Genomic DNA, 57671 nt, shown 5'->3' on the forward strand with positions numbered 1-57671 from the left:
AGCACACTGAAGCGATGATAAAAGTGAAAGTGCTCAATAGAATGGCCGGGCTAGGTATGCCTGAATATCAGGGAAACAGCTGAAATCGCAGCGTTTCCTAAGCTATTTGGATTTGATCAACAAGGCCATTCAAATAAGCAATAAAAGCTCAGACACTATAATTGTATTCAAAGTCTCAGATGATCTAACTAATGTAATTGATGGGTTGAATGCAAATTTAGGAGGTATTCAAGATCTACTATTGGCTGAATTTGATTCTGGGATTCATATAATAAATATAGATGCAGACTCTTCACTTAAATATGCGGGCACAATGGATTCTAGCAAAAATGGATTGATAACTATTAACCCATCAGCTCAGAGTTCTCAAGGTAGAGGTATGCTTGTTTTGGGTCATGAAGTAGTGCATTTCAGAGACTATAAAGCAAATGTTTCAAATTGGTCAGAATATAAAATGCAAACTGAACTTAATGCTTTTGCGTGGGAAGAGGCTAACTATAAAAATTTTATACCATCATCTGATCATGACTACTATGGTACAAATATAGCTGATAATGTTAGGAAAGTTAAAAATGGGACCTATAATCATGGGCACTAATTATCTTAAAAAGGTTAATTTTGGCGTGTTGTTTTTTTGTTTGTTTTCTTCTTTGAATGTTAAAGCAAGTAGCGAAACAGGGGTGACAGACTTTGTTGTATATGATTATCTTGATGGTAAATATGAAATATATGTCCTCCACCCTTTTCCAGCAAGACCTGGGAAAGGGGTTCTTAAATTTCACTTCTGTGGCCAGATATATACAAAGGGTGTTGTTGATATGGGTACGAGGTTTAAAGTGGATGCATGTGACATACTAAAAACCAAGTCCTTTGTAGAATTGTATTATGTTAATGATGGTAAGAAAGAACACTATGAAACTTATTACGCAAAACCGTGTAATGGTAATGAAGTGGATTACTATATTCGTGATAATGATGGTGGTGATATATCTTTCTATATGAGTGATTTTAAAACAGGAGTGATTAATATAATCGAAACTGTTGATGGAAAAGTTTTGGATAGGTTTAAAACAGTAATAGGATGTTCGTACTATCGAACGTTTCAGCTTTCTGAAAAACATACCGAAATAGTTGTAAATGGTGTACGAGTGCGAATTGGCGGTTGGTAAAAAGAAGTTACAAGGACACCCACCCAAAATCGTAGGCATTTAGTCTGGGTTTTTTGGGGGGGTGATGTGGTGGACGCTTCTAAATCGGCGTTAATGCATGAAGTTGCATGGACACCCACCCTAAACTGGCGTGCGGAATGTACGCCGTCTACCTTTAGGTATTACTCATGGATTGAGGATGATAGATTATGCCAATGGCAAGGAAGAGACAGGTCAGCTTATCGGATACCAAATACTACCACTGTATTTCCCGGTGTGTGCGGCGCGCATTTTTGTGTGGTGAAGACCGTTTAACGGGTAAATCTTATGAGCATCGACGAGACTGGGTCGAGGAAAAACTGCTGGCTCTGGCCAAGGTATTTTGCATTGAGGTATGTGGCTATGCGGTGATGAGCAATCATACACATCTTGTTTTGTATGTAGATGATAAGAAAGCACACAGGTTATCAGATAAAGCGATAGTCATTCGCTGGCACAAGCTGTTTAAAGGTAACTGGCTGACGCAAAAATTCGTTAATGGTGATGAGCTGAGCGAGTCAGAGCGCAGTATGCTGGATGCAGATATTAGTGAATTCAGAATACGCCTTGCGAGTATCAGTTGGTTTATGCGGGTACTGAATGAAGACATAGCCCGCAGAGCCAATAAAGAAGATGGTTGTACAGGCCGGTTCTGGGAAGGAAGATTCAAGTCACAGGCATTACTGGATGAAGCGGCACTGGCAGCATGCATGGCCTATGTTGACCTGAACCCAGTCAGGGCCCAAATGGCAGAGACTCCTGAAACTTCGGACTATACCAGTATCAAAAAACGCATTGCGTGGGCACGACTGGGCAAGCAACCTAAAAGCTTGCGACGCTTTGCAGGCAACCCCAGAGCGAACATGCCAAGTGGTCTCCCGTTTGAGCTGACCTATTATATTCAGCTGGTTGAATTAACAGGCCGGTGTATGCGGGCAGACAAACGAGGATATATCAGTGATAGCCAGCCGCTGCTGACCAGGTTGCAAATAGAGCCAGACAATTGGCTTAAACTTACCACCCGATTTACCAAAGTGTTTCATGGTGCAGTAGGGCGAACACAGGCAATGACAGATTACTGTGAGCATCTGGAGAAAAAGCGACGAACTAACCTGATGCAGTGTGAGCGCCTACTGGGCTAGCACCTAATCTTTTTCAGTATTATTTCAATTTATCCCAACTTAGGCTTGGGTATGTTTTCGTATAGTCTGGCACCGATTTTTTCACGATTACGAGCTTAAACTTACGAATTTCACCGCTCTGAGCATATAAAAAGCGCGATATTTAATAATCTTGCATTTCCAGGTTGAACCTGCCCACAATTAGGTTGCGAATTTATGGTTGGGTGTCTTTGAAAAATTTTTTAAGGACCAAGTTATTTACTTGGTTTTGAAACTCCGTGGGGAACTTTGAACTCTAGTCGACCGGATGCAACTTGGGGGCCAGAAGCGGAGCCACATTTAGCATTTGAGCTAAAAACGGGTTTACCAATACTCTACCCATATCAAAAGCTACAATATCAGAGAAACTTGCCCAGCTCCACTGAGTTGGTATTGATTATGCTTGCGACAGGTGATTAGGAATGAAAAAGAAAATTATTACAAAATTGACAAAGCACACAGATATATTTTCGATAAGCTTTAAGAAAGATAAAACTTGGATGTTAGCATTCGGCTCATCAACTAGAAATGTGAAAAGCGGGGTTGGATTTAGCGAGTACTCGTCAGGTACAAAGTTTTTTTATTGGGTTTTTCCTGATGTTTGCTTTCCGTTTATTTTCCCTTACTCTCTGTTGGGGAATGTAGATGTTTCAGACGCAGATAGGGCTCACTTTTTGGGTAAAGGATCTAGTCCGTCAGAGAGCGAATTGATTGACTTCATATTGGATAAGTGCAAGCTGGTTAGGGAGAGCTTAGCTTTGGATTACACAAGTTTGGTCGAGTTTCTATCTGCCAACTATGATAGATTATCCAGCTTCGAAAAAGCTGATTATATTCTCCTCAGGTTTTATATGGAAAGGGATTTCAAGTTAGTAAATGAAGCTGAAAAATTAGTTCCAAAGCTTAATCCACACAACCCTAAAACAATTAAATTTAGAGATTTTATTCAGCTGCTAAAGTCTCAGGAAGAATCTAAGATTATTAAAGAAATAGAGTTGTTTAAGAAGGAGAATGAAAAGGTTTGGCAAGCTCATTTTGTCGAAAACTAATAGTTGTTGCTAGAGAGTTTCAAGGACATATATGGACGCTCCAGAAAAATTTTCCAGAGACACCCACCCAAAATCGTAGGCATTTCAGTCTGGACTTTTGGGTGGGTGATCCCGCCGTGGAGCAAACCCCGATTGGTGTTGCTGTGAATGTACAACAGCGTTGCACTATGCTTTGGAAAATAAGCATGAAAAAATTGCAAATACATTAATTGAACATGGTGCAAATATAGAGTTACCTTTTTTTGGAAAAGATAAAGAGTACAGCTGTTTGGAACTAGCAAAAAAGCATGGTCTGGAATCGACAGTTACGCTTCTCATAAAAAGTAAACGAAGGTAAATCAAGGGCAATTAAGTTAGAACAAGTTGCAAAGACACCGATTAAAAATTGGCGCTCAATGAGCGTCTTTTTTGTGTAATAACACCAGCGTAGTGTGTATTGAAAACAAGTAAAGGCATGCACAATTGACCAGCTGAAGTGGTGGCTCCATATATGTTGTGGACCTGGTGATTGGGTGTCATTTACTGGTAATTAAGGAGAGTGAATGAAAATAATTAAATCGTTACTCATGTTTTATTTGATTGTCAGTTTTTATAGTCAAGGATGTGATGAAAAAGGTGGGATGACTTTATGCTCTAAACCAAGACCGATACTTTCATATAAATTATGTGAAGAGCACAGTGTTGATGTTCTTAATTCAGATACTGTGAATGAATGCCTTGAAACTTATAAAAGCTTGGTTTTTGATGGCACGATTGATGCTGAGAAATATAAAAAGTTTGTTTATCAAGCTGTGGAAGCAGGTTTCTCTTCGGCTAAAAGAGTTGTTTATAGTGACCGGAGAGGTATGTTTGATAATTACACGAAGGAAGAGAAAGAAAAGCTATTGTATGAGTCTGCATACCAGTGTGATATTGAAGCTATTCACAAAGTGCTAAGAAAAGAAGTCAAAATGAACTCGCCAGCAGCATATAAATGGAAGTATGTGTTATTGCTACAGGATATAGGCATAGATGAGAAAGTAGCGATAGTTGAAGACTTAAAACCGGTTACCGGTGTTCAAAATAAAATGTTCGAGCTTCTTAATTTTCTATCGAAATTTAGCTGTAGTGAGGGAATAACCTATAGATGAAGCATAGATAAAGTTACATGGACATACATGTACGTTTCAGCGATGCAAAGCCAAGTATGCCAGTGGGATAGCGTGTTTTCGTTATTTTATCCGTTTTGCCATCTGAACGAAGTGAATTGATATGAGTGGTGTTTTAATTGTTTATTTTTCAGTAGCTTATGTAGCCATCAATTGATGTCTGTAGGGGATGAAGTAGAAAACATTACTAAGCCAGGCTTTTCAGCCATTAAAGTTATATTTGGGAATTACTAATATGAAGTTGTTAAACTCATTGCTTCTTTTCGCATATCTTTCTTTTAGTTGCCCGCTTTTATTTGCGAGTGAAAATGGGAGGACAGATTACTTCCTTTATGAAAGTCATCCAATGGTTTCGTTTGACGGAGGATGTATTGGGAGTAAGTTTGAACAGATTAGGGGTAAAGCGAGATTCACTAGAGAGCTGTTTCCATTAGCTTCCTGTGGAGGGAAACACAGTAGAGCGATTGTTTCATTCAATAGTTCAGTAAAGGAGAGTGAAATCAAGTTTGTTGTTAGCCTTATGGTGGAGCTTGGGATTTTAAGAAACAGTTATGGATATGATAGCAATGATTTTAAGTTCAACGCTCTGGAGCATGTGGAGAATATCCGGGACTCTATAGGATTAAGAGCTGAGCAGATTAGTGTTTCAATCTATGAAAGATGGGAAGCAAAAAAAATAGTATAAATTCAATACAATGATGGCTCAAAAGTTATGCTAATAGAGGTTTTAACAAATGGTTTAAACATAGAGTCGGTCTCTTCAAATCGGCTTATGGTGAACTAGCAGTACTTCAATTTTGAACACGCCCACAATCAGGTTACGAATTTATGGTCGGGTGTCTTTGAAAAAATGTGAAGTGTACTATATGAAAGCACACATTGAGAAAGTATTCGGAAGTAGTTCTTGGGGAGGTCATTAAATGAAGCGTTTTATTGCTTTCATACTTGTTGTTACTTCGCACCATATAGGTGCTAATGATGTGTGCCAAATAAGCTCAATTGAACTGTTACAAAAAGCTTTAATTGGTCATTCCGAATCGATTGCTGCTTTGTCTGATGTGGACTTTGAAAATAAAAGGAAAATTTATTTTAAGTCAGCTAGCCATATTGTTGATATGTCTATAGAAGAAAGAATTGTAGATTATGAGAAGCTTTTTGTGGAAAGAACTATTATTGATTTTTCTGGGAATGCAACAACCGTTCTTGTTAAATTGTCACAAGAAGATATGGATCATAGATTAGAATTGCTCAAAGAGCATATTTGCAAGTTTGACCAACTACCAAAAGTTGGATTAACTCTCGACTCCAGTCACCTGAACGATGGTGAAAATATACCCTAGCAAAAATAGGCATTCCCGATAGCTATTAAGGTACAAGACGTTGCATGGACACCAAACCAAAATCGTAGACATTCTGTTCGGATTTTTGGGTGGGTGATGAGATGGACTGTTGTAATTCAATAAAATCAGACGCTATTTTAACTGCTATTACTACCACGCATCGCGCTACCCACTAAGCCCCAAATAACTAAAAAGGGCACTGCCGTGTGCCCATGCTGGTTGAAACCGCTTATCTGTTAAAAATTCCCCTCATCGGGCCTAACAAATTATTAGGGTCAAACCAGTTTTTCAGTAGCTTCAGTAAAAACCACTTTTTGTGATAATGTTTTTTCCAGTCTCTTGAGCTCATGGGAATGGCGCCAACCGGATATTGGAAGCCACCCAGCTCTCGTGCTCCTTCGTAAATGCTTCTGTTGGCCTGAGTGAGCTGCTCAACACGCTCGGGTGTCGGCGGAATAGCGGTACGCATCAAAGAAAAGTAAACGAACTTTTCTTCTTCTGGTACGCTGAAAAACAGGCTACTGAAGGCACTTCTCTGTTGCATCGACATGAGTACCGGCCCGGCTACATCATTGGCAGGTGTATTTGCTAATGTGTCCTGAATAAACGCGTGTGCTTTAGAAGCGGGTATTAACAAAGGACACCAGGGGTGAGGTAAAGTCCAGAGTCCGGCTGCTTTTAACTGTTCTACCACTGGGGCTAAACGGTTCAAAAAAGTAAAATAGGGGAGATCCTGAATAACTTCGGCTCCGGGCACAAAATTTAAGCCATCAAGCAGTTCGGCATCTACAGGTGGCGTATCGGGCTCAAAGTACTTAGCCAGCTGCATTACATAACGCCAGCCTCCGGCAGGATCCGGCTCTGCACCACCCTGAACGCCATCAAAAACCCCTTCATCTAAAAGGCGCTGGTTGTCGTTTAAGTAGTGTTCAAGATTATCGTACACCAGCTGATATGCTCTGACCGTACTGGGTGTTGGCTCAAGATCAAAGCTTGCTTCTACGATAATTCCGAGCTGACCTAAACCAGCTTTCATGGAGTGGAATAGCAGGCTGTTTTGATACGGTGAGCAGTCAAGCAAGCGGCCGTCACCGGTGACCACTTTAAGGTGGCAGATATTGTCTGCCATACAGCCGTGTTTATAAGACTGCGCACCCAATCCACCGACAGCAATGGTGCCGCCAACACTCAAGTCAATAAAGTCAGTGATGATGGGGAGTCCCAGGTTTTGAGGCACTGTGGTTGCCAGTAGCTCGCTCCAGCGAGCACCTGCCTGAGCAGTAATTTGCTGGTTATGAACGTCATAGACTTCAGCCAGTGAAACCATGTCTATCACCACGCCGCCCTGGGTTTGTGTTTCGCCGTTGGTCGAATACCCTTGCCCTTTTACCGCAATTTTTACGTTATGCTGATTGGCAAATGTAACCATATTGACGATATCTTGGTAGGTGGCGGGCTTTAAAATCGCGCGTGAGACATATTGATGAATATGACCAAAATCATCAGCGGCCTCAGTCAGGCTGGTTTCATCGGTGATGAGTTCGCCGTCGAACACAGGAAAGTTGTCGGCAAACGCCTCGGGTGATAAGTTGAGTAAATCGCGCTCGCTCGCCCAGCTTTGGCTTTGCAGGTTAAACCCAACAACCAGGCTACCCATGCCTATTTTTTTTATAAAATCTCTTCGAGATGACTTGTGATTCATGCATCCTCCTAATATTACTGAAGTAAAAAGCAGTAAGAATAAAATGTGATTGGATCAGAAAATGCGTTTTAAAGGCAAATTCGTATTCCGTTTTTATTATCTTGATGTTCACGTTACCGCTAATGTAAACGTCTCTGTCCCTGAAAAAGCGTGTTAGTCAGCACGCTAAGCTTCATACCATGATCAGCTAAAGCGACCTCGTTTTGAGCTGGGTATGTTGGCGTCTTTATTGGTGTTGTATCTAAACTCAGGTAAAACCCTATTAAAATTTTATTAACCTTATACTTTATGGCTAATTGCTATAAATAAAGGGGCTGGCAGAGATAGTATCATAATGAATGATACATAAATGCTACACTTTTTTAACCTCAAAGTGAAAGGATTTATCGAAGAGGCGATAAGATATCTTAGTTCATTCTTTTGTCTTAGAATACAGGCAGGTAGACCGACACCACTGTTTGCTAATTTAAGTAAAAAGCCGCATTGATGTCTTTATTAGTTTACCGGGAATACCCCGAAGATTTTACGGTTATTTGGGGTTTATGTGTAAGCTGTCCAAAGGTGAGCGTGCTGCATTGCAAAACAACGAGGTGAGCCGAATAAAACGTATGGCTTAAAAGGGTTTATAGATAGAATTTTGGCGTGCCCGAGCGTTACATAATGCAAAAGGAGTAAGCAAAATAATCCTGGTTTCAATCCCTTTAAAAGCCCAGACTATTTGCCTGAGCTTGGGGTAGTAAAGTACGTTGCCCGATAGCCTGAAGCGCTTGTTTTGCCTGTCGGTTTGCAGCGAATAATCTAAAAGCGTGCTACACAACCGCATCGATAACGTCGGCAGGTTTACCATCTCTGATTATTTTGCCGTCTTTAATCTCTATAATGCGGTCCATCATGGCGAGCACATCATAAGAATGCGCAACAGAAATGACGGTTTTGCCTTTCATCAGCGTTTTAAGTGAGCGGATAAACTCGGCTTTTAAGGCCGGGTCCAGGGCACTGGTTGCCTCATCCAGTAACAGTATTTTCTTATCTCTTAATATCGCTCTGGCCAGCGCCAGCCGTTGTCGCTGGCCGCCAGAAAGTTGTCCGCCGTTTTCACCAATAAACGCACTTAACCCCTTACGGCCGCGAGCGTCTGTGTATGCTTCAACAAATTCCAGGGCATTGGCCTGTTCAAGCGCGTGTCTGACCGACGCCCGGCTTACGTTATTTAAACCAAATGCGACGTTTTCATAAATGCTCTGATTAAACAGGCCAATATCCTGATTTAAAAAGCTGATCTCGCCACAGATCTGATCTGTGGGGTAATCTTCTATATTCTTGCCATCAATGTAAATTGCCCCTTCTTCAATTTCGTCAATGCCGGCAAGCATATTCAGCAGCGACGACTTTCCTGCTCCTGACGGGCCTATGATCCCCACCTTTTCGCCGGCTTTGATTTTTAACGACAGATCGGTGAACAGGGACGCTTTGTTTTCATACGCAAATTCGACGTTTTTAAAGGTGATTTTTCCTCTGCACACATTGAATTTGCCTGCGTCTTCAATGGGTTCAATATCTTCCAGAAACTCGTTAATCACTTCTCTGCCCACGGTAACCTGACCCCAGGAAACAAAAAAGGCGTCAAACTCTTCCTGGCACCATTCCGAGAGCGAAATAACCCGATAGACCAGGGCCAGCACCATAGAAAACTCGCCAACGGAGATGCTGCCATTGAGCCAAAGCTGTAAACACAGAGCCCCTGTGCCCACAATCAAAGTACCATTTAGCAGGCCAACCACAGAGGCAAAATGAGAGAAAACACGAAATTCTTTTGCCACCACTCTGCGGTGTCGGGTCGCCCATTTCTCAGCAAACTGTTGCTCGTATTCGCTGCCGGAGAGCATTTTTACCGTTCTGATCCGGGCAAAGCGTTCAGTCAATTTTCCGGTGATCTGTGCACAGCTTTCGGCTTCCAGCCGGTTGGTGGTTTTGGCGTTGGGGATCCACTGCCCGAGCAGCATAGCCAGAAACAGGCCTGTCCAGATAAGGAATGGCAGCGTCAGCCAGCCATCTATGTTGCCGACGTAAAACAGCAGCGCGCCCAAAAATGCCAGTAAAAATCCGGCAAAGCCACAGAACTGCAACACCACATCAATGATGGCTTCGGAGGTATCCACAATCACAATGGCTGTGGAGCCCGGGTCGTCTTCTTCGTGATAACTGGCAGGCGATGCTATTAAAGTGCGATACAGTTTTACAATGGTGTTTTTTTGCAGGTTAGGCCCAAGCAGCTGATGAAACACCAGGTTCTTAACCAGGGTGAGTGCGGGGATCACAACGGCAATGGCCACGGCGAACAATGCCAGCTGGTATCCTTTATTGTTCAGTTGTGTTTTGTCACCGGAGGTATCCAGCCAGTCGACCAGCTCACCCAGAAAGTCAAAGGTCACAATTTGCAATAAGCCGCCCAGCAAAGAAATGATAAATGCAACGGCTATCCAACCAGAAAACTCTTTGGCGCACTGGCGGATAAACGAAAGATTGTGTTCGGCCTCATGCAACTGGCTGTCGAATGTGTCTTTGTGGCCTATTTTTTCAAATAGCGTAAATAGTGGCTTCATCGCTTTATGTGGCACCCGCACGTATCTGGTTGCGCTCCGGCTGTTTGGCCAGAGCCAGTAATAAACAAGCCACTGAGACAACGATGCTGGTCGTTTCAGTGGCTCTGACTTGTATACTAATCTGCCTTTATGTCAGCAGAGTAAGCGCTAGTCGTCGTCTTCATTCTGGTTAGAGGTTTCTGGCGTATAGTCATCCCAGTCGCCAGCGGCAGGCATCGACAGTTCATCCACGTTCTCACAGTTTACGGCCTGGTTGACGTAATCCCGCATATCTTTAGATAAGAAGAAGGCGCCAAAGTGTGCTTCCGGCGAGTAGTATTTTGTTTGAATATCGGCCTGATTAAAGCGTGTTTCGAGTTCAGCGAGCGACAGTGTGTTGATGGTGCCGCTGCGCGTTGCCCAGATAAACGCATGGGAGCCGCCAAAATAGTCGTAACATCCGCCCATATAGATGCCAGCCGGATTGTTAAACGCCTGAGTTAAACGAGATACCATCGACTGCATCATATAGGGCTCAAAATAAGGCGTACCACCTTGTGCCACTAAAATGCCGTCAGCTTTTAGTGCGGTTAAGCAGTTACCAAAAAAGGATTGGGTGAACAGGGTTTCCGACGCACCGCCATCCGGGTCAGCTGCATCCAGGATGATCAGGTCGAAACAGTCACTGTACTGAGAGATGATGTCGGCGCCATCACCAATGCGCAGTACAAATCTGGGATCGTCAAATGCGCCGTTGTTAATTTCTGGCAAGTACTTGCGGCTTAGTTGAATAATTTGCTCATCAATATCCACCATGACCACGTTTTCTACGCTCTGGTGTTTTAATACTTCGCGGGCACTGCCGCCATCGCCACCGCCAACGATCAATACGTTCTTGACCTGACCATGAAAGAGGATAGGCACATGTGCCATCATCTCATGATAAATGTGCTCCCCTTTGGTGGTGACCTGGATCCCATCGTCTATGCGCATTACTTTACCCAGGTGGCGGGTTTCAAAAATGCTGACATCCTGGAACTCGGTTTCTACATCTACCAAATCTTTTTCTGAACGAAGTGCAATGTGAACGCCACTTGTCATTTGCTCATAATGCCAATTAATCTTAGTCATGTGCGTGAATACTCCGTTTTATGCGGTTTTTTGCGTTGCGTGTAACTGGTTATGTAAAAGCGGCTGGAATTCTCCGGCCTGGCTGACAGAGCCACCTCGTGTGAGGGTGTTCACCACCATCCTGCCTGGTTGAAAACACTGTTCTATCACAGCCAGGCACAGCTCAGGCTGTGCATCACCACACATAAAAATGTCCATGGCAGCGAAGTTATATTCTGGCCAGGTGTGGATAGAAATATGGCTTTCAGCCAGAATGATCATGCCCGACACACCGCCATTGGTTTCAAATGGGTGCAAATGGGTTTTCAAAATGGTGGCGTTTGCTGCGTTGGCACATTCAATCATCATCTCTTCTATGTGCTGCTCACCGATGAGGTTAGAGGCATCAAAAATATCGACAATAATGTGCTGGCCCAGTGGGTGAACAAGCTGTGTTGTGGATGCGGGTTTAGTCATGCTTTTACTCAGTGTTCGGTTGTCAGGGTGATCAGGTAGCCGGTTTTGTGCATGTTGCTTACTGGCGCAGGTAAACCTGACGACCAAAAACACAGACAAAGTGACACGCTCTGGCTCTCCCTTTTTGAATACGGATATTCCAGCACTGAAATGTGCAACGAGTGTGGAGTCGGGCATTGATGCTAAGACTGGCGGCTCGGTACGCGGCAGGTGGTGATTGCTGCTATTATGAAAAACACAACAGGCTCAGATGCTTGTGACTTCACAAACGCAGCAGGTTGCACCAATATAGAAGCTAAAAAATGATATACGGGTGTGTGATGAGGGTGGACACACAACGGCCGTTTAGCCTTTTGGGGTGGAGCTGTAAATCGAATCTCTAAGTAAGTCCGAGTTCATGCAACTGGTGGTACTCGAACAGTCCATGTAAATTTCTATTAGGCCAGAGGAAAGCTTTCAATTAGTAAATATATAAGAAAAAAGGGTTGCATTTCATGAGGTGTATAGTCGTTGTCATTTTTTTAAGTTTGACTGTCGCATGCCAGCGGTATACAGATACTTTTCGTTATATTTCTTTGGAAGGGAACGAAAAAGTTGTTGAGGTAGCGAGCGGGATTATCAAAAACCCAAAGGTTAAGCTTGAGAAAGAGATCGTTCTATCTTATAAGCTTGAAAGGGATAAATACAATATTGTCTTCACGATTGACAGTAGTGGATTAATGCCAAACATTATTGTGTATTCTGAAGGGAGACTAGAGCAAATAGCGCCTAAAATTGTTCCAAAAAGATTTAGAAAAAATAACAAAAATAGTATTCCTCAATGCAATCTTAGTTACATTGTTCGCGGTGGGACCGCTTTTCAAATTGTAGTGCCAACATGCTTTGACTTTAGTGGTGGTAACTTTATTTCTTTTGACGTCTTAATTGACTCAGAAGTCGTTGGCAAAGAAGATCTTAAGTTTATTTTGAGAGCAGCAGGAGAATATGAAACTGTTGATGGGATTTAGTTGGCTAGGGTAGTTAAGTTGGTACCCATTCAGAACGAGTGTGAGTCTGGCGCCAGGCTTTTATACTAAGTGCTCGATGACTGATGCAAAGGAGTTCTGTAATTGAACGTGTTTATTAAAATATTGGCGGGGAAGTATGAGACGTAGGTCATTTTTACTACTTCTTTTTGTCTTTAGCGCTGTGGTCAGGTCCGCAGAGTTCGAAAATACAGGGCCTCACGGCTTTCATGAGGATATTGTAAGTATCACCATGAATGCTCAGGATGGCGCGGCTTATACGGTAAGAAAAAATACCCATCACACTTTGGCGTCAATTCAGGTTGAAACTCAGGACCAGTTTTTATCAATAAAAAATGCCTGTTTTAAAAAGATCTTCTTTCCGGCGCTTCAGTCGATGAAAGTATCACGGGAATATAATGAGCAGAGTCAAAAACATGATTTGGTGCTTGTTTCTGTCAACTTTGGTTATTTTGGTGATACAGCGGATGCCCTTTCAGATGACACTAAACTTGAAGACTGGCGACTTAGACTGACGATACATAAAACGCACACGAATATTGCGCTTATCCAAGACAAAACTAAGGTGTTTGATTATTGCCGTTGAAGCGTAAGCCAGGGCCGGTATGAAAATAGCTTGAAGGGCAGCCACTTAAACTAACGCATCCAATTGACTTCTTATGATGTCTATTCAGGCAATGCAATATTAAAAGCCCCGGTATTGTGCGGGGGCTTTTCTGTATCTGGTTGTATTTACTGACCAGTGGGCCTAAGTGTGCTGTACTATTTTTGCTGAACGAAAGGGTAAAGTAACCCGATCAGCAAAAGTTGCCCCATCCGCTCGCATTACAGGTTTGTTGCGGTGGTCCCGGCGGGCCAATGTGGCTAAGGCATGTCCAGGTATTCGCACCGCCCGCAATGGCCGGTGTATTGCTATTTTCTACTAAGTGCCGTTCAGACAGCGATTTGAGCTTTTTACTGCTTAATTTTAGTTTCATTGTTTTTATCCTTAAATTAATCCTGTGTACTGTTCGTACCCAATAACCATAAACGGTTTATGATCGCATTGTCAAATATTGCATACAATATACATTGCATTTTCTCCGTTTTATGGTGGGTGTCCAGGAAAGCTCGTAAAAAAACCGCCAGTAAAGGCGGTTCTCTTAAAAGCAATGGTGTGTGCACAAGAGTGAGGGACTCGCTTTCGGGCATAAAAAAACCGTCCATATTGAGGCGGTTCTCTTAAAAGCAATGGCGGAGAAGGAGGGATGACAAAATACGTCCTGTATTTTGCCCTGCGGGCCGCACTGAAGTGCGTTCAATTTTGTTCCAGACAAAATTGTCGAACCCTGGTCGAGGGTTCTCACCCGCCTTCTCATTCGTGAACAGGTTTATTTCAGGCATAAAAAAACCGCCGTAAAGGCGGTTCTCTTAAAAGCAATGGCGGAGAAGGAGGGATTCGAACCCTCGATAGGGCTACAAACCCTATACTCCCTTAGCAGGGGAGCGCCTTCAGCCACTCGGCCACCTCTCCGGCGCAAAAACTTAAAAATGGCGGAGAGATAGGGATTTGAACCCTAGATACGCTATTAACGTATGCCGGTTTTCAAGACCGGTGCTTTCAACCACTCAGCCATCTCTCCATGGGCAAAGATAATACTTAGCGAATTTGATGCTGTAAATAGTTTTTAATTTGTTTGCTTAATTTTTGTACTCAAATGTGGCTTTTTTTAATAACTTGAATGAAATCTGGGCGATAAAACGCATTTTATGATATTGAGTGACAGGGGAAGTGTAGAAAAAGGGCATGTACGGTTGGGGGGAACATGCCCGAGGCAGACTTACTTATACATAACCACCTGACTTAACATCAGTTGTTTACCCACAGTGTTTAACCATGCCTTTAGGTTAACGCGGCGCTTGGTACCAGGCGCTGTGGCTGTGTTTAGGGTGGTTTGCGTGTTGCTGCACGCTGCAGCTGAATTAAGCATGTCTGACTCCTCAAAATCTTAAAAGTAACAATGTTGTCTGTATCGACATGGTTATTTTGCGCGCATTGTGACTAAAAATAAAACGATAAAAATTGTTGATGAGGGATTAGAAAAACTAATGGAAAGCGCGGGTGTTTTGCTTTGAGAAAATCATATAAATGATTGTTTATTCAGTCGTGCAGATAGGTGGGTTTTCTTTAAGTTGTTATATATCATGGTCTTGGTGTTAGGTTTTGCTTTTTGTGTCTTTATTTTTGGGTAATTATTCAGATAAGTTGAGTTTGTTTTTGAGAGGGTGTTTTGTTAGTTGTTTATAAGCCGGGAAGTGGGCGGAAGTTGCAACGGCAGTTAAATTGGTTGCGGGCTCAGGTAAAGCAACGTCAGCTGGTCGTTCGCTGGTACGATACGAGTGGATTCTTCGGTCAGGATTGCAAAGCGATCAGGGCCCTGGCGCAGGACCAGCAACAGGTTGTGGTGGTAGGCGGAGATGGCACCATCAATCTGGTTGTGAATGCCATAGTTGGTTTACCTATTGCGCTGGCTTGCCTGCCTGCAGGCACGGGGAATGATTTTTGCCGTCAGTTTGGTTACGCAGAGCGACACTGGAGAGCGGCCGTTTTTTCTGCTCATAGTGTCGCGGTAGATCTGGGTGCTATCGGTGAGCGCTACTTCGTCAATATTGCCGGGGTCGGCTTTAATGCTGAGGTGGTGCAGGGTATGCGGGGTAATAAACGCGCCGGGGCACTGAGTTATGTATGGGGTGGGATCAGGCAGCTGTTCTGGGCGCCGACTGTCAGCGTTGCCACGTCGCAAGGCCCTGTGCTGGAGCAGGGGATGATGCTGCTGCTGGCCAATGGTCGTTATTTTGCAGCCGGGTTGCAGCCAGCACCGTGTGCCAGGCTACACGACGGTCAGCTGGAATGTATGTGGTTTAGTGCCAGCGCCTGGTGGCAGCGTTTAGTGGTGTTTGCGGCGATGCTGGTTGGATGTCACCAGCGCTTGCCCTGGGTATATCGTGAAAAACGTGCTGAATTAACCATTACAACGCCTAACCTGATGGTGGAGGCCGATGGCGATCTGGTGGCGCAAACACCAGTCACAATCCGAAGCCTCCCGGGTGCCTTACACCTCAGGACTCTGCCTGAGATGTTCTTGCCGGACTAAGCCAGGCGCGAATACGCTGATAGGGCGTGAGTACAATGGCGTTGCCGATCAGTACCAGAGAAAAGCCGATAAAGGTGTTAAGCTGCCAGACAAACCCTTCAAACCAGGTGCTGAGTGTGACGGCCACCAGAGGAAACAGGACGATCAGGTAACTGGCTTTTTCCGGTCCAATGTTTTTGAGCAGATGGAAATAACAGGCAAACGCGATGACGGTACCGAATACCGACAGATACAACAAAGAGCCCCAGTAACTGGCACTGGCTTCAATACTAAATTGTAGCGGACTGAGTGCCACATAACCGCCTAAAAACAGCGCACTGTACAACATACCCCAGGCATTGCCTTGCAGTACGCCAATCTGGCGGTTGGAATTACGTACACTGACCATATTGCCCAGTGACGCGATAAACATTCCGGCCAGTGCCAGTAGCAAGCCAATGAATGCCTCGCTGTTCAGATCGGCGCTGACTAAGTCCTGCCAGAATAAACTAACAATACCACCCAGCCCCAGTGTGGCACCGATATAAATACGCCCGGCAATGGGCTTTGCAAAAAACAGCCGGGTATTGACGATATTGGCAACCAGCAGCAACGAAAAGGCAATCGACGCCATGGCAGAAGTCAGGCTGCCCTGCGCCCAGTATAACAACAGATAATTTAGCCCAAAGTTACCCAGAGCCAGTAGCATAAAAAAGCCATGATCCGTGAGCGAGTAGCGCATGGGAGGGCGCTTAATAAGCACATAGCACCACATGCAGGCCGCAGAAATTGCAAAGCGGTAAAACAAAGAGACCACTTCGTCGACCGTGCCCAGCTGAAACTCAATCGCCAGCCAGGTTGAGCCCCAGATAAGGACAGTGATCGTATACAAAAAGACGTTGTTCATTCTTTCATCTCACAACAAGGACTAGTCAGCGTGGCCAGTTTAACGATATATTCTGTATATGCCAGATACAAAAAATGTGTTTTTAGACCTATACAGATTGAGCGTGCCATGAGTCAGACCAGCCTAAAACCCGATTATTTATATCAGCAAGTGATCACTGTGATACGTGAGATGGTGGAGCAGGGGTTGCTGAATCCTGGTGATAAACTGCCGTCACTCAGAGCGATGGCGGGTCGACTACGCGTGAGTATTCCTACGGTGCAGCAAGCCTATCAGCAGTTAGAGATGTCGGGTCAGGTTGTGGCCCGGGAAAAGTCCGGTTACTTTTTGCAAAGCGGTCATCCCACCGCCACGCCCAAGCGCAGTAAGTTGCCGGCAAAACCTGTGATGGTGAACAAACAGCAACTGATTGAGCAGGTATATGAGGGGATCCATCTTCCCGATGTGGCGCCGCTGGGACTTGCCAACCCCGTAGCTGCTGCCAGTCCGCAACAGGCTCTGGCCAGAAGTATGCGTCAGGCCATGCGTCAGGCTCAGGAGAGAATGCTCGACTATGGCGCAATTGATGGCCTGATGATGCTAAAAACGCAGATAGTGCAGCAATATCTGGCACTGGGGCTGACCGTGAACAGTGATGACCTGATCATCACCAATGGGGCACAGGAAGCCATAGCCATTGCCCTGCAGTGTGTGACCCAGCCTGGCGATATCGTCGCGATCGAATCGCCCTGTTACTTTGGCATTGTGGAGCTGGTCGAAAACCTGGGTCTGAAAGCGATTGAAATCCCGGTCTGTCCGGACGATGGACTGTGGCTTGACGACCTCAGTGCCGCGCTGGCACGGCACTCCATTAAAGCCTGTGTATTCTCTACCAGTATCAATAACCCGCTGGGTAGCCAGATGCCCGAATCCCGGATGCAGCAGTTGCTGCAATTATTGCGTGCTCATGATGTGACTCTGATTGAAGACGATGTGTATGGAGACTTGTATTTTGGCGAACAGCGGATCAGACCGGCACAGTGCTTTGCCCAGCCGGGTGAAGTATTGACCTGTTCGTCGTTTTCTAAGACCGTTGCGCCTGGCTACCGGGTGGGCTGGATGCTGGCGGGACCATACAGTGCCCGGGCGAAGCGCTTTAAGCGCGCGCTGAGTTGTTCGGCCCCTATGATGAATCAATGGGCGCTGGCAGATTTCATGGCCAGTGGCGAGTTTCAGCGGCATCTGCGCCAGTTACGCAAGCGGCTGCACGACAACAAGCAGAAAATGCGCCTGGCAGTACAGAAGTACTTTCCGGAGCACGTCCGGGTCAGCGACCCCAAAGGGGGGTGTGTATTGTGGCTGGACCTGGGTGAAGGCTATGATGGCGGTTTGTTCTTTCAGCTTGCGCTTCAGGCTGGGATCAGTGTGGCACCGGGTGCCATATTCAGCGCCTATGAGCGTTACCGCAGCTGTGTGCGGATCAGCTATGGTCTGCCCTGGTGCGAGCATATGGAAGGCTATGTGCGTACGCTGGGCACTTTGGTGGCACAAGCGAAAAAGCAGCCACACATGCGCTAAGTATTGAACTTGTGCAAGTGTGGCTGACTGTGCAGGGATAAACCTAGGTTTAGCGGTACGCGAACAACTGATACCCTTTCATTTGGGGGATCATGGCGCTGAGCTGAGATTCTTGTTCTGCAATGGTCTTGAAGTTGCCACACAAAGCGTTGGCTTGTTGTTCCAGCGCTTTTGCCTGGTGCTCTATCTTTTGTTCAATTTCGGCACCCAGGTTTTCCATGCGCTGTTCAAAGCGGTCCATATCGCCGCCTGAACTGACCATTTCTGAGCCGATGGCGACCAGCAGGCTGCCAATGGATTCCATCATGGCACCTTCTATTGCTTGTTCTATTTTTTCTTCAAACTGATGCTCAAACTGCTCACCGAATTCATTGAAGGCCTGCTCTCCCATCACAAAGGTGCCTTGCTGATAAAACGCGCCCTCAATCTCTGTATGCAGTTCATCCATCAGGCCCGACAAGGAATCGAAGTTGTGCAGATTAAACGCGGTTGCCACTTCCTCAATGGCGACGCCAGCCAGTGCTACGCCCTGCAATGCAATACTGGCCACTTTGGGCAGCTCGGCTCTGAGCGTATCGGCATATGTCTGCATGGCCATGCGTTCATCCTGGTTCAGCGAAACGGGTTGATCTGCAATAAACAGGAAGCCTTGCGCGTCTATCATCACAGGCTGGCCGTTGCCATTTTTGATAAATACCTGATCAGGGGTGATCTGTACGTCGTTTTTAAAATCAACAGCGCATTCATCCGTGCTGACAGAAAAATGGTTATCTGTGTGGGCTGCCACCTGGGTAGATAACGCCAACGTTGAAGCAAGCAGTATAGTTTTCATAATAGTGGTCCTTGGTGTGTTGATGACAAGAGAGAACCAACAAGAACAATGCCAATTTATTAACTTATTGATTATTATAGAAACGCCGTATTTTCCTGTGCGATGCATTAGCTGTTTTGTTCATCAATATGACCAAAAAGTGGTGCTTTTGACTAGTGTGTTTTTTGTGCAAAAGCATAATAAAAAATTTTTATCGTATAGATAAAAATGTCTTGCTTTTCAGAGCCTGAATTTAGCGCTAAATACTAACTTAAGCAGGCTCATCATTGCATGAACTGCCGGACTAGTTAGCGAATTTAAGTTTTGGAGCTTATCGTGGGTAAAACATTTTCCTATGATCCGTTAGATGAAGATTATGAAGACGACTTTGGCTCGTTAGACAAAGAGTTGCAGGCCCAGCAAAAGAAGCGGGTGAAGCGTCGTCTGGATGATTATTTGGAACAAAAACGCCTGAAGCGTAATCTGGGAGAGGATGATCTAGATTTCTTAGATGATTGAGCTTGATTGCGGGGCTGTTACCTCGCTTGAGCGTTAAATGGTAAGGCAGCATTTGCTGCCTTACTTGTTTAGATGCTTAGTCTTTGAACGAGTTGTGGCAGTCTTTACAGCCCTTCGCCCAGTTCTTAAATGCTGCACCAATGACTTTCTTATCGCCTGATTCCGCCGCTACAGCCAGCTTTTGCGCATAATCTGCGAATGCCTGTGCTTTGCTGTCAAAGGTTGCTCTGTCAGACCAGATAGCAGGCAGTGCGTCTGTTTCGCCTTTATCTGATCCAGCCGGGAATGCTTCCCATGGCATGGCAGACAACTGAGCTGCATTATTGGCACGTTGTTTAAAGCGTTCTGCGTCAAACGGGACTTTACCTTTGAGCATGTCGCCCATATCACCAATCTGGTAACGGATCAGCTGAAACGCTGCTTTACGGTATTCAATTGCATCTTCCGGCTTTTCGAATAATGAATTTGCCTGAACATTCAAAGACAGCCCAGTTAACAGGCTTGTTAATAAAAGTGTAATTCTCATTTCGACCCCTCAATTAAAAAACTGACTCTGTTCTAAGGCTTTATAAAAGATATTGCAAGTCTCTTAGACGAGATGGGAATTCTGAACTAGATTATATAGTCGATTTGTATGTATTTTGTTCATCACGTTTTACAAACTCATCAATGTGACAACATGATGATGGGTTGGTTTACGTTTGTTTACAGTTTCAAATTTCTTTATAAACATAGGGTTACAGTGAGACATGTGATTTGCTTGCAAATTTTGTAACTTCTTTGTTTGTTTAATATTGTAATTAACCGTGAAGTCACATTATATTGATGAGCGAATCTACTCTCTAAAATTAAAAGAAACATCATTTCAACAACAAGTCCTAGGGGAAACTATGGCCAAGTATTCATTTAAAGCCACCGCGGTAGCAACAGCTGTCTCTGGTGCATTGATGGCAGCATCTGCCACGGCTGCAACGCAGCTTCCAGCAGCTCCTGCTTCTTTGAAGGTACAAGCTGAAGCACTCAGCAACCCGCAACAGGAAAGAGCAGAAGCGTTCCTGGTTGTTCTGAAACAATCTACAGCCGTTGACCTGATGTCTGAAGGCACGTACAGCGCTGAAGCTGCTAAGCAAACTTTCTCATCAGTACAACAAGCTCAGTTCCAGATGAAAGAGCAAATGCGTGCACTTGACCCGCGGGTGAAAATCCTAGGCTCAACGAAAGTACTAGCCTCAACACTGATCGTACAAGCGTCTGAAGATGCACTGAAAGCACTCAGCAAAAACGAAATGGTTGACCGTATTCTTCCACTACGTGAAGACCGCTTGTTTGTTGAAGCAAGTTCTGACTATATCGGTGCGACTAAAGTTCGTAACGAACTAGACGTAACAGGTAAAGGTGTACGTGTTGCTGTACTAGATACTGGTATCGACTACACACACAAAGTATTCAATGAAGCAGCTGGTACGCTAGATGACTATAAAGCGGCTGCTGAAGATCCAACAACAGTAAGCTGGCCACAGGGTATGGTCGTAGGTGGTTACGACCACATGCGTGATGACCCAGATCCGATTGAAGACGATCCTACATACCGTCCAGAGGCAGATGAGCTGTCTGACCACGGTACACACGTATCGCACGATTTAACAGGTATCGCTCCGGACGTTGAACTTTACGTTTACTCTGTATGTGGCGGCGGCTGTCCTTTCGATGCACAGGTTAAAGCGCTTGAGTCTGCAATGGATCCAAATGGTGATGGCGACATCAGCGACCGCGTAGACCTGATGAACATGTCACTGGGTGGTGAATTTGGTGATACTGATGTTTCTTCTGGTACGGGCTACCTGATCCATCGTGCTGTTAAACTAGGCACGAACATGATTATCTCTGCAGGTAACGATGATGACATTCCGTTCCGTGTTGGTGGTCCAAGTACAACGCCTAACGCGCTGTCTGTAGCCTCTTTGACGCACCCTACATTTGAGCGTTTGTTCGGTGAAGCAACGGTTGCTGGCGAAGCAACGGTCGTTCAACCTGCAAGCTTTGGTCCTCAGGTTGCGTTTGACTTTACTCAAGACAATGCTGAACTGGTTTACCCAGAAGCAAACCAAAACGGTTGTGATCTGGACGAAGATGCAAACCCGTTTGCAGACATGGACTTTACTGGTAAAGCAGTACTGATTGACCGTGGCGCCTGTGCGTTCACTGAGAAAGTACTGAATGCCCAAGAACGTGGTGCAGTATTTGTATTCATCGCAAACAACAACGATGACGGCACTCCGGCGCCTATGGGTGGCAGCGACGATGCTGTGACTATCCCGTCTGCAGGTCTGAACTTCGCAGCAGGTGCAAAACTTAAAGAGCAAATGAAAGATGGCGGCAAAGCCACTTACAGTGTCTCTGGTGTTGTTAAAGCGTCTCCGGGTGGCGTATCTGACTTCTCATCACGTGGTCCTTCAATGGACGGCCTGCTGAAGCCTGAAATTGCGGCTCCGGGTTCAAACATCCTGGCTGCGGCTCCGGGTACGGGTGATCAGCTACACCGTAAGTCTGGTACCTCTATGTCTGGCCCAATCACGGCTGGTGCATTGGCGCTAGTGAAAGAAGCGCGCCCTGAGCTTGATGCTCTGGAAGTTAAAGCGATTCTGATGAACACCGCTGACCTGAACATCACGGTTGAATCAACAAACGTAAACCCTGACTCACCGCTGGCACCTATCAGCCGCATCGGTGCTGGTCTGGTTGACGTTGAAAAAGCCATTGCGTCTCCGGTTGCAGCTTGGGTAGACCTGCCTGAGTTTGACACTAAGCAGGCGGCATTGTCGTTCGGTGCTAAGCGTCTTGCAGAGACACAAACTTATACTAAGTCTGTAGTACTACGTAACTACTCAAACGAAGAACGCACATATAACCTGCGTATGGACCACCGTTATCAGAACGATGTGGATTCAGGCGCTGTAACGTTCGAACACCCAGCACAGGTTATTGTACCAGCGGGTCAGACAATTCTGATTGACGTTGACATGACGATTGATCCAAGCAAGCTACCTGAGTTTGGCATCATGAACCCGTTCGACAACGATGAACTGGCGAAAAGTGTTGAAGCACTAGACCTGGCTGAGTACGACGGTGCGCTAATCTTTGATGATGCTGCAACTGAAGGCGACCACGACCTACATGTTGTTTATCACGTGCTACCAAAAGCAGCGGCAGATGCTGAATTCAGCATCGAAGCGGGTGAGCAAATGTCATCGCTGATGGTTGAGAACACCGGTGCTGTGGCTATCTCTGGTATGGCTGAGCAAGTTGTATTGACCAGCGAAGATGATGATCGTCGTTTTGACATCAAAGCAGTGACTACAGCTGCATTCTTGAACGACAACTGTGATTCTGGCATCTCAACTTCTTTCTCACTGCAGTTACAAGATGGCATTAACCACCTGCGTCAGGCGGGCTATCGTCTTGAGTTAGACCTTAACAACGACGGTATTGCTGATAAGTTCGTAACGAAACTGAACGATACCGGCAACAACGCTGCAGTACGTGGTCGTAGCCGTACGCTGATTGGTTCAATCGTTAATGGCGATGACCAGTGGGAGTGGGGTACACCTATGCTTCACGAGTCAGGTGAAGACACTGTGACCTTCACAGCGTGTTCTGACCTGTTTGGTTTGAATGCAGATATGGTTGGCATGCCAATTGGTGTTGAGGCGTTCGTTGGTGAAGCACACTGGCAGTCTGGTATCTGGGGTGCGCCAATGGATTCAGCGAACGGTGGCTTCATCTTCGGTATGAACCCGACTGTTGCACTGAAAGACGGTGAAGGCGAAGCGCTGAAAGAACTGGCGCCTGGTGCAAAAGCGACTGTTGAGTTCGATATGCCGTTTGCATTCACATCAACTGCGGGCACAAACGTAATGGCAGTTGTTCCTGGTGACCTGGACGTACCTGCACTACCTGAGCTGGTTGTTGAGGGTGACTTGAGCGTGAGCGAAAACGCTGAGCCAATGCCTGTTGCAACAGTGAGCTTCGGTGATGAGTCTCCAGCGTTCCCAATCCTGGGCTACCGTCTGGATGGCATGCACGCTAGCAGCTTCGCAATCGATAACAAAGGGGTTATCTCTCTGGTAAGCTCTGAGTACCTAGACTTTGAGATGGGCGTTGAAAGCGTAGAGCTGAAAGTGATGGCGATGGACACTATGGGTTCTTCGACTATGACTGACATTGAAATCGCAGTGACCAATGAGCATGACGAAATGCCTGTGGTTGCACACGGTCAAATGTTCAGCATGATGGACGGTGCACCAGCAGGTACAGTCGTTGGTATGCTTGACTACTCTGTATTTGAAAGCGCAGCTGACGGCATTGTTGGCGGTGAAGTAGAAGGCACTGACCTGTTCGAAATCAACGAGAAAGGTGAGCTGGTAACAACGGCTGAAATCAACCAGCTGGCAGTACCAAGCTATACATTCAAAGTAATGGTTGAAGACAGCGTAGGCCTGAAGTCTGAGATGGTTGAAGTCACTGTTGATGTTGTACTGAATCCTTCATTACACGCGCCAGTGGTTGACCACGGTCAAATCTTCTCTGTAACAGAAAACGCTCAGCTGGGCACTGTTGTTGGCAGACTGGCTTACTCTGACCCAGATGCAGACGTATCACCAGTGACTGAGTTCATCGTAACTGGTACTAACCTGTTCACTGTTGACGCTGATGGCGCCATCCGTGTGAGCGGCGAAATTGACTTCGAATTTGAAAAAGAAGTGAGCTTCCAGGTTCAGGCGAAAGACTCTGCACAATTTGTATCTGAGGTTGTAACTGTACGTGTTAACGTGACTAACGTAACCGGTGGTGATGACAATGACGACGACGATTCAGGTTCACTGGCTTGGTTGACGTTACTTGCAGCACCGTTTGCAGCACTACGTCGCCGTAAGCGTAAGTAAGCAACTAACTAAGCATTAGTTGAAAAACCGCCCCGGGTTTCCCGGGGCGGTTTTTTATGTGTGCAGCTGAATAAAATAGTACGCTGAAATTGAACTGGATGAAGACCCCGCTCAGAGTGTGGTATGCAATGCGGCTCGGCATCAGCAAAGGGCGAGCGTAGCTAAGGTTGGAGACTCAGTGAGAAGCAGGTTGCAAGGTAGTTTTGAGGCCGTCGCTCAGGCTGAAGTCTCAGGCTGAGCGATGCGTTGAATGTTTCTGATCCTTTGCTTGGAAGGTATCTGACAGCACGGTTCTACCAATCCATATCATTGGTATCATGTATTAATACGGATTTTAGTCCCCAATGTCTTTAAAGATCATGCCCCGGCGCATGCTGCGAGTGGCGAGAAAGACTTCGGCCAGCAATGCCACAAATGCGCAGATCAATAGCAACATAGCACCAATAAAACAGCTGGAGAGGGTAACGCCCAGTGACAGTGTGTACAGGTGAGAGACAAATAGCACCATAACGACGGCACAGACCAGCAATGCAGACAGAACACTCATACTAAACGCAACGTGAATGCAGCGAGAGCGTTTGAGCAGGGTGCGCATTTCGCGAGTCAGGTGGCTTTTGAGTTCTTCATCCTGACTATTGTTGAGCTTGCGATCCAGCAATCTGGCGCGGTCGGTGATGCGGGCCAGGCGATTCGATAATACGCCTAATGTGGCCGCGATACCGGTGATCAAAAAGACCGGGGCTACGGCAGTTTGGATCACCTTAGCCATGGTCAGTATACTGACGACATCCGTGTTCATTACCAACGGACCTGGTCGATAATGCCGGGCTGTTCGCCAATGAGTGTTTTTACTACCCTGTTGTGTTCATCCAGCAGAATAAGACGCGGGATCCCTTTATTTGCGTAGTGCTGATAAATCTGTCTATCCGGATCCGCAACCAGTGTAAAGTCCACCCCGAATGACTCGCGAAATGCAGAGAGTGTTTTGTCGTCTTCTTCCCGGCCAATGGCGACGACCTGAAGTGTAGGATCTGCCAGTAGGTTAGAGGCTTTCAATTCAGTTAAGGTTCGCTGGGAATCAGAGCACCAGGTGGCGAACAGGATGACTAACTTTTTGCCCTGAGCTAACTGCACAGGCTGACCGTCAATATTGATCAGTTGAGTATGCTTGAACAGCTCTCCAGACTGGATATAGGTTTCATAGCCTTTGCTGTGAGGAGCGGGATTGGGTGTAGCGTTACAGGCACTGAGTTGGGCACCGAGTGCGATAACCAAAGTGGTCATTGCGAGACGTTTTATCATTATTATGGTCCTTGCGTTACAATACCCCCATTAATGCGTATTTTTCAGGTGAGCGCAAGTTTCAGCGGTGTATCCGCTTGCCCTCCTCAGAAACAGACCAACTCAGAATTACACCAATTTGCTTAATTAAGTGTTCTATTTTGAGGCGAGAAAATATAGTCGATAACAAGGCAAAAATTTTGCTATTTAGTTGCTCTAAATGAGAAATTTTTAACACAGTTAGCGTCATATTTGCTCCTTCAAATTGAACAGGTATTAAGTGAAATTGGTTTCACACAGGCCATTGGTAGACGCCCATTATTATGTTGTATGCATCGTTGTTTTTATCTGCCTTTATTTCCGCTACTTTGCTACCGGCTTCTTCAGAACTCTTGCTGTCAGGATTGGTTGTACAGCAACAGGGAGCGCTGTGGTTATTGTGGCTAAGTGCCACTGCGGGCAATGTGCTGGGCAGTGTGATTAACTACTATTTGGGGACCGCGGTGAGCAGGTTTGAGGGACGACGCTGGTTTCCAGTTTCCAGATCAGCCATGGATAAAGCGCAAAGACAGTTTCAAAAATATGGCACCTTTAGCTTACTGTTTGCCTGGTTCCCCATTGTTGGCGACCCATTGACCCTGATTGCGGGCGTATTTCGCGTTCGCTTTGGGCTTTTTTTGTTGCTGGTATTTCTGGGTAAAGGCTTACGCTATGCCGTGGTGATAGGACTGGCAGCGGGCTTAGTGTAAACCGCTGCCAGGCAAGGTTATACAGGCTTGCGCCACTCCAGTGTTAAGGACACGGAATCGGCAAAGCGCAGTGCATGTGGCTTATCGACCCTGACTTTGGCATAACTGACATCTGGGTGCTGATGACATTCAGTTAAAATGTCAGCAACCAGCTTCTCCAGCAACAGAAAGTGGCCGTCTTCCACTTTGGCGATCACGGCTTTGGTGATGGTTTTGTAGTTCAGCGCATGACCAACTTCATCATGAAATAAGCATTCCGCATCGGCGGGGTAATGGATCTCGATATTGATCACGACATCCTGCTTTTTTTCTCTTTCTTCGGGATTAAACCCAATAAAAGTGCGTAACCTCAGATTGGTGATATTGATGATCGCCGTGTGCATAAGCGGTCCTTAGCGTTTTAGTAGTTGTAAGAATTCATTGCGTGTTTTGGCATCTTCACGGAAGTTACCCAGCATGACTGAAGTACGCATCTGTGAATTTTGTTTTTCAACACCACGCATCATCATGCACATGTGTTTGGCCTCGATCACCACGCCCACACCGCGGGCTCCGGTAACCTCTTCGACTGCCTGCGCAATCTGGTGAGTCAGCTGTTCCTGGATTTGGAAGCGGCGCGCGTACATATCCACAATACGTGCAAACTTAGATAAGCCTAACACCTTGCCATTGGGAATGTAAGCAATGTGTGCACGACCAACGAAGGGTAGCAGGTGATGTTCACACATTGAATAAAGCTCTATGTCCTGGATGAGAACCATGTCATCAGCATCAGAGCTAAATACGGCATTGTTGGTCACATCACTCAGCTCCTGGCGATAGCCCTGAGTCAGATATTCCATGGCCTTAGCTGCACGTTTCGGGGTATCAAGCAGCCCTTCACGATCTTTGTCCTCGCCAACGGCGGTGATGATTTGCTGGAAACTGCTTTTTAATTCTTCATGCATAATAAAACTCACTGTAGTTGATTCGCTCAGGCCTGCTATTTCAGGTGGCGGCCTCCGTCAACGGCCAGGGTGCGACCGGTGATATAATTACTTTTACGCAGCAACTCGACGGCGTCGATCACTTCTCGACAGCCCGGTTCAATGCCCATGATGGATTTCTTCAATGTCTTGGCCTTATATTCTTCACTGTCATCCTCGTTGAAAATGATCAGCGAGGGCGCCACTGAGTTGACCTTAATCTTAGGTGCGTACTTGGCAGCAAAGGAGCGACTGAGGTTATCCAATGCCGCTTTACTGGCAGCATAGGCAATGTGTTTTGGGCTGCCTTTTTCGACCACATAATCTGTAATGTGAATGATATCGGCCGTACTTTCATGGTTTTGCAGTAAAGGCGCCAGCCCCATATTAAGCAGATAGGGAACCTTGGCATGTATGTGCATCATGGCATCAAATAGTGCATTGTGATCCGGATTACGCGCTTCACAGTCCCAGCTCGATGCATTATGTATGACGGCACTTAACGCATTGGTATGCTGCTGAACCTGTGCGATCAGTGTTGCAACGGCATCTGGTTGATTGAAGTCGGCCTGAATACAGGTTACGCCTTGTTCAATCAGCGTATCGATGATTGGGTGTTTTGTGCGATATGTCATGATCACGGGGATGTCTTCAGCAATAAAGTGCTGAACCATCGCCAGCCCTACACGTTGTGCGGCTCCGGTAATCAAAATCGGCGATGTCATTGGCATGTATCCTTCTTTGCAGGTTTAACGAGTAAAGTGCGCAATCGGGCGCGCAGTAGAATGAGCGCCCGGGTTAAGCCCCGCGTTGTGCGTCTGGCCTTGTACGTGAGATAACGCAGGCCAGATCACAGGGCATTGCGTCTGTCACTTATTCACTGTCGTAGATGGTGGGGATAGGCTGACGCTTGTGTTGTGTTTTCTGATAAATGCCGATCAGCAGCTGCTCAACATCCAGGCTGACAGGTTTGCCTTCCAGGAAGTCATCAATGTCATCATAGCTCAGGCCAAGTGCTTCCTCATCAGCAAGCCCCGGGCGATCGCATTCCAGATCGGCAGTTGGGGTTTTATGTACCAGTGATTGTGGTGCACCCAGGTAGTCGGCCAAAGCCCGTACCTGTCGCTTGGAAAGGCCAAACAGTGGCGCCAGATCGCAGGCACCATCGCCAAACTTGGTATAAAAGCCGGTAATATTCTCTGCGCTATGATCGGTTCCGACCACCAAGCCTCTTGTCAGGCCAGCGATTTCATACTGCGCAACCATACGTTGTCTGGCTTTGACATTGCCTTTTACAAAATCAACCAAGGTGGCGTTGGGCACTGTGGCGTCGCTGTCTTGCATAGCCTGAAGTGCCTGCTCGTGCATCGCATCAGCAGCCGCCTTAATATTAACGGTTAAGCGTTTGCTGGGTTGAATAAACTCCAGCGCCTGCTGTGCTTCGTCTTCGTCAGCTTGAGTGCCGTATGGCAGGCGCATGGCAATAAACTGATAACCCTGACAACCTTGTTCGGCATTCAGCTCGTCAATTGCCAGTTGACACAAACGGCCACAGGTTGAGGAGTCAACACCTCCACTGATCCCCAAAACCAGACTATGGCAGTGGGCTGAAATCAGCGTGTGTTTAATGAACTGAACACGTCGGGCGACTTCCGCCGCGACATCAATGGTAGGCTGAACTTTCATTTCAGCGATGATCGCTTCACGCATGGTGTTTCCTCTTACCACCCGTATTCTACGGCTGGTCCAATTATGTCTGATTGTTCTAAGTTTACTTGAATTTGTTACAGATTAGATCTGTTTCTTGCGCTGTTGTGCTTTTCACAGACCCAGGTGTTGCTTGATAGTTTGCAACTCTTGTTTGAGCTGATCAATTTCCTGCAGCAGTTCATCCAGGTTCACGGTTGGTTCTGATGCACTTTCTTGTGCTTGTTCGTAATCTTCCGGGTTGCCGAACAGATGCTGGTAACGCGCTTCTCGTTTGCCGGGCTCTCTGGCCAGGCGCATGGCAAGCTCTTGTTGTTGCAGTTCATTCAGTGCAGCCTCTACTTCGCCAACCGTTGCAAACTCTGCCAGTCGGCCACTGCGGGTGCGTAATTCTCCGGGGGTCTGGGGTCCACGCAACAACAATAAACAGATAACGGCGCGCTGTTGCTCGGTTAGTTGCAGGCTGCCAAATTCGCTATTGCAAAAGCGATGCTGATATTTGTTTACCCTGCCGGATAGTCCCTCGTCACAAACAACAATGCGTTTCTGCTCAAGCTGAGCCAGAGCGTCCAGCACGTCAGACTCGGTCAGAGACATCACCGGTTCCCGGTTCGATTTCTGATTGCACGCATTGGTCAGTGCATTGAGTGAGAGTGGGTACTGGTCTGGGGTCGTCGTTTGCTTTTCCAGCAGACAGCCAATGATCCGCTGTTCAATCTTGGATAAATTCATATCTCTTCCCTAGTATCATGTGCCGCAGGCAGTGTGCAGCAAATCAGGTTTTTTCATGACTTAACTCTATGCGATTTGAACCGCCTTGCATAGTGGCCTCAGATGAATGAAGGGCACTTTTAGTAGCCTTATCAGCAGGTTTTGGCCTCATCGACCCAGCGTTGTAACATTTTACTCAGCGCATTGAAATTGATGGGCTTGCTAAGATAGGCGTCCATTCCGGCAGCCAGGCACTTTTCTTCATCACCTTCCATGGCATTCGCTGTCAGGGCAATGATAGGTGTGTGCTGATGTTGCTCGCCCGCAATGCCCGTACGGATCTCTTTGGTGGCTGTGTAGCCATCCATCTCTGGCATTTGGCAATCCATGAGAATGATAGCATAAGGCTCCTCTCGCACGTTGAGATGGCCAATCGCCGCGAGACCATTGTGAGCACAGGTAACATGGGCGCCCAGCTTTTCGAGCAGGGTGGTTGCAACGGTTTGGTTAATCTTGTTGTCTTCTACAAGCAGAATATCGACATCCAGGCAGACGTCTTCGGCGATTTTGGCGGCAATGGGTTCTTTGCGTTTCACTAAAGATAGAGCATTGGCTGGGGTCAGCGGTGCCAGTAGAAGGTTATTGGATGAAAACTGAGGCCAGGCTTCAGTTTCCTGTATCGTGTGGCACAGCAGGGCATAGTTGAGATGCTTGACTTTAATCAGTTTTATCAGGCTTTGTATGTCTGAGTCCGACGAGTTGCTGAGCACTTGTGTGGCAATGATCAGAGCGGGTTTATGTGACTCCTTGGTGTCGTAGAATTCTAGCATTTGCGCCACGTTCTCAAAGTGCTCGGTTGGGATATGCCAGGCATCCAGCATATGCCGTGCAGCCAGATCGGAAGGTGAGTGGGCATCGATAACATACAGGCTGTCATTATTGGCGTCGAGCGCCCGGATTGGTTGTGGATCACTGAGCTCAATATAAAACGTAAAGGTGCTGCCAATACTGGGTTTGCTGTACGCGTTGAGGGCGCCGCCCATAAGTTCGCATAACTGTCTGGCTATGGTGAGCCCCAGCCCCGTGCCGCCGAACTTACGCGTAGTCGAGGGATCGGCCTGTGTAAAAGAATCAAAAATTTTACTCAGCTGTTGCTTGCTAATCCCTATGCCCGTGTCTTCGACACTGCACCATAAGCGTGACTGGTCACTGGTGCGCTCGGTATAGCATGTCAGGGTCACCTTACCACCTTCGGTAAACTTGACGGCATTACTAAGCAGGTTGTTGAGCACTTGTTTGAGCCTGTGCGGATCTGTCTTCGCGTACTGATATTGCATATTACGACTATCGATAAAGAGTTCAGTTTGCTGATCATTGGCTCGTGGTGCAAAGGCTGCAAAACAGTCACTGATAATCTGGATCAGGTCACACTCAATCTGCTCAATATTCAGTTTTCCGGCTTCAATCTTAGAGAAATCCAGGATGTCGTTGATGATAGTGAGCAGTGACTCCGCCGAGCTTTGAGCAAGCGACAGATTACGCTGTTGCGTGTCTGTGAGTTGCGAGTTACCGAGTATCTCCAGCATACCAATAATGCCGTTCATCGGGGTGCGGATTTCGTGGCTCATACTGGCCAGAAAGTCGGCTTTAATTTTGGCGGATTGTTCAGCCAGCTCTTTTTCTATAATCGCTTTACGTTTAGCCTGCTGCTGTTGTTGCCCGCTGAATAAACTGGCCAGCATTGCGGCAATGGCATGCACAAAGCGCCTGTCACTGTCCGTCCAGTCCGGATACGGATCACCGTATTCAGTACAGAGTATCCCGCAGACGGCGCCGCGATGCAGAATGGGCGTGATAAGCATCGCTTCGACTTCAAAGGGGTCAAGGTACTGATCGGCCAGAGGCCGGGTGATCGGGTGCTTGGTTGCTGTACTGGCCTCTATAATTTGCTTACTGAGTACCGCTGAAAACAGGCCCGGCAAGGTCGCCTTGCGCCAGGGCGGGAAGTGCAGCAAGCTGTCTCGACGGGTATTGCTGAAACAGGTTGGATAAAGCAGTGTATGATCGTCACTGAGTAGCCAGATACTGGCACGAGATGCGCGAGCGGCCTGACAAACCGCGTCAGTACATAATTCCTGGGCGCGATCTGTGTGATTGTTGAGGATGGCCTCATGAGTACTGAGTTGAGCCAGTAACTCATTATTTCTGGCCACTTTTTCATGCTCTATCGCCATTAGCTTACGATCATTGATGTTTTGCACTGAACCAAACACCTGTGAGGTCCAGCCATTGTGCTGTTTTGCCTGAGCTTTTATGAGCACCCAACATTCTTGCCCTTTGTGTGGCAGGACGATGAATTCATCTTCAAAGGGTTTGCCATATTTGATCGCCTGAGTCATATGATCCTGAAACTTCTTGCGATGGGGCCCCTCTTTGAAAAACTCAGTACTACTCATCCAGGTGGGTTGATAGTGTGATGGTACGGCAAAGATTTGGCGTGTTACATCCGACAGCGTGATGTGATGAGACGCCAAGTCAACCGACCAGGCCCCCACTTTTGCCAGCGAGCCCATATTGGTTAGCGCATTGGTTTTATTTTTCAGCTCAGAAAGCAAGCGCGTGTAAAAAGAAAATGCACAGAAGAAGAATATCACTATGGTCAGCAGCGCCAGTCGAAAAGGCCATAATGCGGCTGATGAGGCCTTCCATCCATAGCGCGGAGCTGCGTACATCACCCAGCTACCCGATGGGACATGAATGGTGAATGCCAGTGGGTTATGCTCCTGAATAGTAGGCGAACCATAGAAGTACTCACCGCTGTCGCCCAGGCCATTTCGGCCCTGAATCGCTATCAGGTAATCGCCTTCGAGCTTATTCAGTGACACTTGTTCATACAGTTTGGGCATATCAATCACGACCGAGAGGAGTCCCCAAAAATTGTCTTTATCAACATACACGGGGATCCGTGCGATCAACGCCATGCCGCCCTGAATGAGCTCTAGCGGACCTGCCAGGACGATATTGCGAGTGTCTCTGGCTTTAATGGCGTCTTTCTTTTGCTGTGGGTGAGTAAGGTAATTGAGCCCAATCGCTTTTTCATTTCCTTCGAGGGGGTACACCAATTGTAATACCATATCGGGCGCGGCGCCCACGTTACGTAACACTTTACTGGTTGCGAACAAAGGGGCGGCAAATCGCTCAAACTGTGTCTGATCCAGGTTTGGCTGAGGCGCAAGGGCAATGGCGAGTCCCCGAACTAATTGAATATTCGCGGCCAATGTGCCTTCTATCTGAGTGCGATAAACGTTGAGCTCTTCGTAAGTGCGGTTTTTCTCAACTTCAATCAGGCGGCGTTCGTTGATGCTATCGATATACCAGCCTGCTGCCAGGATCACCAATAGGAGTGCACCCACTATAAAGCGGGTTAAAAAGGCTTTCCTTGACGACAGCACGTGTTTGGTCTGCATGTAAACGTGAAAAAATATCCTTGAATCATTTAACTATAGTTGTCTGTATGAAAACTCGCCAAGACCCAGGGTAATTTATGCCTGAAAAATGCTGCCATCAACGATAGCAGTTGTATAGGGACTCAGGACAAGAATCAAAGCGTGTGTTGTGGCTGCTCTTTTTACCGGAAGCAAAGGCGTTTCTGAGTGGGAAGTCACAGATCTGTCATGCAATACGATAATGCAATACAGGGTAATTAGCGCTAAGCTGGCTAGGTCATTAATCACTCATAATAAGGAGAGAGTATGCTGACTTGGTTAAGGCGTACAGTGGCAACTTTTGTGTTGCTGGCACTGGCTGCCAGTGCAGTCGTGTACGGGATCTTATCACTGAGCTTGCCTGCACTCGATGGGCAGGGTCAGTCAACGGCGATAAGCGCACCGCTGACGTTGGAGCGAGATGCGCTGGGCCAGAGCGTGATCACTGCGCAGAATCGTGATGATGCCGCGTATGCACTGGGCTTTGCACATGGTCAGGATCGCTTTTTTCAGATGGATCTGTTGCGTCGCAATGCCGCTGGAGAACTGAGCGAGTTATTTGGCGAGGCTGCCATTGAGCTTGACAAGCGTTTGCGGTTTCACCAGTTTCGAGCTCTAAGCCAGACTATTTTTCAGCAACTGCCAAAGTCAGATCAAACTTTGCTTGCGCGGTATACGCAGGGCGTGAATGAAGGACAAGCACAAAGTGGTATGAAAGGGTTTGAGTATCTCCTGTTAGGTGCAGACGCCAGACCCTGGCAGGCAGAAGACAGCTTGTTGGTCATCTTTAGTATGTACCTGGATTTACAAGAAAGTACTTTAAAAAGAGATGAGTCACTCATTTTAGTCAAGTCTTTGCTTGGCAAAGAAATGATAGATTTTATCATTCAGCCTAGCAACTATCAGGCTGCGCTGGATGGAAGTGAAGTCCATCAAAGTGATGTGGTTATCCCAAAAATAAGCGACATAGCTCACTTTGATGTGTGGCGTAAGATTGCAGAGCCACCGCTTTATGGGAGCAATAACTGGGCTGTGACTGGAAGGCACACTTATACAGGCTCAGCAATGCTATCAGACGATATGCACTTAGGTCTGAATGCGCCGGCTATCTGGTATCGGGCACAACTCAATTACAACACCGCTGCTGGCAACCCCGTGCAGGTATCTGGTGTCACTTTGCCTGGTGCACCTGCTATTGTTGTGGGCAGCAATAACCATATTGCCTGGGGATTCACCAATGGTTATCTGGATACCGCAGACTGGATCAAACTTGACCCGCACAGTGATAAAACCTGGCAGGTCACAGAAGAGTTGCGCTTGCCCGGTGGGAAGAATCAGGAATTTACCCTGACGCTAAGCGACTACGGACCTGTTAAACAGATCCAGGGCGAAGCCTATGCGCTGAGCTGGGTGGCACATCGGGATTACGCGGTCAATCTTGGCCTCACAGGGCTGGAACAGGCCATGTCCGTTGATGATGCATTACTGCAGGCTGAGCATATCGCTATTCCGGTTCAGAATATGGTGGTTGTCGATGCAAACGGAAATGCGGCATGGCGGCCAACCGGTGCAGTGCCGGCCCGACAGTCTCCCAGTGATTTGGCCGTTGCCAGTCAGGATTACAGTGCTCTGTGGCAACGTAATGAAGTACACCGACCGGTCGTGAAAAATCCAGCGGATGGTAAGATCTGGACTGCTAATTCCCGGGTTGTATCGGCGCAACAACACCAGCGATTTGGTGATGGGGGTTACGCACTGGGGGCTCGAGCTCAGCAGATCCGCGACCGGCTGATGGCACAATCCCTGTTTAATGAAGCCGATTTCATGCGCCTGCAACTCGATAATGAGGCTCGCTTTCTGATGCCCTGGCATCAGCTGTTAAGCGAGTTACTTGAAAGCCGTAAAGCGCACTATTCACGTGACCTTGCTTATTTAGCTGACTGGCAGGCATGTGCCTGTCCGGAATCGGTCGGTTATACACTGGTCAGGCGATTTCGAGACCAGACTATCGACGTGCTGTTTGCCCCGGTAGAAAATACTCTGCAACAAGCTGATGGCAGCTTGTCGCCTCTCAAACGCTATCTGGAACCTGCAGTGTGGCAGCTCATTCGTCAGCAACCCTCACAGTGGTTGCAAAAGTACAGTGACTGGGACACGTTGTTACTCGCGGCTTATGAGGCGGCCAAAGAGCAGTTGCGCGAGTCTGAAGGGCGTGACATGGCTGCATGGCAGTGGGGGCGAGTAAATCAGCTTGAAGTTAAACATCCATTTAGCCGACAGATCCCACTGCTCAGCGGTTTGCTCGATATGCCTGTAGTGGCTGGATTTGGTGACGCCTACATGCCGGCGGTTCAAAAACCGGCATTTGGCGCTTCCCAGCGCTTTATTGCCCAGCCCGGACATCTCGACAAAGCGATCATGAGTGTTGCTGGTGGACAAAGTGGTCATCCGTTATCACCGTTTTATCGGGCTGGGTTCAGTGGCTATGCACAAGGTGAAGCGGTGCCCTTGTTACCGGGTAAAATCAGCCATCGTATCACCTTTACTCCCATGAACTAACTGGACTGGGCTGCGGTCACGCGATTGCGGCCCTGTGCCTTACTGGTATATAGCGCGTCATCGGCCAATTGCAATGCCACTGAAAAGGGCAGGGCAGTATGCCACAGAGCCACACCGAAGCTCATGGTTGCGGTGAGCTCATTGCCGTTGAACTTCTGCATTTCAAGAGTTTGGCGCAGTGTTTCCAGGCGATGAACTGCTTGTTCCAGATTGCAGTCGACCAGTACCAACAGAAACTCTTCTCCGCCCCATCTCACAGCAATATCCTGATCGGTCACGTGTTTGTGCAGAATATCTGACACGGTTTGCAGCACTTCGTCACCCATATCATGACCCAGCTGGTCATTGATTTGTTTGAAATGATCCAGGTCGGCCATCACCACACACAGAGACTGGTCATTGTGCGCGCAACTGGCATGAGCCCTTAAGATCAGTTCCTTTGCATAGCGGCGATTGAATAAATTAGTAAGCGGATCTCTCGCGGCCAGAGTCGCCAGCTGCCGACGCTGAATAAAGGTGCTTTCGCGTATCTGCCCAATGACGTAAATCATGGGCAGGCCGCAGATAAACACATTGATAAAGTGGATGGGCCGGGCGTAGTCGCGAAATGCAAAGGTGGTGTTGACTGTGTCATAAAGTTCAAACAGGACGGCAAACAACACAATTAAGCTTAAAGACAAAGAGATGGCGAGTCGCAGCTTTAATTGCAGATCCAGAAGTAACATGCAGGCAATGGTCCACAGGTAATACTGAAAACCATAATCCATACCGAGCGTGGCGCAGACCAGCACGGAATGGACGGTCACTTCAATACAAAAGACCCTGAGGGCCAGGTGGCTGTGCCCCCGGTTGAGCAGATAAATACCTGTTGCCCAGGCGGTAACACTGGCGATATTGGCGATGGCCAGAATATAAACATGGCTGTACCAGAAGGCAAAAATAAACAGCAGGTGCAAGCATAAACAGTAGTAAGCGACCTGCTTAAACAGTTTCACTTTGACCAGTTCAACCTCATCAGGCTGACTATAAAAATGTTGTGCAATCGGCACGTAAGGCACTCAGTCTTGATTGTTGCGATATCTTCAGTATAGAAAGTGCCGGCTATTTTTCCCTGAAAATTTACTTTGAACCAGAAACCTAGCCCATCATTACCAAAATGGCAGCCAATGCGATAAGCAACAGCCCCAGAGTATCACGCCTGGCAACGGGGGTTTTTAACCACCAAAACGCGATGGCCAGAGTGAAGAAGACCTCAATCTGGCCGAGTGTTTTGACATAGGCCACATGTTGCAGGCTCATGGCACTAAACCAGCCAATAGATCCGATGCAGCTGGTGAGACTGATGGCACTGGTGAGCCGGCGCTGCTGCCACAGTGTGTGCCAGGAGTTTTGCTCCGCATAACTCAGATAGATGGCCAACAACAGGGTTTGACAGGAGAGTACCAGTAACAGCACCCAGGCAGCACTATGTGGAAAGGGCAGCCCCGTGGTGAGGCTGGCCTCCCTGACCCACAAAGAAGTTAGTGCAAATGCGCCTCCGCAGGCGAGTCCGAGCAGTGCGGTGGCGGGGGCAAAGTGGCGTAATGTCACGCCGCTAAGCAACAGGACTGCTACACCACCGAGCAGGACACCCAACCAGCCCAATGGACTGAGATGTGAGCCGAAAAAAGCCATCCCCAGCACTGCCGCAAGCAGGGCTTCGCTCTTAGCCAGGCCCACACCGACGGCATAGTTGTTCCGCTTGAACAGCATCACCATCAATCCGGTGGCGATAATTTGCATGATGCTGGCACCCAGTATATAGCTGATTAATGGCCCCGTTATGGTCAGCGCCGGTGCTGTCTGCCAGTGATACAGACCGAGCAGGTACAGGGCTGCCAGCGGTGTAGCGAGCAGAAAACGGGCAAGTGTCACGCTGGCTACACTGGCATGTTCACTGAGACGACTTTGCAGGGCATTACGCCAGGCCTGACTAAATGCGGCCAGACAGGTAAACGCTATCCACTCCATAGGGTATGAACTCTGATGATATCGGAACACAGAAACTAACCGGGCAAAGTGCGAATTACCAGTGCCTTGAAAAATATTCAGGATAACAGGGAGAAATAGTGGTGCGACAATATGCCGCAGTGCGTTGCCGTCAGCAGCTCGCTATACTGTGAAGCGATGCTACTTTTACCGCCCAGTAAGTTGGTTGGGCGGTACTATTTTTTTTCTTCCAATACCAGCTGAGTGAACGGGATGGGCTGATATTTCCCCGGGGCCAGGGCTTCGGCATCCAATACCAGGTTAGCAATGCGTGTCCGATATAAATCGATCACCCGATAACCGCAATGCCGTGCCATTTTTCGGATCTGGCGATTCATTCCCTGCTTTAACACGATAGTAAAGGTATCCTCTGTCAGCGGCTCTACCCGGCAAGCTTGCGTCATCACCCCATCGACGGGGACACCTGCACTCATACGGGTGCAAAATTGCGGATCAAATGGCTTGTCGACGACGACACGATATTCTTTTTCCTGGTGGTGATCGGGGTGGATGAGACGATTGCATAGTTCACCGTCATTAGTGAGCAGTAACAGTCCGCGGCTGTCTTTATCCAGGCGGCCAATGGGGTAGACTCGCACACCTGGTGGGAGGTGGTGGATCAGGCTGCTGGGATCGTCTGTGCGCAGTTTGCAGTCAATGCCCACAGGCTTGTGGTACAGATACAATTGTTTGGGAACCAGGCCGGTGATCTGTAAGCCACTCACGGTAATATGGTCGGTGTCGGTAACATGATCAATGTGATTTGCCGGATTACCGTTCACCCTGACCTGGGCTGCGTCGATCAGTCGAGAGGCTTGACGACGGGAACAGACGCCACAATGGCTCAGGTATTTGGCTAGGCGCATTGGCTGCATAATTGAGATAGCCTGGGAGCAAAAGCTCAGTATATCAAGGTTGACTGCGAGGACGCAAAATCAGCACAGCATTGCGCTGGTCTATGTCAAAATCAAAATGGCGCAGGAAGTTCATGCCCAGTAGCCCCGGACCAGCACGCATCTCATTCATGACTGCAAACTGCATGGGGCCTCTGATCTGGTCACCTACCTGCATGTGCTCACTTTGATAGAACTCGACATTAGCCAAACCATTAGCCGTTGACACTGTTCTGGTATCTAAATATTCAACTGCCTGATCCAGTGCGGCAAATTGCTGCTGGGTCAGAGAGGTCACGCTGGCCCCGGTGTCGATCATCAGCTCAATGGTGCTACCTGCCAGTTGAGCTTCAAGCACAAAGTGACTACCCAGACGGCGTAGCGGCACATGTGTCACCCCCTGTTGCAGTGCCTGTGCCTGATTGTAAAGGGCTTCCACATCCTGGTGGTGGCGCAATGTATCGCTTGCCTGAGCAATCAAAAACAGCGCTTCGGAGGGCTGCAACAATGCCAGGTGCGCTTCTATCTGGTACGTCAGTAGTGCCAGCATTTGCGGTTTTTCATCGTACCAGGGGGCGGCAAGCAGCAGTAGTTCATGCCACTTCTGTTGCTGCTTCAGTTCAACCAGGCGTGGTACCAGCAAGTCATCAATCAGAGTTTGCCAGCGAGAGTACGCGGGATTGCTTTGGTAGGCGACCATCAGTCGTGTAAGTGCTTCATCGGGCTGTTGCAGCGACTGGTAAAGGCGAATTTCAAGGCGCTGTACCACAAGCGCCTGTGGATCAATCCTGAGGTAACCCTGCACCAAAGCTAACTGGGCAAACAGCTGAGCCTCGCTGCTCTGATCAAGGTGTGCATTGATCCATTGCCACCACTGTTTGGCGTGGCGGGTTGTTGCCCCGGGATGGGTCTGATATGTCTGTAACAGATAGGCCAGCGCCTGTTCATAATGCCCCTGCTGAAATGCCTGCTGGGCCTGGGTAAGTGAAACGGGTATTCGGTCTGAGCTGGTGCCCGGAGCGTCGGCGGGCGCAGCCGGTAGCGGGACTTTGGCACTGGGGTGGACCGCTGTTGATGATTGATATAGCTGCCAGCCCAGATAAGCATTGAGTGCCAAAGAAAGGCCCAGAAGCGCAGAGTTCACCCGCATAATGTATTACCCCTGCAAATGGTGCTTAAGCGCGGCAGCTATCGCACCGGCAAAGTCTCGGTGGTGCGCAATGCCCAGTGCGTGCAAACGGGTGTCCTTGAGAGCACAGTTATGAGGGCGAGCCGCGCTGTGTGTGGGTTCTGGCAACGCGACAAGATTTACTCCTTCTAACCCCAGCACGGTTGCCATGATCTGGGCCATCTTATACTTGGTCAGTGCCTGAGTATCGGACACATGGTAAACCCCACCCAGTTGCTCTTTTGGCAATGCGATCAGATCTGCCAACGTCAGCGCTATATCCTCAACATGAGTAGGGTAGCGGATCGCCCAGTCGTCAAGGGCACTGTGCGGGTCCGATTTGAGTTGCTCGGCTATCACAGTGACTGCGGATTCTGCCAGATATTCGACATCCCCATACAGGACTGGTACCCGGATAACACAATGTGTGGGATCGCTCGATAGTACGGCTTGCTCGGCTTGTTGTTTGCTCTGCCCGTAAAAATTGAGCGGGTTGGTCGTGGCTTGTTCGATGTAAGGGGGCTCAGCGCCATCAAAAACATAATCGGTGCTGATGAAAAACAATCGGATACCACGCTGAGCGCACTGTTTTGCCAGATGTTCACTGGCGGCGACATTCAACGCGAGCGTTTGCGTATGGTCGTTTTCACAGACATCAGGTTTGCGCTCTGCGGCGGCATGGATGAGTATGTCCGGTACGTATTTATCCAAAAAAGCGCAGACCGCGTCTTTGTCTGATAAGTCCAGAGACACCAGTGGCGGGGTCGCCCGGCGAAATCCACAGCCAATAATGTGGTAGTGGGCTTCTAATATTTTAACAAGCGCGCGTCCCAGTAATCCGGTTGCGCCAGTGATGGCGATGCTTTGCATACTGTCTCCAATGTGTATCTGGCCGTTCTGTATAGGAAAGTGCATTTTAAAACAAGCGACATCATGCTTAACTTTCCGTTGCGTACTATGTTGCTTCTGTTGCCGCTGCCACACAGGTGAGACATCTGTTTTGTTGGCGGCAGCAAGCAAAGCAGCAGCTTTGCCAGCTTACCCAAATTCCAGACGGTGTCCAGATGGAAACCTTGATTTTCTCAGTCCGGGGCGCCCAACCAGGGCACCTGTTGATGAGGTAAGGGCCGGAGAAACCGGCCCTGGAACTTATGCGGTTTGTTGCTGACCCTGGCCTTCCCAAATTTTGGCTCGCAGGCCAAACAGGCCAACCAGGATCCCCACGCCGATACAGAACAGGCTAATTTGAAGATATAAGTTTGGCATTTGCTCGACGTTTTCCGGGTCGAAGTTTCCGGCCAGCAAACCAGAGATGATGTTGCCTATCGAGTAGGTTAAAACGAACACGCCCATCATCTGGCCAGCAAACCGCTTAGGAGACAGTTTACTCACCGCACTCAGGGCTACCGGGCTCAGGCATAGTTCACCGACGGTATGCAGGAAGTAGGTGGTTACCAGCCACATAGGTGCAACTTTGAGTCCCTGAGCTGCATACTGAGCTGCAAAAAACATAACAATAAAACCGCTGGCCATGATCACCAGGCCAATCGCGCACTTTACTGTATATGAAGGCGAGATCATGCGTTTTGCCAGGTTGATCCACAATGCGGCGAAAAAGGGAGACAGTACAATGATAAAAAAGGAGTTAGTGGACTGAAACCAGGCTGTCGGAATCGTAAATCCGCCAAGCAGTCGGTCGGTATAATCTCTGGCAAACAGATTCAATGAAGACCCGGCTTGCTCAAACCCTGACCAGAAGCAGGCTGAGGCCACGCAGACCAGGAACAGTGCCCACATCTTGCGCTTTTCATCATGTTCCAGATTGCCCGCAAAATAAATAAATCCGTAATAGGCTAAAAAGATAAGGGTAAAAGCGATTGCGACGTACTGGGCGACAACAACCGGGTTGATGACCAGCACACCTGTGTAGGTCAGTGCTACGACACCGGCAACGGCGGCGATAACGGCAATGATGACTGACCAGGCTTTGCGGGCTTTCTCTGGAGACAGCGGGCTGCTGGGTTTATCGCCAACATGTGCAATATAACCCAGTGTTTTACGATACTGGATCAGGCCAACGCCCATGCCGACTGCGGCGGCACCAAATGCCCAGTGCCAGCCCAGGTTTTCCATAAAGTAACCGCAGATGGTGTAGCCTAGTACGGAGCCCACATTGATCCCCATGTAATACAAGGCATAGCCCCCGTCACGACGCTCATCTTCATCGCGATACAGCTGACCAACCATGGCGCTGATATTCGGCTTCAGCAGACCGGTACCCGCTGCAACCAGGATCAGACCGATAAAAAAGGTTTCATGGGCTGGAATGGCCAGTACAATGTGACCGCACATAATGATGATACCGCCATACCAGACTGTGCGTTGACCGCCCAGCAGACGGTCTGCTATCCAGCCTCCGGGCAACCCCAGAAAGTACACCGCACCTGTGTACAATCCGTAGATAGCGGCAGCCGCTGCAACGGTGAACTCAAGGCCCTCTTCCTGTAAAGAGGCGGTCATAAAAAGCACCAAGAGTGCGCGCATGCCGTAGTAGCTCATTCTCTCCCACATTTCAGTGAAATAAAGCGTAGATAAGCCTTTCGGGTGGCCAAAAAACCCCGTATCAAGATGAGTATCCTGCGATGACATAATAGACTTCCGATTGTTGTTTTATTATACGAAAGTCTTATTAGTACGTGATTTGTTAAAAGTTTGCAACAGAAGTAGGGTCACCTGTGGCTGAGCGCACAACCGACGAGTAGTGTTAAGTGAGTAATAACGACAGGGCATGAATATCGCAGATTTCAATATCTGCCAGCCCCTGATAACGATACCGGACTCCCTGATTATTGAGCCACACACTGCGGCAACCCGCCAGGTTTGCGCCCTGCACGTCGGTATCCAGGCTGTCACCAATATGCAGTATCTGATTAGGCGCCACATTGCAGTGCTGGCAGGCCGCATCAAACAGGTCAGTATGGGGTTTGGCGCGACCATCTCTTCCGGCCATCAACACCTGTTCAAACTGACCTGCAAGGTTAAAGCGCTCGACCTCGACATTGCCATTGGTGATGGCGATTAGCCGGAACCGTGTTCTCAGGCTAGCCAACAGGTTAAGTACGGACTCATCAACGACTATCTGGCTGCGTGCTGTTGCAAACGCCTGATAGGCGGCTTCGGCATGTGTCTCTGTTTCAGCAGGGCTGAAGCCGGCTTGCTGTAAACCAAAACGCAATGCCATCTGTCGCCAGCGGGTAACGTCATTGGTCAATTCAGGGTGCTGAAGTGCAACCCGCTTACGGCATTTTAACCAAAATTCTGGTCCCTGAGCACGCCAGAGCGCAAGTGCATTGACGTAATCGTTCATGGCCTGAACCGCAGCGGCGATCACTGGGTGGTTGTTATACAAAGTATCATCCAGGTCGAAGCTCAGAACCTGGATCTCATCAATGGCACGGTTAAATCGCATTACTCGTCTCTTTGCTGAAAGTTTGCCAGAGTTTACCTAATTAATGGCCAAAGACCTACTCAGTCTTTACGCTGTTTGCGTGCTCTGGGGTGGGCGTTGTCATACACTTTGGCAAGATGGCCAAAATCAACATGAGTATAAACCTGAGTGGCGGATAAACTGGCGTGACCTAACATTTCCTGAATGGCCCGCAGGTCACCACTGGATTCGAGTAAATGGGTGGCGAAGGAATGGCGCAGTTTATGAGGATGAATGGTGCCTGAGATCCCCTGACGGATCCCCCATTCCTGCATTCTTGCACGCACATGGCGCGCTGAAATACGGGTTTTGCGCTTACTGACAAACAACGCGGGCTCCTCTGCCATGGCAAACTGAGGGCGATGTTTGAGCCAGAGTGTGATGGCTTCCAGCGCTTTGGCGCCAACCGGTACGACCCGTTCTTTGTTACCCTTACCCAGCACCCGGATCTCGCCATCACGGATGTCGTGAAGATTGGCATTAACCAGCTCACTGACACGCAGCCCGCTGGAGTACATCAGCTCCATAATGGCTTTGTCACGCAGTGCCAGAACATCATCGTCCTGAATATCCAAAAGCTGCGCCATTTGGTCGACATCCAGACTTTTTGGCAGGGGCTTTTGAAACTTAGGACCGCGCAATCCCTGAGCCGGGTTCGGCGTTTCGGCGTGGGCCTGGTGTTTGTGTTGCAAAAACTTATACAAGCTGCGTACGCAGCTGAGTTTCAGGTTGATACTGCGCGGGTTATATTGCCGGGTGCGCAGTTGCATCGAATAGCGCCTGACCAGCTCACTGCTGACTGCCAGCCAGTGGTCACAATGAGGTGCAAAAAAAGCGGCGGCCTGCAACAGTTGACGTCGGTACTGGCCCAGCGTATGTGCAGAGTATTGACGTTCAAACTGCAGGTAAGCAGCAAACTCAGCAATCGGTTCCAGCCAGCCCGGACCGAGGTCATTTGGATTCACATCGAGATGCGGTTTGCTCATGCCAGATGGTGTAATCGAAGCGCCAGGGAAGTGACCAGTTCACTGACGAACAGGTCGCCGTTACCCGGGGCGAAGTGATCGGCGCAATGACTGGCAAATAACAGCAGGGCTTTGGGAGCCTCACTGTCACCTAATGTATATAACGCAAAGGACTGACACTGAATGTCTTCGACCAGCCCGGTACGTTCGGCCTGACTCAGGCGACCCAGATAACAGCTCGAATCTTTGAGCCGACTGCGTTGCAATGCGCTGACGGCACGTACCTGTTCATTGTCTTCTTGTAAATTGATCAGTTGACAATGACTGACTTTGGGTAATTGAGTCAACTCATGACTCAGTAAATCGGTCAGGGAAGACACATCCTCACACTGCCACAGGCGACGCTGGCACTCACTGAACAGACGATAAATCTGTTCATTCTCATTAGCATGCGCAACCATCTGTGCGATCTGTTTTTCAAGTTGCTGATTGCGCTCACGCAAAGTGCGTTGCTGTAATAAAGCCAGATTAGGTTCACCCTGAGAATCGTTGTATAGATTGAGCTCAAGCAACAGGTAAGGGTGTTGCAGCAAAAATTCGGGGTGGTGGTGGAGAAAATCCTGAACCTGTTGAGGTGTCAGCGAGCCTGCGTCATTACTCATAAGGCGATTTGTCCGTCGAATACGTGTTCCGCAGGGCCGGTCATTTTAACGCTCTGGCCAGGGCCATTCCAGCGCACCTGAATGCTACCGCCCGGTAAATCGACCCGCACAGTGCTGGCCAGTTTATCCTGGGCAATACCGACGACTGCTGCGGCACATGCGCCGCTGCCGCATGCCAACGTTTCAGCCGCGCCCCGCTCCCAGACTCGCAATTTAATGTGCTCACGGTTGATAATTTGCATAAAACCAATATTAGCACGTTTTGGAAAACGTTCATGTTGCTCAAGCAGGGGACCAAGCGTGTTAACCTCTGCCTGGTCGATATCATCAACCTCTATTACACAATGTGGATTACCCATAGACACGACACCGCAGAAGACGGTGTGTTCCTGTGCACGCAGAATATAGGTTTGTTCCTGTTGCTTTGCTTTGAATGGGATTTGCGCAGGTGCAAATTCCGGTTTACCCATATTGACCGTAACCTGGCCGTCTTTTTCGGTGAACAGAGTAATATTGCCACCTTTGGTGGAGACACTCACTTTATGCTTATTGGTCAGGCCTTTCATGCGGACAAAGCGCGCAAAACAGCGTGCACCATTACCGCACTGTTCTACTTCGGTACCGTCAGCATTGAAGATCCGATAATGAAAATCCAGATCAGGTGAATAGGGCGGCTCAACCAGTAACAGCTGGTCGAAACCGATGCCAAAATTACGGTGTGCCAGTTTACGGATCTGGTCTCGTGACAAAAAAACATTCTGGGTCACATTATCAACGACCACAAAATCATTGCCTAAACCATGCATCTTAGAAAAATTTACAAACATAAAGCCTTATCTATTTTGGTGTCGGCGGCCAGCACAGCAGGCACCGCACCTATTTTATGATTGTGATAACCTTACTTTGCCATGCCGCGCGTCATTACGGAAGCACTTGCTCGCCTTGCCACAAGGATTCCAGTGTCTCTCTTTCACGGATCAGGTGACAGTCATCCCCATCGACCATGATTTCTGCAATGCGTGGGCGTGAGTTGTAATTCGAGCTCATGGTAAAGCCATAGGCACCGGCACCACGTTGGGCCAACAAGTCACCAGGCTGAATTGCCAGTGGTCGATCTTTACCAATAAAATCGCCTGTCTCGCACACCGGCCCTACAACATCGTAGGTATACAGTGGCGTATCATCCTGGCGCGGTGTAACGGCAATGATCTGTTGCCACGCCTGATACAGAGAAGGCCGCAACATGTCATTCATGCCGGCGTCAACAATGGCAAAGTGCTTGTCTTTGGTTGGTTTAAGGTATTCAACTTTGGTGACCAGGATCCCGGCATTTGCGGCAATAGCACGGCCTGGCTCAAAGATCAGTTCCAGATGTTGATACTCGGCGAGTCGCGCTTTGACCTCCGCTGCATAGGCACTGGGGTGTGGCGGCTTTTCGCTGTCATAGGGCACGCCCAGACCGCCGCCAATATCCAGATGCCTGAGTGTAATACCTGCCGATGCGAGCGTCTCTACCAATGCAAGCACTTTGTCCAGGGCCGCAATAAACGGGGTGACTTCGGTAAGCTGGGAGCCGATGTGAAAATCAATGCCCACAACATCAATGCCGGGCAAAGCACAGGCAAGCTGATAGACATTGAAGGCTTCTTTAATATCAATACCGAATTTGTTTTCTTTTAGCCCGGTCGAAATATAAGGATGTGTTTTGGCATCTATATCCGGATTGACCCGAATTGAAATCGGCGCGAGCAAATCGAGTTCACTGGCCACTTGACTGATACGACGCAATTCAGCCTCGGACTCGACATTGAAACACTTAATGCCGGTTTTGAGTGCAAAAGCGATTTCCTGTGCGGTTTTTGCTACGCCGGAAAACACGATTTTAGCTGGATCGCCGCCAGCTTTGAGCACCCGGGCTAATTCACCTTGCGAGACTATGTCAAACCCGGCACCCAGCCTTGCCAGTACATTCAGTACTGCGATGTTGCTGTTTGCTTTAACAGCATAACAGACCAGATGTGGGTGTCCTGCGGCCGCATCGGTGAACGCATGGTAGTGGCGCTCCAGCGTTTTTCTTGAATACACATAGCAGGGCGTACCATAGTGCTCGGCGATGTCCCGGATGGCGACCTGCTCTGCATGCAGCTGATTATCCTGGTAGTGAAAGAAATCCATTTACGACTCCTGTTTCGTATCATCGTCCTCAGACGGCGCGGTATCCTGAGCAGGCTGAGGTGTTTGCTCGGGCGCATTGGTCGGTTTGGGGCGTTGTTCAGGTAAATATAGAGGCCCACTCTGACCGCATGCACTTAGCAGCAAGAGGCTGGTCAAGATCAGGGTAAATAGGCTAAATTGAGTGTATGTCGCTTTCATTAGATTAATGATGTCAGTGCCTTTATAATCGCAGAGTAACAGAATTGGTAAAAAAAGCAGCTTAGAAAGTAAATTTAATTCCGCTAAAGTAGCGGACTTTCGGGGTTTGCACAGGTAAGGATCAAGCTATGACAGATCATGAGTATCACGAGTTAGCCGACACGTTAATGTTGACCATTGAGGAGCAAATTGACGACTGTGAGGTTGACCTGGATTATGAATCGGCATCCGGGATCCTGGAGATCATTTTTCCGGACCGCAGTAAAATAGTGATTAACAAGCAAGCCCCACTGCACCAGGTGTGGGTTGCAACTAAGTTTAACGGGCATCATTTTGAGCTGCGCGATACGCAGTGGATAGATAACCGCAGTGGTGCCGAGTTCTGGCAGTTTATGAGCGATGCAGCAACACGCCAGGCGGGCCAGGCCATAGAGTGGCAGCACGACTGATGCTGTCATTTGTAGAGTACCCGGCCCAGGGAACCCACAGGGCAAGCGTGATTTGGTTACATGGTCTGGGCGATTCCGGAGAGGGCTTCTTACCGATCGCACCTGAGTTAAGGCTACCCGCCGAACTGGGTGTGCGGTTTATTTTCCCGCACGCGCCAGAGCAGCCAGTGACCGTGAATAATGGTATGGTGATGCGCTCCTGGTATGACATCAAATCTTTTGATCTGGATAAAAGAGCCGACGAAGCGGGTGTGAGAGACTCAGCGAAGTTGGTTCAGGCACTGATTGAAGCTGAGCTGGACGCTGGCATACCACCAGAGCGCATTATTCTGGCTGGATTCTCACAAGGTGGCGTGATGGCACTGCACCTGGCACCACGTTTAAAAGTGCGGTTAGGTGGCGTGATGGCCCTGTCGTGCTATATGTGTGCACCGGATAAGCTGGCACAGGAAGCAGTGCAGGCCGACCTGAACGTGTTTATGGCCCATGGCAGCCTAGACCCTGTAGTCCCTATGGTGGCTGGACGACAGGCTTTTGACACCTTACAAGCTCAAGGCTACGAAGTTAGCTGGCAGGATTACCCGATGCAGCATCAGGTTTGCCAGGAAGAGCTGGAGGCAATCCGCACCTGGTTACTGGCCAGGCTAACGTGACAACAGAGTGAGCACCCATGACACAACGCATTGTGATTAAAACCGCAGTAACCAAAGCGAACGAGGTCCCGGCAAGGCCCGTCACCTACCAATATCATTGGCGCCGCATTGGTGTGGTTGGTAGCGTGGCTGCAATTGGCTTAGCTGCCACGTTTTATGGGATAGTGAACTCGGTGAGTGCAGACGAGCAACCTGTCGAGGTGGTAGATGCGTATCAGAGCCCAGAGCCTACAAACAGTGTGTCTGACGTCATTGCAGAAGATATGCTTGTTACAGATACGGCGCTTGTTGCATCTGTTGAAAACATTCAGTCTGCCTCGGAAAAATCGCTCCCCGAGCTGGTGGCCCAGCCGACCGACGAGCTTGTTAGTGCAACTGAGTCTGAAGCGGCGGCAATCGCGGCCGTTGAGTCAGAGTTTGTTGAGCTGAAAGATGAAGCCGCGGTGGCGAGTGCAGACTTACAAGTGGACGATCCTGACAATGGTCGTGACAGTGAGACGGCCAAACGGTTTGCGGAAGACGCCCGGGTTGCCAGCGTGGCCATGGCTGCACAAGTTGATACCACTCACGTGAGTCGTGCGGTGCTGACCACAGAGGTTGTGGAGCGGGAGCCGGTCGATGTACTTAAAGACAGTGTCGAGCAAAGTGCCTTTTCGGAGAAGTTGTATTTCTTTACCGAAGTGCGTGGGTTGCAGGGACAAACTATACGGCATCTGTGGTTTCATCAGGATCAGTTGATGGCTGAAATTGAGCTGCCTATCAGTGCCTATCGGCATCGGACCTACTCCAGCAAAAATATTATGCCAAGCCAAAGTGGCCAGTGGCGGATTGAAGCGATCACCGCTGATGACCGGCTGTTGGCACAGAAAACCTTTAGAATTATTGCAACCGCTCAATAGCGAGCAAACTGAGTAAAGCATGACGACGAAAAAGAATGTGTTGCGTATCGCAACAAGAAAAAGTGCACTGGCCCTGTGGCAGGCCGAGTTTGTGAAAGCCGAACTGGAAAAGTTTCACGCCGATCTGGAAGTCGAACTGGTTCCTATGTCGACCAAAGGCGATAAGATTTTAGATACGCCACTGGCTAAGATTGGTGGTAAGGGCTTGTTCGTCAAAGAGCTCGAGCAGGCTATGCTGGAAGGGCGTGCGGATATCGCCGTACATTCAATGAAAGATGTGCCTGTAGAGTTTCCTGACGGGCTTGAACTGCATACCATTTGTGAGCGCGAAGATCCCCGCGATGCGTTTGTCTCGAATACCTATCAATCGCTGGCAGAGTTACCGACAGGTGCTGTTGTGGGGACATCCAGTTTACGCCGTCAGTGTCAGATCCGTGCAGTACGCCCAGACCTGGTGATCAAAGACTTACGCGGTAATGTGAATACGCGCCTGGCCAAACTGGATGCCGGTGAATTCGATGCCATTATTCTTGCCGCTGCGGGATTGATCAGACTGGAAATGGCTGAGCGGATCGCCAGTTTTGTTACGGTTGAAGATTCGCTACCCGCGAATGGCCAGGGTGCCGTAGGCATTGAATGTCGAAGTGATGATGCGCAGGTTCAGGCCTGGCTGGCTCCCCTTGAGCATAGTGCAACACGCATGCGTGTGTTGGCTGAGCGGGCCATGAACCGTCGCCTGGAAGGCGGGTGTCAGGTCCCTATTGGTGCATATGCCGAAATTGACGGTGAACAATTGACCTTGCGTGGTCTGGTGGGCGCGGTAGATGGCAGCCAGATCCTGCGAGGGGAGCAAAGCGGTCCGGTCGCCGACGCTGAGCAGCTGGGGATCCGCCTGGCTGAGTCTTTGCTGGCGCAAGGTGCGGACCAAATTTTGGCTGAGGTTTACCGGGACAACTAATGTGAAACTAGCCATCACACGTCCGGCAGGCAAAGGAACACTGCTTGCCGATCAGCTCGAAGCACAGGGGATCAGTTGTGACTGCACCCCCGTGCTGGAGCTGGTAAAACTGCCGGTCAGTGATACTGAACTGGCCCCCGTCACAGATGCTGATCTACTCATTTTCATATCTCAGGATGCGGTGCACTATCTGGCACAGCATCAGCCCGACTTCTCTGCCGACTGTCAGTTTTTCGCGGTGGGCGAAAAGACCGCCGCAGCCATCGAAGCGTGCTTTCATCGCCAGGCTTGTGTGCCCCAGCAACATGACTCCGAGGGGTTACTTGCCTTATCGGCACTGCAACAGGTTGAAGGTAAACGGGTTGTGGTGGTCAAGGGTCGAGGTGGTCGCACACTGATCAGTAAGATGCTCAAACAGCGTGGTGCGCTGGTATCACATTGCGTGGTCTATGAGCGGATCCCGGCTGCAACAGGGTCCGATATCTGGTTGGACCACTGGCAAAGGCTGGGCATTGACGGTATAGTGATCACCAGCAATGCAGCCATTGACGCCATCTTCAATACCCAGCAGAGCGAATTACTGAACTGGCTGAGCACTCGCCGGTTTTATCTGGTTAGTCAACGCAGTGCAGAATACCTTCGCGAACAATACGCGATTGAGGACAAACAAATCGCCATCAGTGCAGGGGCAGATAACGATGCGTTACTGGCCTGCATTATGGACAATCAGCCCCGCCAAGGTGGAACTATGACAGAACAACAACAAAGTCACTCAGGCCCTCAGTCTTCGGGCAAAACATCTAAATCCGTCAATGCATCCGGAAAAATCAGTAAAACGGCTGTTCTGGCTCTATTGGTAGCACTGGCTTCCGGTGCCGGCGCGGGGGGAGTGTATTATCTGGGGCAGCAGCAGCTACACCAATACCAGCAAACGCTGACACAACTGGGTAGTGAAAATCAGCAGTTACGTACAGAATTGGCAGCCAGCAAACAGGCACTTAGCGCGCTGCGTAGCGAGGTGACTGACCGTGAGCAGCAGGTTGCACAGCAACTTAACGCGCAAACTCGTGAGCTTGAGCAACGCTTACAGAACACACTGCAGGCAGCCAAACAGCAACTGGGTGGTGCCCAAAAAGCAGAGATAACCGCTTTGATACGCAGTGCAGAGTTTCAGGCCAATATCCAAAAGCACTACCTGGCCGCAGCCGCGGCCTTGACTCGTCTGAACGATCTGATGCGTGAGCAGAGCAATACATCGGCGGTGCAAACGGCTATTGCTGCCGATCTGGCACTGTTGAATGCCCAGCCAAAACCTCAGCTGGAAGCGCTGTATCTGGATCTGCACGGTTATGTTGCTCAGGCCGATGACTTACCATTACAGATCATGACTAAACCAGCGGAGCAGCAATCTGAGCAAAGCGAACTGACAGAGCAGGTGAGTGACTGGAAGGCCAATGCCTGGCGCTCCTGGTTAAAAATCCAGGATCAGTTCATAAAGGTACGCAGTCACGATAAACCGGTTATTGATCCGCTGTTAGATGCCGAGGAACAGCATCTTATTCGTGCTCAGCTGAGTAGTTATCTGCGTCAGGCCCAGACGGCATTGATGCAGCAACAGCAGAGTATTTATTTCACCGCACTGGAAGGGGCGGGCGCGACCTTAGCGCGTTACTACCGGACTGAAGACAGTGCGGTGGTGGCAATGCAGGCTGGCCTGAAAGCACTGCAACGCAAAGAGTTTGCAGCGCCTGCAACCCTTGAGTTACAAACCCCTCAGGCGGTGAAGGAGTGGTTACAATGACACGTACACTGATCTCTGTTTTAGTGCTTCTGGGCGTGCTGGCAGCCGGCCATTTGTTGATCGACGAGAAAGGCTATCTGCTGATTGCGGTGAACAACCACACCATAGAGACCTCCTTGTTTGCACTCGCTGTCATGGTGATTTTTGCTGTGCTGCTCGGTGCTTTGGTGCTGAACTTGCTTGGTGCACTCTGGCGGACCTTCGCCCGTAGCCGTGGTTGGCTGAAAGGACGCAAAAATAAACGTCAACAACACGCACTGGAAGCCGCTGTCTGGGCATGTATTAATGGCGATGACGCGCAATTGCAGCAAGCCCTGGCGATCGGTGACTTGCCCGCTCACTGGCAGGATCAGCAGCGCGCGATGGCGGCTCGGGTTGCGTTGCAACAGCAGCAGCCGACTCAGGCATTGGCAGATCTACAGGCGATATCTCCCCAATCGCAAGGGCAGGTTGCCAAACTTTGGCTGGCAGCCAATCAGGGTGAGCAGGCATTAACCCTGCTGGGGGCACAGATGGCCGATAAAAAGGTGTCTGACAGTGTAGTGGCAAGCTATCTTGAGGCTTTGATCCAGGCCGGGCAGAGTGAACAAGCACTGGCATTGCTCCAGCAAAAGTACAAACAGCTGGACTGGTCAGAGTCGCGCTGGAAAGCGTATCTGCACGCCTTGTTTGCAATCGATGACAGCACGGCGCAGGCCACGTTTAATGCGCTGCCTAAAGCGCTGCGGCCTTTAGCAGCGCCAGCGCTGACCCAACAAGCGCTGCGTCATGGCCAGTTTGATGCTGTACGTGGCGACCTACTGAAATACCTTAAAAAAGGTCAATATCAGCAACTGGCAGAGGCGTTACAGTATGCCGCCAGTTCGGACCCTGAATTGCGTAAACTGATCCAGGCCGCCTTAAAGAAACAGCCGGATCAGCCTGAACTGCTGTTCTGCCTGGCGTGTCTGGCCAATGCACAAGGGGAGCATGAGTTGGCAGCCAAAATTTTCGATACATTGGCTCAATCACCCTGGCAGGGGCTGTGGCAGCAACAAGCCGAACAGGCCTATGCCAAAACGGGGCAATTTGATAAGGCCTACCTGCTGGCCACCCAGTAAACCACTTATACCAATTTCACTTAATACCTGTTCAATTTGACGGAGCAATTATGACGCTAACTGTGTTAAAAATTTCTCATTTAGAACAACTAAATAGCAAAATTTTTGCCTAGTTATCGAACATATTTTCTCGCCTCAAAATAGAACACTTAATTAAGCAAATTGGTATTACACAGTCAAAACACCGGTCGTCAGGCCGGTTTTTTGCTGTGGCACCCGTCAGCCTGTAATATCACCTATCCTGACCAGGGAAAACCTCGGAACAACGCGCTATGCGCGCGCTCAATAATATTTTTAAAATCGTTAGCAAAAGCAGTTGTCCATTGGGATGACTATATATGAATGTGGATTGGTATAAATAATCGACTTTGCGGATATTTGTCCTTGAATCTACACTTAGGCTGCGTATGATCTGAAAAATTTTATCTGCAATCCGAGTGCCTTATGATCAATACCAAACTACCTTTACTTGATTTACACCGCCACTTAGACGGTAATGTACGTCCTGAGACCATTTTGGACCTTGGTCAGAAGTTCAATATGCCGCTGCCAGCACACGATGTGGAAGGCCTGAGGCCACATGTCCAGGTACTCGATAATGCGCCAAATCTGATGGCCTTTTTGGCAAAGCTGGACTGGGGCGTCAAGGTGTTGGGCGATTATGATGCCTGTCGCCGTATTGCAGTTGAAAATGTCGAAGATGCCATTGCTCAGAAGATGGATTACACTGAGCTGCGCTTTAGTCCTTATTATATGGCCAAAACCCATGACTTACATCCACAAGGTGTAGTGGAAGCGGTCGTTGACGGGATTCATTCGGCTACTCAGGGGCGTGATATTAAGGTCAATCTGATTGGTATTATGTCGCGTACCTTTGGTGTTGAGAAATGCCAATATGAACTCGATGCCCTGTTGGCGTTTAAAAATGACTTAGTTGCTGTAGATCTGGCCGGTGATGAAATCGGTTTTCCTGGGACATTATTTAACGACCATTTTAAACAAGTTCGTGATGCGTATCTGGGCGTGACCATTCACGCAGGCGAGGCGGAAGGTGCAAGCAGCATGTGGCAGGCGATCAACGAGCTGGGAGCGACGCGCATTGGTCACGGTGTGAAAGCCATCGAAGACCCTAAGCTAATGGATTACCTGCGCGACAACCGCATTGGCATTGAATCCTGCCTGACCAGTAACCTGCAAACCAGCACCGTCGCGAGCATTGAGACCCACCCCCTCAAGCAATTCTTAGATCATGGCATTCTGGCGACAATTAATACAGATGATCCGGCAGTACAAGGTGTGGAGCTGGACAACGAATTTGAACGGGCCGCGCCACTGGCAGGGCTCAGTGAAGCGGATATCAGACAGGCGCAAGCCAATGCGGTTGAGATTGCTTTTTTAAGTGACTCGGATAAGCAGGCGCTGTTGCAGAAATATACCTAACTGGCGTTAGTACGTTCAAATACCTGCTGCTCAGTGCGCTGAGCAGCTTAAGTAATTCTCTTTCAGTGCATTGAGTACCTGACTGCGGGTCACCACTGCTATCACCTTGCCATGCTCAATGACCGGATAGATCTTGGGTTTGTCCTGCTGCATCTGCGTGGCTAAATCTATCACTGTGGAGGTTTTGCTGACCGACAGGGTCTCTGTGCGCATCAATTGGCCGACTGCCGTGGCGCCATCACAGAAATAACTACTTTGCAGTAGCGGGGCCAGTAACTGTTGTTCGGAAATAAAGCCCACCAGTTTACCAGCATGATCTTGTACCGGCGCACCAAATAGGGCGAATTTTTCGAGTTGTACAATAGCGTCGGTGATTTCAGTATCGGGTGTGATCAGTGGAAACTGGGTAGACATGATGTCTGAGATAAATTGTTTAGCCATGTGGGTTCTCCTGTTAAGTGACAGTCCCAGTATGGATAAACGAAGGTTATTTTAAAAATGGATTATTTGTATCACAACGATTGGTTTTTTTGATTAAAGCGCGATCAAGAGACCGCGCATTCAGTGCATTACTTAATAAATGCAAAGGCATCGGCGAACATAAATTCGCGCTGTGCGCCATGGTTGATGAAGTCATCACGTACGATGCCAATCATGTCAAAACGACCGGCCATATAAACACTGTATGGTTCCAAAGAGACAATGTCCTTCATCACCGCCTGGTGCACATAACCGGTGTGGCCTGCCCAGGTCTCTGATGCATGCTCTACCACAGGAATAAACTGGAAGTTTGCCCGGCGGCTTGCCCAGGCTTCCATCTCGGCCTTGGCATACAATGCCGATTCTTCTTTGACACCCCAGTAGAACAAGACTGGCTGATCATAGTTAATTTCCGCCAGGTGGTCGGCCATCGATTTTACATAGGAAAAACCGGTTCCGCCTGCCAGTAGTACCAGCGGACGCGCCTGTTCAGGACGAATTTGAGAGACGCCCAGTCCGACTTCTAAATCGACCTGTGTCTGGTTGCTGTGTGCTGCTTTTAAATGATCCAATGCCTGCATGGCATAGGAGTCTGCGCCAGATGCGCCTATATGTAGCTCCAGAGTATGTTTCTTCGACGGGCTACTGGCGATTGAGAACGCACGTTTGTCTTTTTCACCAAGTACTAATTGCAGGTAATGGCCAGCGGCAAATTCGGCATCCTGCTCGGGTGTTAAGACAACTTTAGATACGTATTCAGTCAGTGGCGAAATCTCGGCCACTGTGGCTTTGAGTACTTGCATTTTTTACCTTAGAAAATAAGCACGGTGGTGAAAGTGTGTGCACTTTAGCACACTCGCGATTGCCCTGTAACCGCTTTCACACCGAGACAGACAGTTTCCCAGTTGGCTATCATCAGAAAACCAGAAAAAAGTCTGTCTTATTCGTTACGATTTCATGATTTTCAGGCTATCCCAGATCTCATCGACACGTTGTTTCGTCGCGTCATCCATGACGATGGGCTCACCCCATTCCCGATCGGTTTCACCCGGCCATTTGTTCGTTGCATCCATGCCCATTTTGGAACCAAGTCCAGATACAGGAGAGGCAAAATCGAGATAATCGATAGGTGTGTTCTCTATCATAGTGGTATCTCGTGCAGGATCCATGCGGGTCGTAATGGCCCAGATCACATCATTCCAGTCTCTGGCATTGACGTCGTCGTCGCACACTATGACAAACTTGGTATACATAAACTGGCGCAGGAATGACCACACACCCAGCATTACGCGCTTGGCATGGCCTGGATACTGTTTCTTCATGGTAACCACGGCCATCCGGTAAGAGCATCCCTCTGGTGGCAGGTAGAAGTCGACAATTTCCGGGAACTGCTTTTGTAAAATAGGCACAAAGACTTCATTGAGTGCAACGCCCAGAATGGCAGGTTCATCGGGTGGTCTGCCGGTATAGGTGCTGTGATAAATCGGGTTGTCGCGATGCGTGATGTGGGTGACTGTCATCACCGGGAAATCATCAACCTCATTATAATAGCCAGTGTGATCGCCATAAGGGCCTTCCGGTGCGGTTTCACCTGGCTGAATATAACCCTCCAGAATGATTTCCGCTGTGGCGGGTACCTGCAGATCATTAGAAACTGACTTAACAACTTCGGTCTTGCTGCCACGCAGCAGGCCTGCAAACGCATACTCGCTTAGTGTATCTGGTACTGGTGTCACCGCACCGAGGATCGTTGCCGGGTCTGCACCTAGAGCGACTGAGACCGGATAAGGTTCGCCGGGGTTTTGCTGACACCACTCCTGAAAATCCAGAGCACCGCCGCGATGAGATAACCAGCGCATGATGATTTTGTTTTTACCGAGCAGCTGCTGACGATAAATGCCCAGATTCTGGCGCTTCTTGTGGGGTCCGCGGGTGACGGTTAAGCCCCAGGTGATCAAGGGTGCAGCATCACCCGGCCAGCAATGCTGGATTGGTAACTGAGTCAGGTTGACCTCATCACCACTCAATACGACCTGTTGGCAGGGGGCTTTTTTGAGCTCCTTCGTGGGCATATTGAGTACTTGTTTGAACACCGGGATTTGACCCAGAGCTTCTTTGATACCTTTAGGTGGCTCAGGCTCTTTCAGAAACGCCAGCAGTTTGCCGACTTCGCGCAATGCTTCCACGTCATCCTGACCCATCCCCATGGCAACCCGTTTTGGTGTGCC

The 57671-nt window shown here is 48.6% G+C and carries 54 protein-coding genes, 2 tRNA genes and 1 pseudogene (1 of these 57 running past the window's edge); 23 read left to right on the top strand and 34 right to left on the bottom strand.

Translation table 11 applies throughout. From position 1 onward, the window contains the following. Positions 1-112 precede the first annotated feature (112 nt). The 8 genes and pseudogenes from NH568_RS21405 to NH568_RS21435 all read left to right on the top strand — a co-directional run bounded on the left by NH568_RS21405 (position 113) and on the right by NH568_RS21435 (position 5884). Positions 113-598: a hypothetical protein gene (locus NH568_RS21405; RefSeq protein WP_253050718.1), complete on the top strand. Its 486-nt coding sequence runs from the start codon at positions 113-115 to the stop codon at positions 596-598. After that, complete coding sequence (locus NH568_RS21410; RefSeq protein ID WP_253050720.1) at positions 573-1169, top strand: hypothetical protein; 597 nt, start codon at positions 573-575, stop codon at positions 1167-1169. Before NH568_RS21405 ends, NH568_RS21410 begins: the two co-directional genes overlap by 26 nt. Before the next feature lie 188 nt (positions 1170-1357). Then, entirely contained in the window at positions 1358-2329 is a 972-nt protein-coding gene (locus NH568_RS21415) for a transposase (protein WP_253050721.1), read from the top strand. A 440-nt stretch (positions 2330-2769) separates the two neighbouring features. After that, entirely contained in the window at positions 2770-3396 is a 627-nt protein-coding gene (locus tag NH568_RS21420; protein WP_253050723.1) for a hypothetical protein, read from the top strand. 130 nt (positions 3397-3526) lie between these two features. Further along, positions 3527-3733 (top strand): annotated as a pseudogene (locus NH568_RS24275) (ankyrin repeat domain-containing protein); the annotation flags it as partial. Between the two features lie 205 nt (positions 3734-3938). Next, positions 3939-4526 carry a hypothetical protein gene (locus NH568_RS21425; RefSeq protein ID WP_253050725.1) on the top strand — a complete coding sequence of 196 codons (588 nt, stop codon included), beginning with the start codon at positions 3939-3941 and terminating at the stop codon, positions 4524-4526. A gap of 253 nt (positions 4527-4779) precedes the next feature. After that, positions 4780-5229 carry a hypothetical protein gene (locus tag NH568_RS21430; RefSeq protein WP_253050727.1) on the top strand — a complete coding sequence of 150 codons (450 nt, stop codon included), beginning with the start codon at positions 4780-4782 and terminating at the stop codon, positions 5227-5229. A 235-nt stretch (positions 5230-5464) separates the two neighbouring features. Further along, positions 5465-5884: a hypothetical protein gene (locus NH568_RS21435; protein WP_253050729.1), complete on the top strand. Its 420-nt coding sequence runs from the start codon at positions 5465-5467 to the stop codon at positions 5882-5884. 229 nt (positions 5885-6113) lie between these two features. Here the strand turns inward: NH568_RS21435 and NH568_RS21440 are convergent, their stop codons facing one another. From NH568_RS21440 to speD, 4 genes are all read right to left on the bottom strand, one after another. After that, positions 6114-7586, bottom strand: coding sequence for an FAD-binding protein (locus NH568_RS21440; protein ID WP_253050732.1), 1473 nt, complete (start codon positions 7584-7586; stop codon positions 6114-6116). A gap of 809 nt (positions 7587-8395) precedes the next feature. Next, complete coding sequence (locus tag NH568_RS21445; RefSeq protein WP_253050734.1) at positions 8396-10189, bottom strand: ABC transporter ATP-binding protein; 1794 nt, start codon at positions 10187-10189, stop codon at positions 8396-8398. Positions 10190-10336: 147 nt separating this feature from the next. Further along, positions 10337-11299 carry a polyamine aminopropyltransferase gene (gene speE, locus NH568_RS21450; protein WP_138553074.1) on the bottom strand — a complete coding sequence of 321 codons (963 nt, stop codon included), beginning with the start codon at positions 11297-11299 and terminating at the stop codon, positions 10337-10339. 18 nt (positions 11300-11317) lie between these two features. Further along, complete coding sequence (speD, locus tag NH568_RS21455; RefSeq protein ID WP_253050736.1) at positions 11318-11932, bottom strand: adenosylmethionine decarboxylase; 615 nt, start codon at positions 11930-11932, stop codon at positions 11318-11320. Between the two features lie 317 nt (positions 11933-12249). Here speD and NH568_RS21460 point away from each other — a divergent pair, with 317 nt between their 5' ends. Both NH568_RS21460 and NH568_RS21465 read left to right on the top strand, forming a co-directional pair. After that, positions 12250-12762, top strand: coding sequence for a hypothetical protein (locus tag NH568_RS21460; protein ID WP_253050738.1), 513 nt, complete (start codon positions 12250-12252; stop codon positions 12760-12762). 136 nt (positions 12763-12898) lie between these two features. Continuing rightward, a complete protein-coding gene (locus tag NH568_RS21465; protein ID WP_253050740.1) occupies positions 12899-13366 on the top strand; it encodes a hypothetical protein in 468 nt (155 codons plus the stop codon). 211 nt (positions 13367-13577) lie between these two features. Here NH568_RS21465 and NH568_RS21470 read toward each other — a convergent pair whose 3' ends face one another. The 4 genes from NH568_RS21470 to NH568_RS21485 form a co-directional block, all read right to left on the bottom strand. After that, on the bottom strand, positions 13578-13757 hold the full coding sequence (locus tag NH568_RS21470; RefSeq protein ID WP_128064521.1) for a hypothetical protein: 180 nt from the start codon (positions 13755-13757) through the stop codon (positions 13578-13580). Between the two features lie 443 nt (positions 13758-14200). After that, positions 14201-14293 (bottom strand) — tRNA-Ser (locus NH568_RS21475). An 18-nt stretch (positions 14294-14311) separates the two neighbouring features. Then, positions 14312-14402, bottom strand: a tRNA-Ser gene (locus tag NH568_RS21480). Positions 14403-14600: 198 nt separating this feature from the next. Next, complete coding sequence (locus NH568_RS21485; protein WP_253050742.1) at positions 14601-14750, bottom strand: hypothetical protein; 150 nt, start codon at positions 14748-14750, stop codon at positions 14601-14603. 300 nt (positions 14751-15050) lie between these two features. On the opposite strand from NH568_RS21485, the gene NH568_RS21490 reads away from it, so the two are divergent. Then, a complete protein-coding gene (locus tag NH568_RS21490; protein ID WP_290444406.1) occupies positions 15051-15914 on the top strand; it encodes a diacylglycerol kinase family protein in 864 nt (287 codons plus the stop codon). Here NH568_RS21490 and NH568_RS21495 read toward each other — a convergent pair. Beyond that, positions 15880-16800, bottom strand: a complete 921-nt coding sequence (locus NH568_RS21495; RefSeq protein ID WP_253050746.1) for a DMT family transporter — start codon at positions 16798-16800, stop codon at positions 15880-15882. The two genes, NH568_RS21490 and NH568_RS21495, sit on opposite strands and share 35 nt — an antisense overlap. Positions 16801-16908: 108 nt before the next feature. Here NH568_RS21495 and NH568_RS21500 point away from each other — a divergent pair, with 108 nt between their 5' ends. Next, positions 16909-18357, top strand: coding sequence for a PLP-dependent aminotransferase family protein (locus NH568_RS21500; RefSeq protein ID WP_253050748.1), 1449 nt, complete (start codon positions 16909-16911; stop codon positions 18355-18357). A 49-nt stretch (positions 18358-18406) separates the two neighbouring features. On the opposite strand, the gene NH568_RS21505 is transcribed toward NH568_RS21500, so the two are convergent. Further along, positions 18407-19189 carry a YggN family protein gene (locus NH568_RS21505; RefSeq protein ID WP_253050749.1) on the bottom strand — a complete coding sequence of 261 codons (783 nt, stop codon included), beginning with the start codon at positions 19187-19189 and terminating at the stop codon, positions 18407-18409. Positions 19190-19504: 315 nt separating this feature from the next. Here NH568_RS21505 and NH568_RS21510 point away from each other — a divergent pair, with 315 nt between their 5' ends. Then, entirely contained in the window at positions 19505-19687 is a 183-nt protein-coding gene (locus NH568_RS21510; protein WP_054017367.1) for a PA3496 family putative envelope integrity protein, read from the top strand. 76 nt (positions 19688-19763) lie between these two features. On the opposite strand, the gene NH568_RS21515 is transcribed toward NH568_RS21510, so the two are convergent. Then, entirely contained in the window at positions 19764-20213 is a 450-nt protein-coding gene (locus NH568_RS21515) for a cytochrome c (protein WP_253050750.1), read from the bottom strand. 364 nt (positions 20214-20577) lie between these two features. Between NH568_RS21515 and NH568_RS21520 the strand changes: the two genes are divergently transcribed. Beyond that, positions 20578-24630 carry a S8 family serine peptidase gene (locus NH568_RS21520; protein ID WP_253050751.1) on the top strand — a complete coding sequence of 1351 codons (4053 nt, stop codon included), beginning with the start codon at positions 20578-20580 and terminating at the stop codon, positions 24628-24630. 334 nt (positions 24631-24964) lie between these two features. Here the strand turns inward: NH568_RS21520 and NH568_RS21525 are convergent, their stop codons facing one another. Further along, entirely contained in the window at positions 24965-25429 is a 465-nt protein-coding gene (locus NH568_RS21525) for a DUF2721 domain-containing protein (RefSeq protein WP_253050753.1), read from the bottom strand. Beyond that, positions 25429-25932 carry a TlpA disulfide reductase family protein gene (locus tag NH568_RS21530; RefSeq protein WP_253050755.1) on the bottom strand — a complete coding sequence of 168 codons (504 nt, stop codon included), beginning with the start codon at positions 25930-25932 and terminating at the stop codon, positions 25429-25431. Before NH568_RS21530 ends, NH568_RS21525 begins: the two co-directional genes overlap by 1 nt. Positions 25933-26234: 302 nt before the next feature. Here NH568_RS21530 and NH568_RS21535 point away from each other — a divergent pair, with 302 nt between their 5' ends. Then, a complete protein-coding gene (locus NH568_RS21535; RefSeq protein ID WP_253050757.1) occupies positions 26235-26660 on the top strand; it encodes a YqaA family protein in 426 nt (141 codons plus the stop codon). A 17-nt stretch (positions 26661-26677) separates the two neighbouring features. On the opposite strand, the gene folX is transcribed toward NH568_RS21535, so the two are convergent. The 6 genes from folX to NH568_RS21565 form a co-directional block, all read right to left on the bottom strand. After that, on the bottom strand, positions 26678-27043 hold the full coding sequence (gene folX / locus NH568_RS21540; protein ID WP_253050759.1) for a dihydroneopterin triphosphate 2'-epimerase: 366 nt from the start codon (positions 27041-27043) through the stop codon (positions 26678-26680). Between the two features lie 9 nt (positions 27044-27052). After that, complete coding sequence (gene folE / locus NH568_RS21545; protein ID WP_054017374.1) at positions 27053-27607, bottom strand: GTP cyclohydrolase I FolE; 555 nt, start codon at positions 27605-27607, stop codon at positions 27053-27055. A 35-nt stretch (positions 27608-27642) separates the two neighbouring features. Then, on the bottom strand, positions 27643-28350 hold the full coding sequence (gene folM, locus NH568_RS21550) for a dihydromonapterin reductase (protein ID WP_253050761.1): 708 nt from the start codon (positions 28348-28350) through the stop codon (positions 27643-27645). Between the two features lie 148 nt (positions 28351-28498). Continuing rightward, the gene (nadE, locus tag NH568_RS21555) at positions 28499-29335 is read right to left on the bottom strand and encodes an ammonia-dependent NAD(+) synthetase (RefSeq protein WP_253050763.1); all 837 of its coding nucleotides are present in this window, start codon (positions 29333-29335) and stop codon (positions 28499-28501) included. Positions 29336-29446: 111 nt separating this feature from the next. Then, positions 29447-30064: a YceH family protein gene (locus NH568_RS21560; protein ID WP_253050765.1), complete on the bottom strand. Its 618-nt coding sequence runs from the start codon at positions 30062-30064 to the stop codon at positions 29447-29449. Between the two features lie 131 nt (positions 30065-30195). Beyond that, positions 30196-33456 carry an ATP-binding protein gene (locus NH568_RS21565; protein WP_253050768.1) on the bottom strand — a complete coding sequence of 1087 codons (3261 nt, stop codon included), beginning with the start codon at positions 33454-33456 and terminating at the stop codon, positions 30196-30198. Between the two features lie 339 nt (positions 33457-33795). On the opposite strand from NH568_RS21565, the gene NH568_RS21570 reads away from it, so the two are divergent. After that, a complete protein-coding gene (locus NH568_RS21570; RefSeq protein ID WP_253050770.1) occupies positions 33796-36087 on the top strand; it encodes a penicillin acylase family protein in 2292 nt (763 codons plus the stop codon). Here the strand turns inward: NH568_RS21570 and NH568_RS21575 are convergent. The 12 genes from NH568_RS21575 to NH568_RS21630 all read right to left on the bottom strand — a co-directional run bounded on the left by NH568_RS21575 (position 36084) and on the right by NH568_RS21630 (position 47663). Then, entirely contained in the window at positions 36084-37136 is a 1053-nt protein-coding gene (locus tag NH568_RS21575) for a GGDEF domain-containing protein (protein ID WP_253050772.1), read from the bottom strand. The two genes, NH568_RS21570 and NH568_RS21575, sit on opposite strands and share 4 nt — an antisense overlap. An 88-nt stretch (positions 37137-37224) precedes the next feature. Beyond that, positions 37225-38097, bottom strand: a complete 873-nt coding sequence (locus NH568_RS21580; RefSeq protein ID WP_253050774.1) for a multidrug transporter — start codon at positions 38095-38097, stop codon at positions 37225-37227. A gap of 194 nt (positions 38098-38291) precedes the next feature. Next, positions 38292-38993: an RNA pseudouridine synthase gene (locus NH568_RS21585; protein WP_253110145.1), complete on the bottom strand. Its 702-nt coding sequence runs from the start codon at positions 38991-38993 to the stop codon at positions 38292-38294. A gap of 31 nt (positions 38994-39024) precedes the next feature. After that, the gene (locus tag NH568_RS21590; protein WP_253050776.1) at positions 39025-40158 is read right to left on the bottom strand and encodes a retropepsin-like aspartic protease; all 1134 of its coding nucleotides are present in this window, start codon (positions 40156-40158) and stop codon (positions 39025-39027) included. A gap of 6 nt (positions 40159-40164) precedes the next feature. Further along, positions 40165-41046: an SDR family oxidoreductase gene (locus tag NH568_RS21595; RefSeq protein ID WP_253050778.1), complete on the bottom strand. Its 882-nt coding sequence runs from the start codon at positions 41044-41046 to the stop codon at positions 40165-40167. Positions 41047-41325: 279 nt separating this feature from the next. Next, entirely contained in the window at positions 41326-42825 is a 1500-nt protein-coding gene (locus tag NH568_RS21600; RefSeq protein WP_253050780.1) for a peptide MFS transporter, read from the bottom strand. Between the two features lie 115 nt (positions 42826-42940). Next, the gene (locus tag NH568_RS21605) at positions 42941-43645 is read right to left on the bottom strand and encodes an HAD-IA family hydrolase (protein ID WP_253050782.1); all 705 of its coding nucleotides are present in this window, start codon (positions 43643-43645) and stop codon (positions 42941-42943) included. Positions 43646-43704: 59 nt separating this feature from the next. Continuing rightward, positions 43705-44649 carry a tyrosine recombinase XerC gene (gene xerC / locus NH568_RS21610; protein ID WP_253050784.1) on the bottom strand — a complete coding sequence of 315 codons (945 nt, stop codon included), beginning with the start codon at positions 44647-44649 and terminating at the stop codon, positions 43705-43707. Beyond that, a complete protein-coding gene (locus tag NH568_RS21615) occupies positions 44646-45290 on the bottom strand; it encodes a DUF484 family protein (protein ID WP_253050786.1) in 645 nt (214 codons plus the stop codon). The genes xerC and NH568_RS21615 overlap by 4 nt, the downstream gene beginning before the upstream one ends. Beyond that, entirely contained in the window at positions 45287-46117 is an 831-nt protein-coding gene (gene dapF, locus NH568_RS21620; protein ID WP_253050788.1) for a diaminopimelate epimerase, read from the bottom strand. The genes NH568_RS21615 and dapF overlap by 4 nt, the downstream gene beginning before the upstream one ends. Before the next feature lie 94 nt (positions 46118-46211). Beyond that, positions 46212-47465 (bottom strand): diaminopimelate decarboxylase, encoded by a 1254-nt coding sequence (gene lysA, locus NH568_RS21625; protein WP_253050790.1) that lies wholly within the window; start codon positions 47463-47465, stop codon positions 46212-46214. Then, entirely contained in the window at positions 47466-47663 is a 198-nt protein-coding gene (locus NH568_RS21630) for a lipoprotein (protein WP_253050792.1), read from the bottom strand. Between the two features lie 128 nt (positions 47664-47791). Here NH568_RS21630 and cyaY point away from each other — a divergent pair, with 128 nt between their 5' ends. The 7 genes from cyaY (at position 47792) to add (ending at position 54963) form a co-directional block, all read left to right on the top strand. Continuing rightward, a complete protein-coding gene (gene cyaY, locus NH568_RS21635; protein WP_253050794.1) occupies positions 47792-48112 on the top strand; it encodes an iron donor protein CyaY in 321 nt (106 codons plus the stop codon). Next, positions 48112-48765 carry an alpha/beta fold hydrolase gene (locus NH568_RS21640; RefSeq protein WP_253110147.1) on the top strand — a complete coding sequence of 218 codons (654 nt, stop codon included), beginning with the start codon at positions 48112-48114 and terminating at the stop codon, positions 48763-48765. The genes cyaY and NH568_RS21640 overlap by 1 nt, the downstream gene beginning before the upstream one ends. Before the next feature lie 17 nt (positions 48766-48782). Further along, entirely contained in the window at positions 48783-49664 is an 882-nt protein-coding gene (locus tag NH568_RS21645) for a DUF2914 domain-containing protein (protein WP_253050796.1), read from the top strand. Between the two features lie 19 nt (positions 49665-49683). Next, positions 49684-50622 carry a hydroxymethylbilane synthase gene (hemC, locus tag NH568_RS21650; protein WP_253050798.1) on the top strand — a complete coding sequence of 313 codons (939 nt, stop codon included), beginning with the start codon at positions 49684-49686 and terminating at the stop codon, positions 50620-50622. Position 50623: 1 nt separating this feature from the next. Beyond that, a complete protein-coding gene (locus NH568_RS21655; protein WP_253050800.1) occupies positions 50624-52423 on the top strand; it encodes a uroporphyrinogen-III C-methyltransferase in 1800 nt (599 codons plus the stop codon). Next, positions 52420-53523 carry a heme biosynthesis HemY N-terminal domain-containing protein gene (locus NH568_RS21660; protein WP_253110116.1) on the top strand — a complete coding sequence of 368 codons (1104 nt, stop codon included), beginning with the start codon at positions 52420-52422 and terminating at the stop codon, positions 53521-53523. The genes NH568_RS21655 and NH568_RS21660 overlap by 4 nt, the downstream gene beginning before the upstream one ends. Positions 53524-53967: 444 nt before the next feature. Continuing rightward, complete coding sequence (add, locus tag NH568_RS21665; RefSeq protein ID WP_253110118.1) at positions 53968-54963, top strand: adenosine deaminase; 996 nt, start codon at positions 53968-53970, stop codon at positions 54961-54963. Positions 54964-54993: 30 nt separating this feature from the next. Here add and NH568_RS21670 read toward each other — a convergent pair whose 3' ends face one another. The 3 genes from NH568_RS21670 to ubiD form a co-directional block, all read right to left on the bottom strand. Next, positions 54994-55404, bottom strand: coding sequence for a CBS domain-containing protein (locus NH568_RS21670; RefSeq protein WP_253110121.1), 411 nt, complete (start codon positions 55402-55404; stop codon positions 54994-54996). A gap of 128 nt (positions 55405-55532) precedes the next feature. Further along, positions 55533-56246: an NAD(P)H-flavin reductase gene (gene fre / locus NH568_RS21675; protein ID WP_253110123.1), complete on the bottom strand. Its 714-nt coding sequence runs from the start codon at positions 56244-56246 to the stop codon at positions 55533-55535. Between the two features lie 144 nt (positions 56247-56390). Beyond that, positions 56391-57671, bottom strand: partial view of a 4-hydroxy-3-polyprenylbenzoate decarboxylase gene (ubiD, locus tag NH568_RS21680; RefSeq protein WP_253110126.1) — the 3' portion only. It continues 192 nt past the right edge of the window; 1281 of the gene's 1473 nt are visible here — the last part of the coding sequence; its start codon lies off the right edge, out of view; it ends in the stop codon at positions 56391-56393.

Origin of the sequence: Pseudoalteromonas sp. XMcav2-N (assembly GCF_024124545.1) — a bacterium.
GTDB lineage: Bacteria > Pseudomonadota > Gammaproteobacteria > Enterobacterales > Alteromonadaceae > Pseudoalteromonas.

What these genes read in the sequence shown, in the direction of transcription:
- NH568_RS21440 (WP_253050732.1), bottom strand. Translation starts at nt 7,586, where the DNA reads ATGAATCACAAGTCATCTCGAAGAGATTTTATAAAAAAAATAGGCATG.
- NH568_RS21470 (WP_128064521.1), bottom strand. Translation starts at nt 13,757, where the DNA reads ATGAAACTAAAATTAAGCAGTAAAAAGCTCAAATCGCTGTCTGAACGG.
- nadE (WP_253050763.1), bottom strand. Translation starts at nt 29,335, where the DNA reads ATGCGTGAAGCGATCATCGCTGAAATGAAAGTTCAGCCTACCATTGAT.
- NH568_RS21595 (WP_253050778.1), bottom strand. Translation starts at nt 41,046, where the DNA reads ATGCAAAGCATCGCCATCACTGGCGCAACCGGATTACTGGGACGCGCG.
- NH568_RS21645 (WP_253050796.1), top strand. Translation starts at nt 48,783, where the DNA reads ATGACACAACGCATTGTGATTAAAACCGCAGTAACCAAAGCGAACGAG.
- hemC (WP_253050798.1), top strand. Translation starts at nt 49,684, where the DNA reads ATGACGACGAAAAAGAATGTGTTGCGTATCGCAACAAGAAAAAGTGCA.
- NH568_RS21670 (WP_253110121.1), bottom strand. Translation starts at nt 55,404, where the DNA reads ATGGCTAAACAATTTATCTCAGACATCATGTCTACCCAGTTTCCACTG.
- lysA (WP_253050790.1), bottom strand. Translation starts at nt 47,465, where the DNA reads ATGGATTTCTTTCACTACCAGGATAATCAGCTGCATGCAGAGCAGGTC.
- folX (WP_253050759.1), bottom strand. Translation starts at nt 27,043, where the DNA reads ATGCACACGGCGATCATCAATATCACCAATCTGAGGTTACGCACTTTT.
- NH568_RS21425 (WP_253050725.1), top strand. Translation starts at nt 3,939, where the DNA reads ATGAAAATAATTAAATCGTTACTCATGTTTTATTTGATTGTCAGTTTT.
- NH568_RS21630 (WP_253050792.1), bottom strand. Translation starts at nt 47,663, where the DNA reads ATGAAAGCGACATACACTCAATTTAGCCTATTTACCCTGATCTTGACC.
- NH568_RS21615 (WP_253050786.1), bottom strand. Translation starts at nt 45,290, where the DNA reads ATGAGTAATGACGCAGGCTCGCTGACACCTCAACAGGTTCAGGATTTT.
- folE (WP_054017374.1), bottom strand. Translation starts at nt 27,607, where the DNA reads ATGCATGAAGAATTAAAAAGCAGTTTCCAGCAAATCATCACCGCCGTT.
- NH568_RS21640 (WP_253110147.1), top strand. Translation starts at nt 48,112, where the DNA reads ATGCTGTCATTTGTAGAGTACCCGGCCCAGGGAACCCACAGGGCAAGC.
- cyaY (WP_253050794.1), top strand. Translation starts at nt 47,792, where the DNA reads ATGACAGATCATGAGTATCACGAGTTAGCCGACACGTTAATGTTGACC.
- folM (WP_253050761.1), bottom strand. Translation starts at nt 28,350, where the DNA reads ATGACATCGCCGATTTTGATTACCGGAGCCGCACAACGTGTAGGGCTG.
- NH568_RS21660 (WP_253110116.1), top strand. Translation starts at nt 52,420, where the DNA reads ATGACACGTACACTGATCTCTGTTTTAGTGCTTCTGGGCGTGCTGGCA.
- dapF (WP_253050788.1), bottom strand. Translation starts at nt 46,117, where the DNA reads ATGTTTGTAAATTTTTCTAAGATGCATGGTTTAGGCAATGATTTTGTG.
- NH568_RS21570 (WP_253050770.1), top strand. Translation starts at nt 33,796, where the DNA reads ATGCTGACTTGGTTAAGGCGTACAGTGGCAACTTTTGTGTTGCTGGCA.
- NH568_RS21600 (WP_253050780.1), bottom strand. Translation starts at nt 42,825, where the DNA reads ATGTCATCGCAGGATACTCATCTTGATACGGGGTTTTTTGGCCACCCG.
- NH568_RS21415 (WP_253050721.1), top strand. Translation starts at nt 1,358, where the DNA reads ATGCCAATGGCAAGGAAGAGACAGGTCAGCTTATCGGATACCAAATAC.
- xerC (WP_253050784.1), bottom strand. Translation starts at nt 44,649, where the DNA reads ATGAGCAAACCGCATCTCGATGTGAATCCAAATGACCTCGGTCCGGGC.
- NH568_RS21560 (WP_253050765.1), bottom strand. Translation starts at nt 30,064, where the DNA reads ATGAATTTATCCAAGATTGAACAGCGGATCATTGGCTGTCTGCTGGAA.
- NH568_RS21605 (WP_253050782.1), bottom strand. Translation starts at nt 43,645, where the DNA reads ATGCGATTTAACCGTGCCATTGATGAGATCCAGGTTCTGAGCTTCGAC.
- NH568_RS21485 (WP_253050742.1), bottom strand. Translation starts at nt 14,750, where the DNA reads ATGCTTAATTCAGCTGCAGCGTGCAGCAACACGCAAACCACCCTAAAC.
- NH568_RS21500 (WP_253050748.1), top strand. Translation starts at nt 16,909, where the DNA reads ATGAGTCAGACCAGCCTAAAACCCGATTATTTATATCAGCAAGTGATC.
- NH568_RS21535 (WP_253050757.1), top strand. Translation starts at nt 26,235, where the DNA reads ATGTTGTATGCATCGTTGTTTTTATCTGCCTTTATTTCCGCTACTTTG.
- NH568_RS21410 (WP_253050720.1), top strand. Translation starts at nt 573, where the DNA reads ATGGGACCTATAATCATGGGCACTAATTATCTTAAAAAGGTTAATTTT.
- add (WP_253110118.1), top strand. Translation starts at nt 53,968, where the DNA reads ATGATCAATACCAAACTACCTTTACTTGATTTACACCGCCACTTAGAC.
- NH568_RS21505 (WP_253050749.1), bottom strand. Translation starts at nt 19,189, where the DNA reads ATGAAAACTATACTGCTTGCTTCAACGTTGGCGTTATCTACCCAGGTG.
- NH568_RS21525 (WP_253050753.1), bottom strand. Translation starts at nt 25,429, where the DNA reads ATGAACACGGATGTCGTCAGTATACTGACCATGGCTAAGGTGATCCAA.
- NH568_RS21460 (WP_253050738.1), top strand. Translation starts at nt 12,250, where the DNA reads ATGAGGTGTATAGTCGTTGTCATTTTTTTAAGTTTGACTGTCGCATGC.
- speE (WP_138553074.1), bottom strand. Translation starts at nt 11,299, where the DNA reads ATGACTAAGATTAATTGGCATTATGAGCAAATGACAAGTGGCGTTCAC.
- NH568_RS21465 (WP_253050740.1), top strand. Translation starts at nt 12,899, where the DNA reads ATGAGACGTAGGTCATTTTTACTACTTCTTTTTGTCTTTAGCGCTGTG.
- NH568_RS21430 (WP_253050727.1), top strand. Translation starts at nt 4,780, where the DNA reads ATGAAGTTGTTAAACTCATTGCTTCTTTTCGCATATCTTTCTTTTAGT.
- NH568_RS21445 (WP_253050734.1), bottom strand. Translation starts at nt 10,189, where the DNA reads ATGAAGCCACTATTTACGCTATTTGAAAAAATAGGCCACAAAGACACA.
- fre (WP_253110123.1), bottom strand. Translation starts at nt 56,246, where the DNA reads ATGCAAGTACTCAAAGCCACAGTGGCCGAGATTTCGCCACTGACTGAA.
- NH568_RS21435 (WP_253050729.1), top strand. Translation starts at nt 5,465, where the DNA reads ATGAAGCGTTTTATTGCTTTCATACTTGTTGTTACTTCGCACCATATA.
- NH568_RS21520 (WP_253050751.1), top strand. Translation starts at nt 20,578, where the DNA reads ATGGCCAAGTATTCATTTAAAGCCACCGCGGTAGCAACAGCTGTCTCT.
- NH568_RS21420 (WP_253050723.1), top strand. Translation starts at nt 2,770, where the DNA reads ATGAAAAAGAAAATTATTACAAAATTGACAAAGCACACAGATATATTT.
- NH568_RS21515 (WP_253050750.1), bottom strand. Translation starts at nt 20,213, where the DNA reads ATGAGAATTACACTTTTATTAACAAGCCTGTTAACTGGGCTGTCTTTG.
- NH568_RS21580 (WP_253050774.1), bottom strand. Translation starts at nt 38,097, where the DNA reads ATGGAGTGGATAGCGTTTACCTGTCTGGCCGCATTTAGTCAGGCCTGG.
- NH568_RS21495 (WP_253050746.1), bottom strand. Translation starts at nt 16,800, where the DNA reads ATGAACAACGTCTTTTTGTATACGATCACTGTCCTTATCTGGGGCTCA.
- speD (WP_253050736.1), bottom strand. Translation starts at nt 11,932, where the DNA reads ATGCCCGACTCCACACTCGTTGCACATTTCAGTGCTGGAATATCCGTA.
- NH568_RS21590 (WP_253050776.1), bottom strand. Translation starts at nt 40,158, where the DNA reads ATGCGGGTGAACTCTGCGCTTCTGGGCCTTTCTTTGGCACTCAATGCT.
- NH568_RS21530 (WP_253050755.1), bottom strand. Translation starts at nt 25,932, where the DNA reads ATGATAAAACGTCTCGCAATGACCACTTTGGTTATCGCACTCGGTGCC.